This window comes from Hymenobacter jejuensis, from assembly GCF_006337165.1.
Classification (GTDB): Bacteria; Bacteroidota; Bacteroidia; order Cytophagales; family Hymenobacteraceae; genus Hymenobacter; species Hymenobacter jejuensis.
Window position 1 is genome coordinate 2822859 of the sequence record NZ_CP040896.1, and the last position, 56126, is coordinate 2878984.

Genomic DNA, 56126 nt, shown 5'->3' on the forward strand with positions numbered 1-56126 from the left:
GACACGTGGCGTGGCAAACCCGTGGAGTATTATGTGTCACCCAAGTTTCAAAGTACCGCCAAAGAGGTTTTTGGTCGTACGCCGGAAATGATGGAATTTTTCTCCAAGAAACTGGGGGTTGATTTCCTATGGGAGAAATATGCTCAAGTGGCTGTCTACGATTTCGTGTCAGGTGCCATGGAGAACACAACGGCGGTTACGATCAGGCAGGAGGAAACTCAGCTGGATCGGCGCCAGCTCTTGGACCGGAACGCCGATGATGTGATTGCGCACGAGCTGTTTCACCATTGGTTCGGCGATTATGTAACCAGCGAATCGTGGTCGAACCTGCCTCTTAACGAAGCTTTCGCCGACTATTCCGAATACTTATGGGCGGAGCACAAGTACGGCCCAGATGCTGCGGCTTTCATTCAGCAGCAAAAGCTAGGGCAATATCTCGATGAGGCACAAAGCAAGCGGGAGCCGCTTGTCCGCTACCAGTACACCGACCGTGAGGACATGTTCGACGCGCATTCCTACCAGAAAGGTGGCCGCGTCCTGCACATGTTGCGCAAATACGTCGGCGACGAGGCATTCTTCACGGCCCTGAATCGTTACCTAACCCAAAACAAATTTTCGGCTGGAGAAATTGCCGAACTCCGCATGGCCTTTGAAGATGTCACGGGGGAGGATCTGATGTGGTTCTTCGATCAGTGGTTTCTGAAACGAGGGCATCCTGAGTTGCGCATCACGCATTCGTATACCAACGGCCAAGTAGCCTTGCGAGTGAAGCAAGTACAAGATTCTATCTTTTCGCCGATCTACCGTTTGCCAATTACGGTTACCACCTGGGTTAACAATCAGCCCACCGAGCACCGAATACTGGTCACGAAAGCAGACCAGACTTTTTCTATTGTTGCAACTCAACGGCCCAACTTGGTGAAGTTTGATGCAGAGGCGCAATTGTTAGCCGATGTTGAAGAAGAACGTACTCAAGAGGAACTACTTTATCAATATTACCATGCCCGTAACTGCCTGCAGAAGTATGAGGCTATTAATCTGTTACACAACAAGATAGCGGATTTGGCTGTCAGCAGTATGATGCGTAATGCGCTGGCGGACGAGTTCTGGGGAGTACGCCAAGCTGCCCTTCAGTCTCTGCGCAGGTACAAAGGCCCGGAAGGTAATGCCGTTCGGAAAGACATCCAGCGCTTGGCTGTTGAAGACAAAAAGAGCCAAGTCCGGGCCACTGCTTTAACTACTCTCTCTTCGTTTCAAAACGAAGACTTTGGCAGTGCATACACAGCAGCCTTAAGCGACAGCTCTTATTTAGTTCTCGGCTCAGCTATCGATGCACTTGCAAAAGCGCCAACGGTCGCTTCAAGAGAGCGGATAAGTGCGTTACAAACGACTAATAATCCCACCCTTTTAGTAGCACTATCAAACTACTACAGCCTGAATGGTACTGCGGATCAATATGATTGGTTTATCCGGCGTGTGAATGACGTAAGTGAGGATGATCTATACACGTACCTGCAAAACTTTGGCACCTTGATGCTACGAATGCCTCCTATCGAGCGCGAGAAAGGAATTCAGCGGCTCGAAATCCTAGCCCGTACCCATCCGCGTTACGAGGCACGGCTTGGTGCTTACAAAGGTCTTAGCTTGCTAACCGCAAGCACTCCAACTCTAAAAGCCACTTTGCAAGACATCAAAGCGAAGGAAAAAGACCAACGGTTGACTTCAATCTATAGCCTTCTACAATAAGTAGGCTCTTAAATGTCTTTTTTATAAATGAATACTTAGTAGGGTTTAATAGCAAAGCTGCTGATTAAGAGGCTTTAACCTGTTGTGAGGCTGTGAAGAGCCAAAAAATGTTAGAACCTTTTTGATTGTGAGCTTGACTTGCATTAGAAACCCCTTAATTTTGCAACTCCTTTCGCCACCCACCCACTTATTTGGGGACAGTGATTAAAGGAAATTCTTTTGGCAAACGGCCAAAAAACAAAGCGGGGGGGTTCCAGAGCGGCCAAATGGGACAGACTGTAACTCTGTTAGCGTAAGCTTTCGAAGGTTCGAATCCTTCTCCCCCCACAAGCATTCCTAATTTAGCAACCCATTGATTATCAATGGGTTGCTAAATTAGGAATAAATGCGGGAGTAGCTCAGTTGGTAGAGCGACAGCCTTCCAAGCTGTAGGTCGCGAGTTCGAACCTCGTCTCCCGCTCAATGTGAGATATTTTGCACAATGGCCACGAACTAAACTTGTTTTAGTTGGTGTTCAGTGCTCACTTGACTTGAGACCCAAAATCAGCCGTTGTAGCTCAGGGGTAGAGCACTTCCTTGGTAAGGAAGAGGTCATGGGTTCAAATCCCATCAATGGCTCTGAATTACGAGTACCGACGGGGCAGCGCGACTGCACCGTTTGGATCTGTCAGTCAGGTAAAGCGACGTGCAGTTTCCCCACTTAGCGGAGCTGCGTTTCGCTTTCTTGCAGTATAGCCGAGTCGCGTTTTTCCCCTCTTCACCACAAAATTCCTCTTAATCTCTTTACAATGGCTAAAGAAAATTTTGATCGTTCCAAACCGCACGTGAACATCGGTACGATCGGGCACGTCGACCACGGCAAAACCACCCTGACCGCTGCTATCACCACGGTACTGGCGAACAAAGGTTTGGCCGCTAAGCGTGACTTCTCTTCGATCGATAATGCTCCCGAAGAAAAAGAGCGTGGTATCACCATCAATACCGCTCACGTAGAGTATGCTACGGAAAAGCGTCACTATGCTCACGTTGACTGCCCCGGTCACGCTGACTACGTGAAAAACATGGTAACAGGTGCTGCCCAGATGGACGGTGCTATCCTTGTTGTAGCTGCCACTGACGGCCCAATGCCACAAACGCGTGAGCATATCCTGCTAGCTCGTCAGGTAGGTGTTCCTCAGCTAGTTGTGTTCATGAACAAAGTGGACATGGTAGACGACCCTGAGTTGCTCGAACTCGTTGAGATGGAAATCCGCGAGCTGCTCTCTTTTTATGACTTTGACGGTGACAACATTCCCGTTATCCAAGGCTCTGCTTTGGGTGGCCTAAATGGTGACGCTAAATGGGTTCCAAAGATTGAGGAGTTGATGGATGCTGTTGATAGCTACATTCCAATTCCTGCTCGTCTGACTGACCTTCCTTTCCTGATGCCTGTTGAGGACGTGTTCTCAATCACCGGTCGTGGTACAGTTGCCACTGGTCGTATTGAGCGCGGTGTAATCAACTCGGGCGAAGCTGTTGATATCCTAGGCATGGGCGCCAAGCAAGGCCTCAAGTCGGTTGTTACCGGTGTGGAAATGTTCCGTAAGATTCTTGACCGTGGTGAAGCTGGCGACAACGTAGGTCTGCTACTCCGTGGTATTGAAAAAGACGATATCCGTCGTGGCATGGTTATCTGTAAGCCAGGTTCGGTAACTCCTCACCAGAAGTTCAAGGCTGAGGTGTATGTGTTGTCGAAAGAGGAAGGCGGCCGCCACACACCGTTCTTCAACAACTATCGTCCTCAGTTTTATCTGCGTACCACTGACGTAACTGGTATCATCACTTTGCCAGAAGGCGTAGAAATGGTAATGCCAGGTGACAACATCACCATCCAGGTTGAACTGATTAACAAGGTAGCAATGGAAAAAGGTCTTCGTTTCGCTATTCGCGAAGGTGGCCGTACAGTAGGTGCTGGTCAGGTGACTGAAATCCTCGACTAGTCTAACTATCAGAACTATCCGCCTCCGAATTTTCGGGGGCGGATTTGTTTTGTTTAGACTTTACCTTACATTTGCACTCCCAATTGAGGCTAAGTCTCGATGAGTGCATTTTTTACGGGCGTAGTTCAAGGGTAGAATAGAGGTCTCCAAAACCTTTGATGGGAGTTCGAATCTCTCCGCCCGTGCAAGAAATGACCTTTAAGGTCGCAGTAGTAATAGCCTAAAAGGCGCCAGACATGAGTAAGCTGACGAATTATTTCCGCGAAACGACCGAGGAGATGCGTTATAAAGTAACGTGGCCTTCCTTCGAAGAACTGCAGAAAAGTGCCGGTTTGGTACTTATTGGCTCTCTTGTGTTCGCTGCAGTAGTTGGTTTGATGGATATCATTTTCAAAACTGGCTTAGAAGCATTTTACAACTCATTCCGTTAACCAGCATCTAAGATGGGAGAGTTGAAGTGGTATGTTGTCCGCTCAGTTAGCGGACAAGAAAAGAAGGCCAAACAGTATCTCGAAACTGAGATTGGACGTCATGGTCTATCGGAATTAGTACCTCAGGTACTGATTCCCGCTGAGAAAGTATACGAGATGCGTAACGGCAAAAAGCGCGTACGCGAACGTAATTTCTTTCCTGGTTACATTTTAATACATGCTGACCTCTCTCACGGTGAAGTAGACCATATTATCACTAGCACTCCAGGTGTAATTGGTTTCTTAAGCGATAAGGAAGGTAAGAGCACTAATACTAAGCCTGTACCTCTTCGTTTATCGGAGGTGAACCGCATTCTCGGTATAGTTGATGAGACCGAGGAAGAGGCTGCATCATTGGAGACTCCTTTTGTAGTAGGGGAGCTAGTGAAAGTGGTTGATGGGGCCTTTAGTGGTTTTTCTGGCAACGTAAGCGAAGTGTTCGAAGAACGCAAGAAACTTAATGTTATCGTTAAGATTTTCGGCCGTAGCACTCCAATGGAGTTAAGCTACACTCAAGTTGAAAAAGAGTCCTAAAATAAATCTTACGTCGCTGACTATTCGCTCCAAGTCAGCGGTGCTTCCACTAAGGAGCAACTTTCAAAACTGAGGGCTACTGGTGTTACGACCTGTTGGCCTGAAGCCTTTCAAACCAATGGCCAAAGAAATTAGAGGTTATCTGAGACTTCAGATAAAGGGAGGCGCTGCGAATCCTTCGCCGCCGGTTGGACCTGCACTTGGTAGCAAAGGCCTAAATATCATGGAGTTCTGCAAGCAGTTTAATGCTCGCACCCAAGATAAGGCCGGCCAAGTATGTCCTGTATTGATCACTATGTATACCGACAAGTCTTTTGACTTTGTGGTAAAAACTCCACCTGCACCGGTTATGCTACTGGAAGCTGCTAAGCTTCAGAGCGGTTCGAAAGAGCCTAACCGTAACAAAGTAGGTTCTGTTACATGGGATCAAGTTCGCCAGATTGCCGAAACCAAAATGCCTGATCTCAATGCTTTCAAAGTTGAATCAGCTATGAAATTGGTAGCTGGTACGGCTCGTAGCATGGGTATCACCATCTCGGGAACTTCTCCCTTTGCTGAATAACTAGAAAGGAGAAGCAAATCATGGCAAAAGTTAGCAAAAAGCGCAAGGAAGCCCTTGCCAAACACGACCTAACACAAATTCGTAGCTTAGTTGAGGCAGCTAAAGTAGTGAAGGATATCACCTACACTAAGTTTGATGCTTCGGTTGATATCGATGTGCGTTTGGGTGTAGATCCTCGTAAAGCTGACCAAATGGTTCGTGGCGTTGCTACGCTTCCTCATGGTACTGGCAAAACCGTTCGTGTATTAGCTCTTGTGACTCCTGACAAGGAAGCGGAGGCTACAGCTGCCGGTGCTGACTACGTAGGACTTGACGACTATATCTCCAAAATCGAGAAGGGTTGGACCGACATTGACGTAATTATCACTATGCCGTCGGTGATGGCAAAAGTTGGTCGTCTAGGTCGCGTACTTGGTCCTCGTGGTTTGATGCCAAACCCAAAATCGGGTACGGTTACAACTGATGTAGCTAAAGCTGTACAAGAAGTAAAAGCTGGTAAGATTGACTTCAAAGTTGATAAGACCGGCATCATTCATTGCAGCGTAGGTAAAGTCTCCTTTGATGATCAAAAGATTGCTGAAAATGCTATAGAAGTCATTCAAACGCTAACTCGTTTGAAGCCTTCTTCGGCAAAAGGCACTTATATCAGAAGCATCACGTTGTCGAGCACGATGAGCCCGGCCGTTCCGGTTGACACGACGGTAACTTCCGCTTAATAACAACTGACGACGCATATGACCCGGGAAGAAAAACAAGCCCTTGTCGACGAGCTGAGCGAGAAGTTTCAATCGCACAATTCGTTCTACATCACTGATGCTTCGGTGATGTCAGTGGCTAAAATCAATGAATTTCGTCGCCTGTGTTTTAATCGCGGCATGGAATTCAAAGTGTACAAGAACACTCTGATTCGCAAAGCACTTGACACTCTTACCAGCGATACCACTGAGATGGACGCTGCATTGAAAGGTCAATCGGGCGTTTTGTTTTCAAAAGAATCAGGTTCGGCACCAGCAAAACTTTTACAGGATTTTTATAAGCAACAAGCTTATGGCAAAGGTGTAGAGCCCAAGCCAGTCCTGAAAGGTGCTTATGTAGATGCTAGCATCTACATTGGTTCCAACCAGCTTACAACTCTTAGCACTATTAAAGGCAAGCAAGAACTCATCGGCGAAATCGTCGGCTTGCTACAATCACCTGCTAAGAATGTTATTTCGGCTCTTTCGAGTGGAGGCAGCAAATTGGCTGGTATTCTCAAAACTCTTTCGGAAAAAGAAGAGGCTGCAGGCTAACCGTTGCTCATCTTTTCCATCCTTAATTCAACTCAACAACCCTCTTTTTTTAACAATCTACAGAAATGGCAGATTTGAAAGCATTCGCTGAGCAGCTCGTTAGCCTGACGGTGAAAGAAGTAAACGAACTGGCCGCTATCCTGAAGGACGAGTACGGCATTGAGCCCGCTGCTGCTGCTCCAGTAATGGTAGCTGGTGGTGGCGCTGGTGCTGCTGCTGAAGCTCCTGAGGAGAAGACCTCATTTGACGTGATCCTGAAAGCTGCTGGCGGCCAGAAATTGGCAGTTGTGAAGCTGGTTAAAGACCTAACCGGTCTGGGCTTGAAAGAAGCAAAAGAGCTGGTTGACGGTGCTCCTAAGCCCCTGAAAGAAGGCGTTGCTAAAGACGAAGCCGACTCGCTGAAGAAGCAACTGGAAGAAGCTGGCGCTGAAGTAGAGGTTAAATAACTCTGCGGCCCCGTTTTTTCTCCCGCAAATAAGGATAGGCCTGGCAACTAAGCCAGGTCTTTTCCTGTTTGTAGGCAATAAACTTTACTGAAGTTCGATTACATGCCGCTTTGCGGCTTTTTGTGCCTAAACGCACCGGGCTTCTGTTGGGTTACCAATTGCATCCTCTCAGTGTCCATTTTCTAACCCCACATACATTGGCTACACCGAAAGCAAATGCAGCACTGCAAAAATTGCAAGCTGCTGACGAGCGGATCAATTTCGCCAAGATTAAAAAGGTTATCGAGTATCCCGACTTCCTAGACGTGCAAGTGCGCTCGTTTATGGATTTCTTCCAGTTGGAGACGGCCGCCGAGAACCGGACCGACGAGGGGCTCTTCAAGGTTTTCGCCGAGAACTTTCCAATTTCGGATTCGCGCGAAAACTTTGTTTTAACATTTATTGATTATCACGTCGATCCACCGAAATACTCGGTGGATGAGTGCATTGATAGAGGTCTGACTTATTCGGTACCTCTGAAAGCTAAGCTGCGTCTGGTGTGTAACGACACCGACAACGAAGATTTTGAAACGATTGAGCAGGAAGTGTTTTTGGGTAACATCCCATACATGACCGAAAAAGGCTCATTCGTTATCAATGGTGCTGAGCGGGTTATTGTATCGCAATTGCACCGTTCGCCAGGCGTGTTCTTTGCTCAAAGCAAGCACACAAACGGCACGAAATTATATTCGGCGCGCATTATTCCGTTCAAGGGTTCGTGGATTGAGTTTGCCACGGACGTGAACAATGTAATGTATGCATACATCGACCGGAAAAAGAAGTTTCCGGTGACCACGCTTCTTCGGGCAATCGGTTACGGCACGGATAAAGACATTCTCGACTTGTTCGGATTGTCTGAGGAAGTAAAGGCTGAGAAAAAAGCTCTGAAGAAGGCAGTAGGCCGCAAGCTGGCTGCCCGGGTTCTGCGCACTTGGACAGAAGATTTCGTGGATGAGGATACCGGTGAGGTGGTATCTATTGATCGTAACGAAGTACTGCTAGAGCGTGACTCGACTATTGAGGAGGAAGATATCGACACTATTCTGAATGCGGGTGCCAAGTCGGTAATCCTTCATCGTGAAAACGTGAATATTGCTGACTTCGCAATCATTTATAACACACTTCAGAAGGACAACTCTAACTCGGAGAAAGAAGCCGTTGAGCAAATCTATCGTCAGCTCCGCAACACGGAAGCCCCTGATGAAGAAACTGCTCGTGACATCATCCAAAAGCTGTTTTTCTCGGATAAGCGCTACGACCTTGGTGACGTAGGCCGCTACCGGATCAATAAGAAGCTGGGCCTTGATAAGAACTGGGATGCGCGCGTTCTAACGAACGAAGACATCGTGCTGATTGTCAAGTACTTAATCGGTTTGATAAATTCCAAGGCGGTAGTCGATGATATTGACCACTTGTCGAATCGCCGGGTACGCACGGTGGGGGAGCAACTTTACGCCCAATTTGGTGTAGGTCTGGCCCGTATGGCGCGTACTATCAAGGAGCGCATGAACGTGCGTGATAACGAGGACTTTAAGCCTGTTGACTTGATCAACGCGCGTACGCTGTCGTCGGTAATCAACTCGTTCTTCGGCACTAATCAGCTTTCCCAGTTCATGGACCAGACTAACCCGCTGGCTGAGGTGACGCATAAGCGTCGCGTATCGGCACTGGGGCCAGGAGGTCTGTCGCGTGAGCGTGCGGGTTTCGAAGTACGTGACGTTCATTACACGCACTATGGTCGTCTTTGCACGATCGAAACACCGGAAGGACCCAATATCGGTCTGATTTCGTCGCTGTGCGTGCATGCTCGTGTCAATTCGATGGGATTCATCGAAACTCCTTACCGTGCTGTAGAGAACGGCAAAGTTGACGTTAGCGAGAACGTAAAATATCTGACTGCTGAAGAGGAAGATACCCACCACATTGCACAGGCCAACGCCCGTATTGATGATGAGGGTAACTTCATTAACGATTTGGTGAAAGGACGTTTTGAAGGTGACTTCCCGGTTGTAGAACCGCAGGAGTATACCTATATGGACGTTGCCCCAAACCAGATTGTATCGGTAGCTGCTTCACTGATTCCATTCTTGGAACATGATGACGCCAACCGTGCGCTGATGGGATCGAACATGCAACGCCAAGCAGTGCCGCTGTTGAAGCCACAAGCTCCAATCGTGGGTACTGGTCTGGAGGGTCGTACTGCAATTGACTCACGTGCACTGGTAGTAGCCGAAGGCTCAGGTACTATCGATTATGTTGATGCTAATAAGATCATCGTTAAGTACGATCTTACGGAAGACGACATCTTAGTGAGCTTCGATGCTGAACGGGTTTCTTACGACCTGATCAAATTCCGTCGGACTAACCAAGATACCTGCATCAACCTGACTCCGATTGTAAAACGCGGTCAGCGCGTGGAGAAGGGCCAACCGCTATGCGAAGGCTACGGCACGAACAACGGTGAGCTGGCTTTGGGTCGTAACATGCAAGTGGCATTTATGCCATGGCAGGGTTACAACTTCGAGGATGCTATCGTGATCTCGGAGCGTGTAGTTCGTGATGACATCTTCACTTCGATTCACATCGAAGAATTTGAGTTGGAAGTTCGCGAAACCAAGCGTGGCGAAGAAGAACTGACGTCGGAGATTCCGAACGTGAGCGAAGAAGCTGTTCGGAATCTCGACGACAACGGTATCATCCGTTTAGGCGCTGAAGTTCGCGAAGGTGATATTCTTATCGGTAAGATTACGCCGAAAGGTGAAACTGATCCGACTCCAGAAGAGAAGCTACTCCGCGCCATCTTTGGTGACAAAGCCGGCGATGTGAAGGATGCCTCGCTTAAAGCGCCGCCCTCACTCAATGGGGTTGTTATCGGTACGAAGCTATTCTCACGTCCGAAGAAGGATAAGAACCTGCGCGCCAAGTCGAAGAAGGAAGTAGAAGAGTTGAAAGACCGCTACGCCCAAGAGCTTCGTGGTGTGAAATCGGTGATGGTTGACAAGCTCGTGCAATTGCTGGAAGGCAAGACGTCGCAAGGCATTAAGCACAAGTTTGGCGATGAAATCCTGAGCAAAGGCGTGAAGTTTGGCAAGAAGAATATCGCTGAAGCGCTCTTCCCCGAAAAAAACCCTTACAAGGACGAGAGCAACTACGCTGTGCCGGAAGAGGTCAACATGTTCAAAGACCTCATGCTGGACAACTGGACTGCTGATGACAAAGTGAATGGCATGGTGACGCAATTGGTGAAAAACTATACCAAGCGTCGCAACACCATCACTGCCCGTTTCAAGCGCGACCGGTTTACACTGGAAGTAGGAGATGAGCTTCCAGCTGGCATCGTACAGTTAGCCAAAGTTTACATTGCCAAGAAGCGTAAGCTGAAGGTAGGTGATAAGATGGCTGGTCGTCACGGTAACAAGGGGGTTGTAGCCCGTATCGTTCGCGATGAGGATATGCCTTTCTTGCCAGATGGTACGCCCATGGACATCGTGCTTAACCCGCTCGGTGTACCTAGCCGTATGAACATCGGCCAGATCTATGAGACTGTGTTGGGCTGGGCTGGCTTGAAGCTGGGCCGTACCTACGCTACCCCAATTTTCGACGGCGCTACCGAAGAGGAAGTATCGCGAGAATTGACGGAAGCTGGTCTGCCAACCTTTGGCCGGGCTTACTTGCACGATGGCCTGACGGGTCAGCGTTTCGACCAGCCGGTAACGGTTGGTGTCATCTACATGCTGAAGCTGGGTCACCTTGTCGATGACAAGATGCACGCTCGTTCGATCGGACCCTACTCGCTCATCACGCAGCAGCCGCTGGGTGGTAAGGCTCAGTTCGGTGGTCAGCGTTTCGGCGAGATGGAAGTGTGGGCACTGGAAGCCTTCGGTGCGTCGAACGTGCTGCAGGAAATCCTGACGGTAAAATCGGACGACGTTATCGGCCGAGCCAAAGCGTACGAAGCCATTGTAAAAGGCGACGTATTGCCGAAGCCAAATATCCCCGAGTCATTCAACGTACTCATTCACGAGTTGCGCGGTCTGGCCCTGGAAATCACGCTTGATTAAGCTGTTTGGTGTAGGTTGCTGATTGTCAATGTGTTGTATATTGATAATCAGCAACTTCATCCAACCGCACTTTTATAGAATGTTACTTGTTGGTTTACTCTGGGCCAAGACCCTTGGTGTTGATAAACTAACAGCTTACAGCCATCAGCTAACAGCTTAAACCCACACAAATGGCGTTTGCAAAAAACAAGAAACTGGTGCAAGACTTCTCGAAAGTCACCATTTCGCTAGCCTCGCCCGAATCCATCTTGGAGCGGTCGAACGGTGAAGTCGTGAAACCCGAGACGATCAACTACCGGACGTACAAACCCGAAATGGGTGGCCTGTTCTGCGAGCGGATTTTCGGTCCTGTAAAGGACTGGGAATGCCACTGCGGTAAGTACAAGCGCATCCGTTATAAAGGGATCATCTGCGACCGTTGCGGCGTGGAGGTGACCGAGAAGAAAGTACGTCGTGAGCGGATGGGCCACATCGAACTGGTGGTGCCTGTTGCTCACATTTGGTATTTCAAGTCGCTGCCCAACAAAATCGGCTATCTGCTGGGCCTGCCCACCAAGAAGCTCGACCAGATCATTTACTACGAGCGCTACGTGGTAGTGCAACCGGGCGTGCTGGCCGAAGAGGGCGTACAGCAACTTGACTTCCTTACGGAAGATGAGTACCTCGACATCATCGACAAACTCCCCCGGGAGAATCAGATGTTGCCGAACGAAGATCCTAATAAGTTCATCGCTCGCATGGGTGCTGATGCTCTGCAACTTCTGTTGGAGCGCATCAACCTCGACGAGCTTTCTTACAGCCTCCGGGACTCGGCTGCGCATGAAACTTCGCAACAGCGTAAAGCTGAGGCACTTAAGCGTTTGCGCGTAGTTGAAGCGTTCCGTGATGCTGCAACTCGCATTGAGAACAAGCCTGAGTGGATGGTAATTCGCATGGTACCGGTAATTCCACCGGAACTGCGTCCGCTTGTGCCGTTGGATGGTGGTCGTTTTGCTACATCCGACTTGAACGACCTGTACCGCCGCGTTATCATCCGTAACAACCGCCTTAAGCGCCTGATCGAAATCAAAGCGCCCGAAGTGATTCTGCGGAACGAGAAACGCATGTTGCAGGAAGCCGTTGACTCGCTCTTTGACAACTCGCGTAAGGTGAACGCCGTGCGCGCCGAAGGTAACCGTGCCCTGAAGTCGCTGTCCGATATGCTGAAAGGCAAGCAGGGCCGCTTCCGTCAAAACCTACTCGGTAAGCGTGTCGACTACTCCGGCCGTTCGGTTATCGTCGTGGGTCCTGAGCTGAAACTGCACGAGTGTGGTCTGCCCAAGAACATGGCGGCCGAGCTGTTCAAACCGTTCATCATCCGTAAGCTCATCGAGCGCGGTATCGTGAAGACGGTAAAATCAGCGAAGAAAATCGTTGACCGTAAGGACGCCGTAGTATGGGACATCTTGGAGAACGTTCTGAAGGGCCACCCCGTCCTGCTGAACCGTGCTCCTACGTTGCACCGTCTGGGTATCCAAGCTTTCCAGCCTCGCCTCATTGAGGGTAAAGCTATTCAGCTGCACCCACTCGTTTGTACGGCCTTTAACGCTGACTTTGACGGTGACCAGATGGCTGTGCACGTTCCGCTTGGGCCGGCCGCTATTTTGGAAGCTTCGATGCTTATGCTCGCGTCGCACAACATCCTGAACCCAGCCAACGGCGCACCCATCGCGGTACCGTCGCAGGACATGGTTTTGGGTTTGTATTATGTAACCAAAGGCAAACGCAGTACACCCGAGGAGAAGATCGACGGTGAAGACATGACTTTCTACTCTTCGGAGGAAGTAGTTATTGCCATCAACGAAGGTCGCCTCTCGAAGCACGCTTACATTAAGGTTCGGACGAAGGTTCGCGACGAGAATGACAACTTGGTGACGAAAATCATCGAGACTGTTGCAGGTCGTGTGCTCTTCAACGAGTTTGTGCCAGAAGAAGTAGGTTTCGTAGATGAGTTGCTGACGAAGAAGAAGCTTCAGCAAATTATTTCGTTGGTGTTCAAGCGGACCGGTATGGCTCGCACAGCACAGTTCCTCGACGACATCAAGACACTGGGTTTCCAGTCGGCTTACAAAGGTGGTCTGTCGATGGGCTTGGGTGATATCCAAATTCCAAAGGAAAAGGATGAGCTCGTGCTGCAAGCGCAAAACGACGTGAAGGCGGTAACTCAGAACTATCAGATGGGTCTGATTACCGACAACGAGCGTTACAACCAAGTAATTGACATCTGGACGCGTATCAACAACCAGATCACTGAAACCCTTATGGGCCGCCTCGAAAAGGAGAACCAGGGCTTCAACTCGATCTACATGATGATGCACTCCGGTGCCCGCGGTTCGCGTGAGCAGATTCGTCAGCTCGGCGGTATGCGTGGTCTGATGGCCAAGCCTCAGAAATCGTTGCAAGGTTCAGTAGGTGAGATCATCGAGAACCCGATTCTGTCTAACTTCAAAGAAGGTCTGGACGTAATCGAGTACTTTATCTCAACTCACGGTGCTCGTAAAGGTCTGGCTGATACCGCGTTGAAAACGGCTGATGCTGGTTACTTAACTCGTCGTTTGGTAGACGTGTCGCAAGACGTGATCGTAAACGAAGTAGACTGCGGAACACTCCGTGGCCTCGAGGTTTCGGCGCTGAAAGACAACGAAGACGTAGTAGAATCACTGGCTGAACGTATTCTTGGTCGCGTAGCTGTTCACGACATCGTGGATCCGCACACCGACGAAATCATTCTGGCAGCAGGTGAGGAAATCACGGAGGAGTACACCCGCATGATCGACAATACAGCCATTGAGACGGTAGAAATCCGTTCGGTGCTGACTTGCGAATCCAAGCGTGGTATCTGCGCCAAATGCTACGGGCGTAACCTTTCAACTGGCCGTATGGTGCAGAAAGGTGAAGCTGTTGGTGTTATCGCGGCTCAGTCCATTGGTGAACCTGGTACCCAGTTGACGTTGCGTACTTTCCACGTAGGTGGTACGGCTTCTAACATTGCGGTTGAGGCCAGCATCCGGGCTAAATTCGCTGGTACTGTTGAGTTCGAAGACATCCGTACGGTTGATTCGACCAACGCTGAAGGCGAAAAGGTGAAGGTTGTAATGGGACGTTCGGGCGAAGTTCGGCTTATAGAACCTACCACGGGTAAAGTCTTCATCTCCAACCACGTACCTTACGGTTCCTTCTTGCTCGTTGACGAAGGTCAGCAAGTTGAGAAGGGCCAAGAACTTTGCAACTGGGATCCGTATAATGCTGTCATCCTCTCAGAGTTTGATGGTACGGTTCAGTATGATGCTATCACTGAGGGTGTTACCTATCGTGAAGAATCGGATGAACAAACGGGTCACCGTGAAAAGGTAATCATCGAGTCTCGCGATAAGGCGCAAAACCCCTCTATCATCGTGAAAGCGACGAAAAAGGGCGATGCCGAGCCGCAGAAAGGTTACAGCATCCCGGTAGGTTCGCACATCAACGTGGAGAACGGCGAGAAAATCAAAGCCGGTCACATCTTGGCTAAGATTCCGCGTGCCGTGGGCAAAACCCGCGACATTACTGGTGGTCTGCCCCGTGTTACCGAACTCTTCGAAGCTCGTAACCCGTCGAACCCCGCTGTTGTGTCAGAGATCGATGGCGTAGTAACCTATGGTACTGTGAAGCGTGGTAACCGTGAAATCTTCGTCGAGTCGAAAGACGGCGTGAAGAAGAAATACATGGTGCCGCTGTCGAAGCACATCCTGGTGCAGGACAACGACTTCATCCGAGCTGGTATGCCGCTTTCAGACGGTGCTATCACGCCATCTGACATCCTGAGCATTCAGGGACCCGGCGCGGTGCAGGAGTACCTTGTAAACGAGATCCAAGAAGTATACCGCTTGCAAGGTGTCAAGATTAACGACAAGCACATCGAGGTGGTAGTTCGTCAGATGATGCAGAAAGTTGTGATTCTGGACGCTGGTGACACAACCTTCCTTGAGCATCAAGTGATCGATAAGATCATCTTCATGGAAGAGAATGACACTATCATCGACATGAAGGTGGTGACCGAAGCCGGTGATTCTCCGAACCTGAAGCCCGGTCAGATTGTGAGTGCCCGTCGTTTGCGCGATGAGAACTCTAGCCTGAAGCGCCGTGACCTCAAGCTCGTGGAAGTACGTGACGCTCAGCCTGCTGTGTCTCGTCCTACCTTGCAAGGTATTACGCAAGCCTCGTTGGGCACCCAATCGTTCATCTCGGCCGCTTCCTTCCAGGAAACTACCAAGGTGTTGTCGGAAGCTGCCATCCGTGGCAAGGCTGACGAACTGTTGGGCCTGAAAGAGAACGTAATCGTGGGGCACCTCATTCCAGCAGGTACTGGTCTGCGCGAGTATACTCGCCAAATCGTAGGGTCGAAGGACGAACTCGAAACTCTGCAAGCCTCGAAAGCCGAAGCTCCTGAGCCGAAGCGTTCGTCGCGGGTAGGCAGACGCGAAACTTCCGTTCAGGAATAAGCACTGCTGATACTATAAGAGAAAAAGCCGATTGGAGGAATCCGATCGGCTTTTTCTTTTGGGTAGCTTTAGTTCTTCGGTTTTCGTACCTACATATCAAAACTTGTTTTTAATCCTATGTCTCAACAACCCGACCCCCCGGTTCCACAGGACCCCAACGCCATCAATATCGAGCTCTCAGAAGAAGTCGCTGAAGGCGAATACGCCAATTTGGCGATGATTGCGCACAGCAGCAGCGAGTTTGTGATTGATTTTATACGTCTGATGCCAGGCCTTCCGAAGGCTAAGGTGAAAGCACGCATTGTGGTAACGCCCGAACATGCCAAGCGGCTATTAGCAGCCCTTTCGGATAACATTGAGCGGTTTGAACAGACTTTTGGACCAATCAAACAGCAGCCCGATATGCCAAGCTACCCCATGAACTTCGGTGGAACTATGGGTGAGGCATAAACTATTGACAATCAGTCAATTATAAACGAAGCTTCTGTTCCACACAGAAGCTTCTTGTTTTAGATTTGGTTATGGGCTTCCAATCACTTGATCGCTTTTCGGGGCATGCTGATTTGTATGTACAATACAGGATTGAGTACCCCTCAGAGCTATACGCCTATATATATTCACGATTACAAAGTAACATTTCAGCTTGGGATTGCGGGACAGGTAATGGCCAAGTTGCTACTGCCTTGGCAAAGCATTTCGCTCATGTAGAAGCAACCGATATAAGTGAGGCGCAACTGCAAAGGGCAATCCAACTTGATAATATCAAGTATAGCATTAGCTCAGCTGAGCAAACCCAGTTTTCGAGCAACTCTTTTGATCTTATCACGGTTGCACAGGCCTTACATTGGTTTGATGCGGCTGCTTTTCATCAGGAAGTATATCGTGTTGCCAAGCCTCAGGCAATTATTGCAGAGTGGGGGTACAGCTTGCTGAAGGTGAATCAAAGCATCGATCCTATTGTTAAGCACTTCTATGCCGAAACAATCGGGGCTTACTGGGATAGTAATCGCAAGCATATTGATGACCGATTCGCTAAAATTCCTTTCCCGTTCGCTGAGGTAGAACACCGCGAATTCCAAATCGAACTAGAATGGGATGCGGAAAGATTCCTGAATTATCTGCGCACGTGGTCCAGTGTTCAGCAGTACCAGCAGCAAAACAATAGCGACGCACTTCTTCTCATATCTGATCAGGTAAGAAGAGCTTGGGGAGAACAAAAGCAAGTCGTTGAGTTTCCTGTATTTATACGAACAGGTAGGGTAATCAAGCACTGACTTGGCAGGGTAACATAAGTTAAGAAGACATATATCCCTACTATTAGCCGCTAAATGCATGATTCTGAGAATTTAACCACTTCTCTTGCCAACTCTGCTCTCCTAAAATTATCTATTTCAACACGTTTGCTATTGTAAACCAGAGTCTATACCTTTGCAAGCCTAATTTTTTGGGAGAAGACCCTCCTCGACAAACCATTCCGTAGATGCCTACCATCAACCAGTTAGTACGCAAAGGAAGAGAGAAGCTTACGACTAAGTCGAAGTCGCCCGCTCTCGACTCTTGCCCGCAGCGCCGTGGCGTTTGCACCCGTGTATATACCACTACGCCTAAAAAGCCGAACTCGGCAATGCGTAAAGTCGCTCGTGTGCGTCTCACCAACGGCAAAGAAGTCAACGCCTATATTCCAGGTGAAGGCCACAACCTGCAGGAGCACTCAATCGTGCTGATTCGCGGTGGCCGGGTTAAAGACTTGCCAGGCGTGCGTTATCACATCATCCGTGGCGCTCTCGACACGGCAGGTGTTAACGGACGTTTGCAGCGTCGCTCGAAATACGGTGCAAAGCGCCCGAAGCCAGGTCAACCAGCTGCTACCGGCAAAGGTGGCAAGCCAGCACCAGGCAAGAAGAAATAATTTTTTAGGGGCTTGGGGTCTTGAGGACTTAGGGAAGTGGGTTTTGTAACAGGAGCCTGCATGACTAAGTCCCCAAGACCCTGAGACCCCAAGTCCCTAACAGCAATATGAGAAAGTCAAAACCAAAGAAGCGCATTCTCCTGCCCGATCCTAAGTACAAGGAGACGCTAGTAACCCGTTTCGTCAACTACATGATGTACGACGGGAAAAAGAATCTTGCTTACACTATTTTCTACGATGCCTGCGAAATCGTAGAGCAGCGTACTAAGGAGAATGGCCTGGAAATGTGGCGCAAGGCCCTGAACAATGTAATGCCTACTGTAGAAGTTAAGAGCCGCCGAGTAGGTGGTGCTACCTTCCAAGTGCCTACTGAAGTTCGTCCTGATCGCCGCATTTCGGTTGGTGCCAAGTGGATGATTCAATACGCTCGTCGTCGTGGTGAAAAGACCATGAAGGACAAGTTGGCAGGTGAGATTATTGCTGCTGCTAAAGGTGAAGGTGCTGCTGTTAAGAAAAAAGACGATACGCACCGGATGGCCGAAGCAAACAAAGCTTTCTCGCACTTCCGCTTCTAATCTAGACATACAGAGATTTTAGGAGTTGAGGACTTAGTGAATCGGAATCCTTTTTTCCGTGTTCTAAGTCCTCAAGTCATAAAGTCCCTAAGTCATAAACAAAGCAATGGCCGTTAACAAAGACCTGCATTTCCTCCGAAACATCGGGATTATGGCGCACATCGACGCCGGCAAAACCACGACTTCGGAGCGCATTCTTTACTATACCGGAAAAACCCACAAGATCGGGGAGGTGCACGAAGGTGCCGCCACGATGGACTGGATGGAACAAGAGCAGGAGCGTGGTATTACTATTACTTCTGCTGCTACCACCACGTTTTGGAATTATCCAACTGATGCCAATGGCGATCCTACGCCGGAGACTAAGCAGTATAAAATTAACCTAATCGATACTCCTGGCCACGTTGACTTCACCGTAGAAGTTGAACGTTCGTTGCGAGTATTAGACGGTGCGGTAGCTCTTTTCTGTGCTGTATCGGGTGTAGAGCCCCAGTCAGAAACGGTTTGGCGCCAAGCCGATAAGTATAAGGTTCCTCGCATTTGCTTCGTCAATAAGATGGACCGCGCAGGAGCTGACTTCTTCAAAGCTGTAGCTGAGATTAAGGATAAGTTGGGTGCTAACCCTGTCCCACTGCAAATTCCGATTGGCGCTGAAGATACCTTCAAAGGTGTTGTCGACTTGCTGACAGGCAAAGCAATTGTATGGGATGATGCTACCCAGGGTAAGTCATATCACGAAATTCCAGTTCCTGAGGATCTGGTGGAGACTGTTGCCGAATGGCGTCAAAAGTTGGTAGAAAGCGTTGCTGAATACGACGATCTTCTACTGGAAAAGTTCTTTGATGATCCAGAAAGCATTACCCGCGAGGAAATGATGGTGGTAATCCGCAAAGCGGTTATCGACATGAAGTTTTCTCCTGTGATGTGTGGCTCGGCTTTCAAAAATAAAGGTGTACAGTCGATGCTAGATGGCGTAATGGCCTATTTGCCATCGCCGCTTGACATGCCTCCTATCATCGGTACTAATCCCGAGAATGGCGAGGAAATGGAGCGCCATCCCGATAATGATGAGCCTTTTACCGCGCTTGCATTTAAAATTGCAACTGACCCATTCGTAGGACGTCTGTGCTTTTTCCGTTGCTACAGCGGCGTGCTAGAGTCTGGCTCTTACGTATTGAACAACCGTACTGGCAAGAAAGAGCGTATCTCGCGGCTTATGCAGATGCACTCCAATAAGCAAAACCCAATTGATAAAATTCAAGCGGGTGATATTGCAGCTGGGGTTGGTTTCAAAGACATCAAAACGGGCGATACTCTTACCGATGAAAAGTCGCCTATCGTACTTGAATCGATGTCGTTCCCGGAACCGGTAATTGGTTACGCTATTGAGCCAAAAACGCAAGCTGACGTAGATAAGATGGGTATGGCAATTGCCAAGCTCATTGAAGAAGACCCTACTTTGAAGGTAAACACTGACCCTGAAACTGGTCAGACTGTTCTGCGTGGTATGGGTGAGCTTCACTTGGAAATCATTATCGATCGTATGCGTCGTGAGTTCAAGGTGGAAATCAACCAAGGTGCACCGCAGGTTGCTTACAAAGAGATACTTACGAAGAAAGTAGAACACCGCGAAACTTACAAGAAGCAAACCGGTGGTCGTGGTAAGTTTGGTGACATTGTCTTTGAACTCGGCCCTAAAGAAACAGAGCCTGAGAAGCCAGGTTTAGAATTTGACAATGCTATCGTAGGTGGTGTTATCCCACGCGAATTTATTGCTCCGATTCAGAAAGGTTTCGAAGAGGCAATGAAAAACGGCCCATTGGCTGGTTTCCCTATTGAAGGCATGAAGGTGCGGCTGTTCCACGGTTCGTATCATGATGTTGACTCAGACGCACTGTCTTTCGAACTTGCTGCCCGTGGTGGTTTCCGTGAAGCAGCTCGTCAAGCTGGTCCTAAACTCCTTGAGCCTATCATGGCAGTTGAGGTTGTTTGCCCTGACGAATACACTGGTCCTGTTACCGGTGACCTTAACCGTCGTCGCGGCTTGATGAAAGGTATGGATACCAAAGCTGGTGCTCAAGTTATCAAAGCTGATGTTCCTCTATCGGAATTGTTTGGTTATGTAACTGATCTACGCACTATCTCTTCCGGTCGTGCTTCGGCTTCTCTTACTTTCTCACATTATGAGCAGGTACCTCAGAACTTGGCCGATGGTATTGTTGCTAAACAAAAAGGGAATGCCGTTCGCTAATCCGCTTTAAGACTAAGAATCATGAACCAGAAAATTCGCATTAAGCTCAAGTCTTACGATCATAATCTTGTGGACAAGTCCTCCGAGAAGATTGTAAAAGCGGTAAAGGCTACGGGTGCCATTGTAAGTGGTCCTATTCCACTGCCGACTAACAAAGAAAAATTCACAGTACTGCGTTCGCCACACGTGAACAAAAAGTCTCGTGAGCAATTTCAGCTTTGCACCTATAAGCGCTTAGTTGATATATATTCTACTTCTTCTAAGACAGTGGATGCCTTGATGAAGCTAGAATTGCCAAGCGGCGTTGATGTAGAAATCAAAGTCTGAGGCTTTCCTATTTGTTAATAACAAAACACCCCACAGGTTTTATAAATCCTGTGGGGTGTTTTGTTATTGCACTAACTACGTTAAAGTAAGTTAGAACCTTTGGTATAATCTGTTTGAAGACACTAATATTTGCTTAGTGCTAAAATTGCCTTCTGCATGAATTCTATTTTAAATAAGAGGTACTTGAAGCCGCATTTCCCTCTTGTAGCAACGAGTTTCTGCTCATTAATTATTGCAGGACTTTTCACAAGTAGTTTCTTTAGGATATTACCTAGTATTGGAATAATAGGGTTATTAGTAACCGCTTTGATATATTTTTTACTCTATAGAGAAACTCGAAATAAGGAATATAAGGTATATATCCCTATTACAGTAATATTCTTTCTTCATCTGTCAGCTGGATTAAATACTGATGAAGCAAATCGACTTGAATACTGGCGCGATGTGCTTTTGCAATCTCCTTTTTTATTGCTTCCAGTATCTTTTGCAATACTGCCTGAATTTCCCGCTAAATATTTGAGGTGGCTTTGGATTTTTTTTTGTGTTTTGGTATTAGCTTCAGCGATAGTCAGTACGAGTAACTATTTACAACATGTAGAGCAAATAAATGAACAGTACCTAAGGTCAAAAATTATGCCTACAGAGCCTGATCACATCCGCTTTAGCTTGATGGTAACTTTGGCTAGTGCTTTCGGAGTATTGTGGATATATAATGATAAACTACCTAAAGCGAAGAAAGTCAGCATAATAGCCGGTACAATATTTTTGATATTTTTTCAACATCTATTAGCTGTTAGGAGCGGATTAATTACAATGTATGCTGTCGCGGCACTAGCATGGTTATGGTTGCTTGTGAAGTCAAATAGTTATAAGCGAATTATTTTGCTGACTTTTGTAATGATAATAATACCCCTTATTAGTTATTTGATTTTTCCGACATTTCGTAACAAATTTACAAATACCCGTGAGGACGTTAGTAAAGTAAATAAGATCGAATCCGCTAACAATTACTCTTTAGTAGGTAGGGTATATTCTTATAAAGTTGCTTACTTAATTATTAAAGAACACCCATGGTTTGGGATCGGCAAGGCTGATATGGATAGTGAGTTGGCAGAGTACTATAAAAAAAACTTTCCAGCAATTAGGCATAAATCATATATTAAGCCGCATAATCAGTTTTTATATAATCTCGTTGCATATGGTATAGTTGGATTAGTTGTATTTTTAGTATTCTTCTTTATGCCATGTGTGCAATTATGGTCTAAGCTCAGCCCAATATTAGTAGTGCATTATACTATTCTAACCCTTTCTTTTTTGGTAGAATATACCCTAGAAACACAGATAGGGCTTACCTTCTCTATCCTATTTATTATGCTTGCTATCGAAGGCAACAGGTCGGAAGAGGAAACCCATACATGGAAACCAGCTTGACTGTGAGGCACAACCGCAATTGAGAAGGGCTTTTTACATAAAGAAGCATACCTATTCTACAAGCAAGCGCTATGGCAAGCGATGTTCATTTGTATAGCTTGAAGTGTTTGAAACAGAGATAGCAGCTATTCAATAGGCGATATGTTTAGAATAGAAAAATATTTCCAGATCACATTAGACTTTTAACCCTCTTTTACCTAGCTTTGCACTCCCATTCTGAAAACGCCACTTGGGCGTTTTCTTTGCGTCTTTAATAAATTTCAATCAGAATGCCTGGCATCATCGGTAAAAAAATCGGTATGACAAGCCTCTTCACTCCGGACGGGAAGAACATTCCTTGCACGCTCATAGAAGCGGGTCCGTGCGTAGTGACGCAGGTTAAAACGCTTGAGAATGACGGCTACACAGCTGTACAACTCGGCTACGGCGAAAAAAAAGCAAAGAACACCACCAAGGCTTTGGCTGGACACTTTGCTAAAGCCGGTACAACTCCCAAGCGAAAACTTGTAGAGTTTCGTTTGGATGCTGAATCTACGTATGCAGCTGGTGCTCAAATCGATGCTAGCTTATTTGAGGAAGGTGAATTTGTTGACGTTGTCGGCACTTCGAAAGGCAAAGGCTTTCAGGGTGTTGTAAAGCGCTACAATTTTGCTGGGGTTGGCGGCCAGACCCACGGTCAGCACAACCGTCTTCGCCACCCAGGTTCTATTGGTGCTTGCTCTTGGCCTTCACGCGTATTCAAAGGAATGCGTATGGCTGGTCGTATGGGTGGTGACCGTGTGAAAGTGCAAAACCTGAAAGTTTTGCGCGTAGTAGCTGATAAGAATCTTATCGTAGTAAGCGGCTCTGTTCCTGGTGCCAAAAATTCTTACGTGGTCCTGGAAAAATAACGCGTGATGGAACTGTCAGTATATAACATCAAGGGTGAAGACACAGGCCGTAAGGTTACTTTGTCAGATGCCGTATTCGGTCTCGAACCTAACGAGCACGTAATGTACCTCGACGTAAAGCAGTATTTGGCTAATCAGCGCCAAGGTACGCACAAGTCGAAGCAGCGTAACGAGGTTAGCGGTACAACCAAAAAGCTTAAAAAGCAAAAAGGAACTGGCGGCGCTCGGGCAGGCAGCATGAAGTCACCAGTCTTCATTGGTGGCGGTCGCGTGTTCGGTCCTGAGCCGCGTGATTACGGTTTTAAGCTGAATAAAAAGACCAAGCGTCTTGCTCGTCTTTCTGCTTTGTCTGTGTTAGCACAGGAAGGAAAACTTGCTTTGGTAGAGAATATTACTTTCTCTGCGCCTAAGACCAAGGAATTTCTTTCGATTCTCTCCGGTTTAAAGCTGAACAACGGTAAAAAGACCTTGCTAGTGACGGCTACAGCTGATAAGAACGTGATCCTATCGGCTCGCAACATTCAGAAAGTGAAAGTTGCTACGCCCATTGCCTTGAATACGCACGATCTGCTCAACACAGACACTTTATTGTTGTCAGAGGATGGGTTGAAGTCGTTAGAACAACTCTATACTACTGCTGAGTAATGAGCACGCTGAAAAAACCAATCGTGACCGAAAAGGCCACGGCTCTGAACGAAAAGGGGCAGTATGCTTTTGAAGTAGAGCGCACTGCCAACAAGGTTCAGATTAAAAAGGAGATTGAGCAAATTTATGGTGTGACTGTAACGGGCATTAGCACGATTCGCACCAATGGTAAACTCAAATCCAAGTTCACGAAAGGTGGCTCCGTAACAGGTCGTCGCCCTCATGGCAAAAAGGCTATCGTAACTGTAAAAGAAGGCGACGTAATCGACTTCTATAACGGTATCTAATTGATACAGAAGCCTTTCTGAAAAGCGAATTTAAGCTATATCAATGGCACTCAAAAAACTAAGACCAACATCACCGGGTCAGCGCTTCCGTATCGCTCCTGCCTTCGACGAAATTACGACGTCGACGCCAGAGAAGTCGCTGTTGGCACCCATGGAAAAATCCGGTGGCCGCAACAACGCGGGGAAAATGTCCAACCGCTACATAGGTGGTGGCCACAAGCAAAAGTATCGTATCATCGATTTTAAACGGGATAAAGCTGGTGTTCCAGCTACTGTTAAGACGATTGAGTACGATCCTAACCGTACTGCTCGCATTGCTCTCTTGAGTTATGCTGATGGTGAGAAGCGATATATCATCGCGCCTGCAGGTTTGGCTGTTGGATCTACTGTAGTATCAGGTGCAGCAGCAGCTCCTGAAGTAGGGAACGCTCTTCCGTTACGTGAAATGCCTCTAGGTACCATAGTGCACAACATCGAGTTGATGCCTGGTGCCGGTGCTGCAATGGCGCGGTCGGCTGGTACTTATGCTCAGCTGGTAGCACGTGAAGATAAATACGCAACGTTAAAGTTACCTTCTGGTGAAATGCGCATGGTACTAGTTACCTGCATGGCTACAGTAGGGACTGTGTCAAACGGTGATCATATGAATGTACGTCTCGGCAAAGCTGGACGTAACCGTTGGTTGGGTCGTCGTCCACGTGTACGTGGTGTTGCAATGAACCCAGTTGACCACCCCATGGGTGGTGGTGAAGGTAAATCGTCTGGTGGTCACCCGCGCAGCCGCAATGGTATCTTCGCTAAAGGTCAGAAGACACGCAACAAAAACAAGTATTCCGAGCAGCTCATCGTTAACCGTAAAGGCAAGAAGTAACCAATGGCACGTTCGCTAAAAAAAGGGCCGTACATTGACTTCCGGCTCGAGAAGAAAGTTCAAGTGATGGAAGACTCTGGCAAGAAGTCGGTGGTGAAGACATGGTCTCGCCGTTCGATGATTTCACCAGACTTCGTAGGTCACACATTCGCTGTACACAACGGCAATAAGTTCATCCCGGTTTATGTAACGGAGAATATGGTTGGTCACAAGCTCGGTGAGTTTGCCCCAACTCGTAACTTCCGTGGTCACGTAGCCAAGAAAGATAAAGGCAAGCGCTAAGATGGAAGCTACTGCTAAACTCCGCAATGTGCCTACCTCGCCTCGTAAGATGCGTATGGTAGCCAACTTGGTTCGCGGCCAGAAAGTAACTCGTGCTTTAGGCTTGCTAAAATTCGAAGCTAACTCAGGTGCCGAACGCATCGAAAAACTTCTTCTTTCAGCTCTTGCCAACTGGCAGCAAAAGAATGAAGAAGAGCGAATCGAAGATGCAAATCTCTATATAAAAGAGATTTTCGTTGATGAAGGCAGACAATTAAAGCGGTTGCGCCCAGCTCCCCAAGGACGCGGCCACCGCATCCGCAAGCGTAGCAATCATGTGACGCTGGTTATTGATTCGAAAGTAGAACCGATGGGCAGCAAAGCTGCTGCTAAACAAGCTGCTGAGAAAAATCCAGTTGAAGCACAAGCAGGCGCTGCACGCACTCGCCGTAGCTCTTCGAAGAAAACCACTGAAAACAAGGCAGAAGCCTCCGTATAAGCACTATGGGACAGAAAGTAAATCCGGTTGGCTTCCGCTTGGGTGTCATTAAAGGATGGGACTCGAACTGGTACGGTGGCAAGGACTTTGCCGACAAGCTGGTAGAAGACGAAAAAATCCGTAAGTATATTATGGCGCGTATCCCGAAAGGTGGTATTAGCCGCATAGTTATTGAGCGTACTCTAAAGCGCATCACTATTACTATCAATACAGCTCGTCCGGGTGTAGTAATAGGCAAAGGTGGTGCTGAGGTCGATAAGATCAAAGACGAACTTAAGCAGATTACAAGCAAAGACGTTCAGATCAATATCTTCGAAATCAAGCGTCCAGAACTTGATGCTAAACTAGTAGGCGAAAGTATCGCTCAGCAACTGCAAGCTCGTATTTCATTCCGTAGGGCGATGAAACAAGCTATTCAAGGCGCTATTCGCGTTGGAGCAGAAGGCATCAAAGTACAAGTATCGGGACGTCTTGGCGGTGCTGAGATTGCTCGTACTGAGCAATACAAGGAGGGCCGTACGCCTCTGCACACACTGCGTGCTGATATAGATTATGCTTTATCAGAGGCACAGACTGTGTATGGTAAAATTGGCATAAAGGTATGGGTGATGCGTGGCGAAATATTCGGCAAGCCTGATCTTTCGCCAAACCAGCAGCCCGCTAACCAAGGTAACGACAACCGTAGTAATGATCGTGGCCCACGTGGTGAGCGCGGTGACCGCGGCGGTGATCGTGGTCCTCGTCGCGATCGTAATGATCGTGGCGGTGAAAATCGTGGTGGCGATAACCGTGGTGGTCAGGCTGGAGGCCAACGTCGCGGTGGTGGCGCTGGTGGACAGAACCGTGGGCCACGTCGCTAATCCTTTTCTTCTCGAATCTTTTTTTCGATAACTCATGTTACAACCGAAAAGAACCAAGTATCGGAAGATGCAAAAGGGTCGCGTAACGGGTCTTGCTCATCGCGGCAGCACCATCGACTTTGGTTCATTCGCCATCAAGTCGCTGGAGCAAGCTTGGATCACAGCTCGCCAGATTGAAGCAGCCCGTATCGCTATGACCCGCGCAATGAAGCGCGAAGGTCAAGTATGGATTCGCATTTTCCCTGATAAACCGATCACAAAGAAGCCAGCCGAAGTTCGTATGGGTAAAGGTAAAGGCTCCCCTGAGTATTGGGTAGCTGTTGTAAAACCTGGGACCATTATGTTCGAATCAGACGGTGTGCCTTTGGAAGTGGCGCAAGAATCTTTGCGTCTTGCTGCGCAAAAGCTGCCAGTGAGAACTCAATTTGTTGTTCGTCGCGACTACGTAGAAAGCAAGTAAGATGAAGAACACTGATATCCGCGCCCTTTCGCTAGAAGAGCTGAAGGAGCAAATCAAAGCCGAACAAACCAATGGTCAAACCCTGCGTTTTGCGCATGCTATTTCTCCCTTGGAAAACCCGGTTCGCCTGAAGCATAGCCGCAAGAACATCGCTCGTCTGAAGACTGAGTTGACCCGTCGCGAAAACGAGCAGGCAACCCAAACTGCTAAATAAACGATGGCAACCAACGCAGAACAGCAGGTAACTAACGCTTCCGAGCGTAACCTGCGCAAAGAAATCATTGGGCGCGTAACCAGTTCCAAAATGGACAAGTCCATTACGGTGATGGTGGAAAGCAAAATGAAACACCCGATCTACGGTAAATTTGTGACCAAGAGCACTAAGTTCATGGCTCATGATGAGAACAACGAATGCGGCGAAGGGGACACAGTACGAATTATGTCGACTCGTCCTTTAAGCAAGAGCAAGCGTTGGAGACTAGTAGAGATTATAGAACGCGCTAAATAAGATGATACAGCAAGAATCCCGTCTTACCGTCGCTGATAATAGCGGCGCTAAAGAAGTACTTTGCATTCGTGTCCTAGGGGGTACAGGTAAAAAGTACGCCAGCGTAGGCGATAAGATCGTCGTAGCTATCAAGTCGGCTCTGCCTTCAGGTAACGCTAAAAAAGGCGCTGTATCAAAAGCAGTAGTAGTTCGTACGAAGAAAGAAATCCGTCGTAAAGATGGCTCTTATATTCGCTTCGATGATAACGCTGCTGTATTGCTCAATAACAATGATGAGCCACGTGGCACTCGGATCTTTGGGCCAGTTGCCCGTGAATTGCGTGAAAAGCAATTCATGAAGATTGTTTCGCTGGCTCCTGAAGTTCTCTAAGTGATGGCAACAAAAACTAAAGAACAAAAGCCCGCAAAACTGCATGTTAAGACTGGCGATACCGTAAAGGTTATTGCTGGTGATGAGCGTGGCAAAACCGGCGTGATCAAGTCGGTGAACCGCTCAACACAGCGCGTGATCATAGAAGGTTTGAATCTGGTTACTAAGCACAATAAACCTAGTGCTAAAAACCCACAAGGTGGTATTACCAAGATTGAAGCTCCTATTCATGTGAGTAATGTGCAGCCAATTGATCCGAAAAACGCCTAAACTGGCTCTACGACAATGGCTCGACTGAAAGAGAAATATAATAAGGAAGTGGTACCAGCTCTGCAGGAGAAATTCCAATTTAAGAGCATCATGCAGGTTCCACGTATCACAAAAATCTGTATTAACCGAGGAATTGGTGCTGCAGTAGCTGATAAAAAGCTTGTTGATAACGGAGTTGATGAACTGTCGACTATAACGGGTCAAAAAGCTGTTGCTACTATTGCTAAACGCTCGGTATCTAACTTCAAACTTCGTGAAGGGATGCCAATCGGTGCAAAGGTTACTTTGCGCGGTGAGCGTATGTACGAATTCATGGATCGTTTGCTTACCGTGGCTTTGCCACGTGTGCGCGACTTCAAAGGTATTAACGATAAAGGCTTTGATGGTCGTGGTAACTATACATTAGGTATTAAGGAGCAAATTATCTTTCCAGAAATTTCGATAGATAAAATCAAGTCGATTTCTGGTATGGATATTACCTTCGTGACTACCGCCGAAAATGATGAGCAAAGCTATGAGCTTCTCAAAGCATTCGGTATGCCGTTCACCAACGCCAAGAAACAGAATAATGGCTAAGGAATCCGTTAAAGCGCGAGAGAGAAAGCGTATTGCCACAGTTGCTCGTTATGCTGAGAAGCGTAAAGCTTTAAAAGCTGCTGGCGATTATGAAGGACTTGATAAATTGCCTCGTAACGCCTCACCTGTACGTATCCACAACCGTGACAAGATCAATGGTCGCCCTCGTGGTTACATGCGAAAGTTTGGCATCAGCCGTGTTACGTTCCGTGAAATGGCGTTAGCAGGTAAGATACCAGGTGTGACTAAGTCAAGCTGGTAGATGATTATTAAGTTACTTGTGTATCTTATACACAAGTAACAAGACTTGGCAGGTTGCCGAGAGAAACCATTAGCCGAGCCCTAAAAGTCGAGCTAAGTAGTCTTAACCGAAAATTTCGTCGCCTCTTTCTGTGGTGACGAAATTTTCTTATCTTTGCGGCTCCCTAAAAAGGTCGCTCTTTCTTGATCAAATGAATACAGACCCAATTGCCGATTACCTTACCCGGGTACGTAATGCCATAAAGGCTAATCATCGGGTAGTAGAGATCCCGGCGAGTAACATCAAAAAGGAGATTACGAAAGTTCTCTATAACAAAGGATACATCCAGAGTTACCGTTTTGATGATTCTTCAGTTCAGGGTACAATCAAAATTGCCTTGAAGTATAACCCTGCTACAAAGCAACCTGCTATTACAAAGTTGGAGAGGATTAGTACTCCTGGTTTACGTAAATATGCTCACGTTGAGAATATGCCTCGTGTCCTAAGTGGACTAGGTATTGCAATCTTGTCAACTTCTAAGGGAGTAATGACAGAGAAAGAGGCGAAAGCTGAAAATGTGGGTGGCGAGGTATTGTGCTACGTTTACTAATCGAGGAGGAACTAAACTATGTCACGTATTGGTAAACTGCCGATTAGCTTGCCGACCAATGTTCAGGTCGAGATCAGCAAGGAAAATGAAATCATAGTAAAGGGCCCTAAAGGTACCTTATCTACTCCAGTGGACCGTGATATCATTGTGTCTGCAAATGATGGTCAATTGGTGGTAGAACGCCCAACTGAACAAAAGCGTCATAAAGCCATGCACGGTTTGTACCGTTCATTGATCAATAATATGGTCAATGGTGTAAGCAACGGCTTTACTGAGCAATTGGAACTTGTTGGCGTAGGCTACAAAGCCTCTATGGCTGGCACTACACTTGAGTTGTCACTTGGATATTCTCATAATATTTTCTTGGCCCTTCCTAAGGAGGTAACTGCTACTGCCGTTACTGAGAAAGGTAAGAATCCGATAGTCACTTTGACGAGTATTGACAAGCAATTGTTAGGTCAAGTAGCTGCCAAGATTCGCTCACTACGTAAAGTTGAGCCTTATAAAGGCAAAGGTGTACGCTTTGTGGGTGAGCAAATTCGTCGCAAAGCTGGTAAAACGGCTTCGAAATAATTTTGCATCATGGCTTTCGATAAAGCAACAAGAAGAAAACGGATCCAGCGCATTATCCGCACAAAGGTGGCTGGCACGTCCGAGCGCCCACGTCTATCAGTATTTCGTAGTAATACGGGCATTTATGCTCAAATTATAGATGATACTGTTGGGCATACATTGGTAGCTGCTTCCTCAAAGCACGTTTCGGTGGATGGGGGCAACGGAGTAGCCCTCGCTGCCGCTGTAGGCAAAGAACTTGCCTCCCGTGCTCAGGAAAAAGGCATTACGAAAGTGGTATTTGACCGTTCCGGTTATCTCTACCATGGTCGTGTTAAATCATTGGCAGAAGGAGCCCGCGAAGGCGGACTCAATTTCTAAAAGTATGTCGCAAGATAACCGAGGTAATAACCGGGATAAACAAGTAGTGCGCGCCACAGACACAGACCTAAAAGAAAAGGTTGTGGCGATCAACCGTGTAGCCAAAGTGGTAAAAGGTGGTCGTCGCTTTAGCTTTTCTGCAATCGTTGTGGTTGGCGATGGTAATGGCACTGTGGGATTCGGTCTTGGCAAAGCCAACGAAGTTACTGATGCTATTGCTAAAGGAATAGATGATGCAAAAAAGAACCTTGTAAAGGTTCCTTTATATAAGCATACTGTTCCACATGCTATGGAGGGTAAGTATTCAGGCGGTTTTGTTTTAGTACAACCTGCAGCGGCTGGTACTGGCGTAATTGCCGGTGGAGCTATGCGGGCTGTTTTTGAAAGTGCTGGTATTAAAGATGTCCTTGCGAAATCGAAGGGATCTTCAAACCCTCACAATGTTGTCAAGGCAACTTTCGATGCTTTAAGCAAAATGCGAGATCCGATGACTATTGCTCAGCAACGTGGGATTAGTCTTCAGCGTGTTTTCAACGGCTAAGTAGAGATGACGCAGATCAAGATTAAACTTATAAAAAGCGTTATTGACCGCCCTGAGCGTCAAAAGCGTACCGTCAAGGCTCTAGGCCTAGGCAAAATTGGTAGCGAAACGGAAGTTGAGAATACTCCGCAAGTTGCTGGAATGGTGGCTAAAGTACAGCACCTATTAGAAGTAACTGAACTCTAGGACGCATCAACATGAATCTCAGTAATCTCCAACCTGCCGAAGGCTCAGTTCGCAATAACAAGCGTTTGGGCCGTGGTACGGGTTCAGGCCGCGGTGGTACATCGACGCGCGGTCACAAAGGACAGAAATCTCGCTCGGGTTATTCAAAGAAATCAGGATTCGAAGGCGGCCAAATGCCATTGCAGCGCCGTGTACCTAAATTCGGTTTCAAAAATATCAACCGTATTGAGTACAAGGGCATAAACATTGATGTACTAGCTGATTTAAACGAAAAAGATAGCTCTTCCACAATTATGGATGCTGCCTATTTTGTGAAAGCTGGCTTAGTATCAAAAAATACCAAAATTAAAATCTTAGGTCGTGGTGAAATCACTACTGCTTTAGAAGTACATGCCCATGCTTTCTCAAAGTCTGCTGTTGAAGCTATTGAGAAAGTAGGAGGTAAAGCTGTGACGCTGTAAGCCTAAAAGGCAATGAACAAGTTCATCACAACGATTAAGAACATTTTTGCGATTGAGGATCTGCGTGCGCGGATTCTCAATACGCTTTTTTTCATTGCCATATATCGGCTGGGTTCTTACGTTGTATTACCCGGCGTAGACCCTACCCGGCTGAAACAGGGCGCTCAGGGACTATTCGGCATACTTGATACTTTGCTAGGAGGAGCCTTTAGTCATGCTTCAATCTTTGCATTGGGCATTATGCCTTATATCTCGGCTTCTATCGTTTTACAGCTATTAACGATAGCAGTTCCTTATTTCCAAAAGCTCCAGAAAGAGGGGGAATCAGGACGTAAGAAGATCAACCAATATACACGTATTCTGACCATCCCAATTGTAATGGCTCAGTCGATCGGTTTTATAGCTACGATCAATGCTGAAGCTATTATTAATCCTGGGCCTTTCTTCACATTCTCAACGATGATTATCATCACCGCTGGGACTCTGTTTTGTATGTGGCTTGGCGAAAAAATCACTGACAAGGGCATAGGTAACGGTATATCCATGATCATTATGATCGGGATAGTGTCGCGGCTTCCTGGTGCCATTATTGGAGAAGCTGCTGCTAAAGGTATGCGTGGTTCTTTGATCTTCTTGATTGAATTAGTAGTGCTGTTTTTAGTAGTTATGGCTGTTATAGTCTTGACTCAAGCGGTTCGCCGAATTCCTGTGCAGTATGCGAAACAGATTGGTAGTGCTACACAGTTAAATGCACAACGGCAATTTATACCGATGAAGGTTAATGCTGCGGGGGTAATGCCCATTATTTTCGCTCAATCGTTGATGTTTGTTCCTGCTATTGTAGCTTCCATATGGCAGAATGATAGTGATACTGCTAGCTATATTGGCGTTAAGTTTTCAGATTACACTTCATGGCAGTATAACCTTGTATTTGGTCTGCTTATTATAGTCTTTACTTATTTCTACACAGCAATTAGTGTCAACCCTAACCAAATTGCAGACGATCTAAAGCGTAGCGGTGGTTTTGTACCTGGTGTTAAGCCAGGCCGTGATACTTCTGAATACATTGACGAAATATTAACTCGTATCACCTTACCAGGTGCTGTTGCCCTTGCTTTGATTGCTATTTTCCCTGCTTTAGCTTTATTAACAGGTGTAACAAGACCATTCTCAGCTTTTTACGGTGGTACATCTTTAATCATCATGGTAGGCGTAGTTTTGGATACATTAAATCAGGTTGAAAGCTACCTGCTAATGCGTCACTACGATGGAATGATGAAGTCTGGTAAACTCAAGGGCCGTACGCAAAATATTGCGATGGCTTCTTAAATATGATAGTCTATAAGACCGAAGAAGAAATAGAGCTTATTCGAGTAAGTGCAAAAATTCTGGCTCAAGCCCACGGAGAAGTGGCGGGCATGATAAAAGAAGGAGTTACTACTCGACAGCTTGACCAGCGTGCTGAAGAATTCATTCGGGACCACGGCGCTCAACCTTCTTTTAAAGGTTACAATGACTTTCCTTTTAGCCTTTGCATATCTCCTAATTCTGTAGTAGTACACGGTTTTCCTAGTGATTATACTTTGAAAAGCGGTGATATAATTTCAGTTGATGCAGGGGTTTTTTACAACGGCTATCATTCCGATAGCGCTTACACTTACCCAGTAGGGGAGGTGGCACCTGAAGTATTAAAGTTACTGGAGGAAACCAAAAAATCACTTTACGTTGGTATCGAGCAAGCGGTAGCAGGTAATAGGATGGGCGATGTAAGTTTCGCAATTCAGAATCATGTTGAAAAACAAGGTTATGGAGTAGTACGCGAGTTAGTCGGCCATGGAATTGGTGAGAAGCTTCATGAACGTCCTGAGGTTCCGAACTATGGTAAACGTGGTTCAGGACTTAAGTTGCAAACAGGACTTGTGATTGCAATTGAGCCAATGGTGAATCTAGGGACTAAAAATGTTGTTCAAGAGAAAGACGGTTGGACCATTCGTACTAAGGACAACAAGCCTTCAGCTCACTTTGAACATACAGTAGTAGTACGTAAAGACAAAGCTGAAATTCTGACGTCTTTCGAATACATAGAAAAAGCCTTACAGTAGCCATATGGCAAAACAATCCTCCATTGAGCAGGACGGTACGATTCTAGAAGCCCTTTCTAATGCGATGTTTCGTGTTGAACTGGAAAATGGACACCAAGTCGTTGCTCACATTTCAGGCAAGATGCGAATGCATTATATCAAAATCCTGCCGGGGGACAAGGTGAAGCTAGAAATGTCGCCCTATGACTTGTCAAAAGGCCGAATTGTTTATCGTTACAAATAACCCGACGACATGAAAGTCAAAGCGTCCGTAAAGAAGCGCAGCGTTGACTGTAAAGTAATTCGCCGCAAAGGCAAGCTTTACGTCATCAACAAAAAGAACCCACGTTATAAGCAACGTCAGGGTTAGTAGCACCAGACTTTTTAAAAAGCACATGGCTCGTATTGCAGGGGTAGACATCCCAGATAACAAGCGCGGTGAAATCGCGTTAACCTACATTTTCGGCATCGGTCGTTCTGCAGCTCAGAAAATTCTGAATCAAGCTGGCGTTGATCTGAACAAGAAAGTGAAAGACTGGACGGAAGCTGAGGCTGGTGAAATCCGTAGCATAATTGCTGCAGAACACAAGACTGAAGGCGTTTTGCGTTCGGAAGTACAATTGAACATCAAACGTTTGATGGACATTGGTTGCTACCGTGGTTTGCGCCACCGCAAAGGCCTCCCCGTTCGTGGCCAGCGTACTAAGAATAATTCTCGTACGCGCAAAGGCAAACGGAAAACCGTTGCCAATAAGAAGAAGGCTACTAAATAAACTGTAGCGGGAATCGGCTCTTGTTAATAACATGGAGCCAACAACTTCCGTGGTTTCGCGATAACTAAATGGCACAAAAGAGAAAAGACAAAGCCAAAAAGCGCGTTGTTGTAGTTGAGCAAGTAGGTCAAGTACACATCAAGGCTTCATTCAACAATATTATTATCTCTATTACCAACAACAATGGCCAAGTAATTTCTTGGGCCTCTGCTGGTAAGATGGGATTCAGGGGTTCTAAAAAGAATACCCCATATGCAGCTCAGATGGCTGCTACAGATTGCGCGAAAGTGGCCCATGACCTGGGCATGCGGAAGGCTGAAGTTTTTGTAAAAGGTCCAGGTGCTGGCCGTGAGTCAGCAATCCGTACACTTCAAAACGTGGGCATTGAGGTAACTACCATCCGCGACGTAACGCCGTTGCCGCACAACGGCTGCCGCCCACCTAAGCGTCGTCGCGTCTGATATAATGAACTGGTGAACTACCTGCTGAGCAGGTGGGTTTGCCCAAGGTGTCGGGTTTCTGATGTGGCTTACATTAAATTGTATGTTACATCCAAGAGGCCCGACACGTCTAGTTCAACCCCTTCAAAACTCAATATCCCTGAAATGGCACGTTATACCGGTCCAAAAACCAAAATCGCTCGTCGCTTCGCAGAGCCGATTTTCGGTCCAAGCAAAGCGCTTAACAAAAAGAATTATCCTCCGGGTCAACATGGCCGTGGCCGCCGCAAAAAGCAGTCGGAGTATGCTATCCAGTTGATGGAGAAGCAAAAAGTGAAGTACATGTATGGTGTGCTTGAAAAACAGTTTGAAAACCTGTTCCATAAAGCAGCAACTTTACCTGGCATTACAGGTGACAACTTGCTGGCTTTGCTAGAGTCACGTCTTGATAATACGGTTTATCGTCTTGGCGTAGCTCCTACTCGCCGTGCAGCCCGTCAACTTGTATTGCACAAGCATATCACTGTTAACGGTGAGGTAGTTAACATTGCCTCTTATAAGTTGCGCGCTGGCGATATAGTCGGCGTACGTGAGAAGTCGAAGTCGCTTGAAGCTATCACTACGAGCTTAAGCGCTCGCAATGCGCGTGCTTTCTCTTGGTTAGAGTGGGATGGCAAGGAAATGATAGGCAAGTTCTTGAACGCTCCCTCACGCGAACTGATCCCTGAGAAAATCACGGAACAGCTCATCGTAGAGCTTTACTCGAAGTAATAACGAGCCCAATAGATATTGGGCCTTTTCTTCGTTTTTTCCTTGTTGAATATTTAACGCCCCACTTATGTCAATCTTAGCTTTTCAGATGCCGGAGAAAGTTGTGATGGAGAAATCCGACGACTTCTACGGAACATTTGAATTTAAACCGCTGGAGAAAGGCTACGGCGTCACGATCGGCAATGCATTACGCCGAATCCTGCTGTCGTCGCTGGAGGGCTACGCCATTACGTCTGTCCGCACACCTAGCGTATTGCACGAATTTTCGACCATCGAAGGGGTGATCGAGGATATGTCCGAAATCATTCTGAACCTGAAGATGGTTCGCTTCAAGAAAGTAAGCGATGCTATCGAAGATAAGATCACGGTTCGCGTTAAAGGTCAGGAAACATTCACAGCCGGTGATATCGATAAGTTTACCAACGGGTTTCAGGTTTTGAACCCAGAATTGGTAATCTGCAATGTAGATCCTAGCATCGAACTGGAATTTGAGTTTACTCTTCAGAAGGGTCGTGGTTACGTACCTGCGGAAGAAAATAAGCCTGCTGATCAGGTTTTCGGCCAGATTGCAATTGACGCCATCTTCACGCCTATAAAGAATGTGAAGTACAGCATTGAAAATACTCGGGTAGAACAGAAAACTGACTACGAAAAGCTGCTGATTGAAATTCAGACGGATGGTTCAATTCATCCTGAAGAAGCACTAAAAGGCGCTGCTAACATCCTGATCCAACACTTCATGTTGTTTTCGGACAACACGATGACCTTTGAAACAGCCAAGGCTGAAGAGGAGGAGACCGTAGATGAGGAGACGCTACATATGCGCAAAGTCCTAAAGACGCCTCTTGCGGATATGGATTTGTCAGTACGTGCTTACAACTGCCTCAAAGCTGCGGATATCAAGACCCTTGGGGACTTGGTACAGTTGGATATGAGCGACATGATGAAGTTCCGTAACTTTGGTAAGAAGTCTTTGACTGAACTAGAAAATCTAGTGGAAGAAAAGGGCTTAACCTTCGGAATGGATTTGGGCAAATACAAGCTCGAAGAAGATTAGTATTGTGTGCTGATTATCAGTTGATTGCTACAGTTAAACTGTGGTAACCAACTGATAATCAGCACTTTGTTTTTAAGCATTTCTTAATCGTTATGCCCAAGATGTTGCGGTTCTAATGTGATGACAACCTTTTTGTCATCCGCCGTGGTCGCAACATGCAAGCATACATTTTACATTTAGTACAACACCATGAGACACGGTAAAACAATTAATCACTTAGGCCGCACCGCTGCACACCGCAACGCCATGCTGTCGAACATGGCTTCTTCGTTGATTCTGCACAAGCGTATTTCAACGACAGTAGCAAAAGCTAAAGCTCTGCGCAAGTTTGTAGAGCCCCTGCTTACCAAATCGAAAAACGACACCACCCATTCGCGTCGTTTAGTATTCTCGACTCTTCAGAACAAAGAATCGATAAAAGAGCTGTTTGGTAACGTAGCAGCTAAAATTGCTAATCGCCCGGGTGGCTATACTCGTATTTTGAAGCTAAGCGAGAATCGTCTTGGCGACAACGCCGAGATGTGCATCATTGAGTTGGTTGATTACAACGAAACGATGTTGGAAGCAAAAACTGCGAGCGAAGCTAAGGCTACAACTCGCCGTTCACGCGGTCGTAAGAAGGCCTCGGCTACCACCGAAGCTGCTCCAGCTGGTGAAGCAGTAGCTCCTGCTGCTGTGGTTGAAACTTCTGCTCCAGAAGATACAGCTACCACCACTTTGCATAATGAGGAAACTCGTGATGAAGCGAAGGCTGCCGACGAAGAAGCTGCTTCTTAGTCTACATAATCACATTCAAACAAAAAGGACGTGCCTCACAGCACGTCCTTTTTGTTTCTACCATTTCTTGAACTGCGATTTTGCGTTATACAAAGGGCGGCAAATCGGAAATGAGTACCTTACTGCCCTCGAAACGGCAGTTTCTACGTAGCAAGAAACCAATGCTGTCTGAACTATAACCTTCATCTTTCACCTCATTCTTTCTCAACATGAGCATTATCTCAGCCATTCATGCCCGTCAAATTTTTGATTCACGCGGTAACCCTACTGTGGAAGTGGATGTAACCACTGAAAATGGCGTAGTAGGGCGTGCAGCAGTGCCATCAGGCGCTTCTACTGGCAAACACGAAGCCGTTGAGTTGCGGGATGACGACAAGTCGAAATTCATGGGTAAGGGCGTTCTCAACGCCGTAGAGAATGTGAACAGTAAAATCGCCGAGGAACTCGTTGGGTTTTCGGTATTTGAGCAAGGACTGCTCGATAAGATAATGCTGGAGTTGGATGGTACTCCCAATAAGGCTAACCTCGGGGCCAATGCTATTCTGGGAGCTTCGTTGGCGATAGCTCGTGCGGCAGCTCAGGAAGCGGGTATGCCTTTGTATCGTTACGTGGGCGGTGTAGGTGCTACTACTATGCCAGTACCGATGATGAACATTCTCAACGGTGGTTCTCATGCCGATAACTCCATTGATTTCCAGGAATTCATGATTATGCCCGTAGGGGCACCTTCTTTTTCAGAAGCTTTGCGTTGGGGTACGGAAATTTTTCACCACCTTAAAAACGTTCTCAAGAAGCAAGGACTTAGCACCAACGTAGGTGACGAAGGTGGCTTTGCCCCCAACATCAAGTCGAACGAGGAAGCTATTAAGGTGGTATTGCAGGCTATCGAAACGGCTGGGTACAAGCCGGGCGATGATGTGATGATCGCTATGGATGCTGCCACATCAGAGTTCTATGAAAACGGCCATTACCACTTCAAAAAGAGCACTGGTGACAAGCTGACTTCTTCGGAAATGGCTTCTTTCTGGCAGGACTGGGCCAATAAATACCCCATCATCAGCATTGAGGATGGCATGGACGAAGACGACTGGAGCGGTTGGAAACAACTCACCGATAGCATTGGCTCGAAGGTACAGCTGGTAGGCGATGACCTGTTTGTGACGAACGTAACCCGCTTGCAGCGTGGCATCGACGAGAAGATTGCCAATGCCATCCTAATCAAAGTAAACCAGATCGGTACGCTGACCGAAACCATCGACGCCGTTAACCTAGGCCGTCGCAATGGGTACAAGAGCATCATGTCGCACCGCTCGGGCGAAACGGAGGACAATACCATTGCTGACTTGGCAGTGGCTTTGAATACGGGCCAGATTAAGACGGGCTCCGCATCGCGCTCCGACCGTATGGCTAAGTACAACCAGCTTCTTCGCATCGAAGAAGAGCTGGGCGAGGTAGCTTACTTTCCTGGCAAGAAAATGTAGGCAATAGTTGCCTGCACTATGAAAAAGGGCCGACTCTGCTACGCAGGGCCGGCCCTTTTGCTATCTTTGGCATTATGCGAGCAGTTGATGTCTTTGATCGTATTCCCCGCTTTCTGCGCAGTTTCTACTTCCTGACCGGAGCTGGTTTCCTGTTGTGGATGTTTGTGTTCGATGCCAACGACTTCGTGAAGCAGTACGACATGTACGACAAGTGGCACGAGCTGCAAGGACAGAAAGAATATTACCTGCAAGAAATTGAGAAGGTAAAAAAGGACCGCGCCGAACTGCTGAGCAGTCCGGAACTCCTCGAAAAATTTGCCCGCGAGAAATATATCATGAAACGGCCTGGCGAAGATGTATTCGTCTTAGTGCCGAAAGAAGCCGAATAACGGCTTACTCACCATAATTACGAAAGCCACGGACAGCCGTCCGTGGCTTTGTTTTTGATACAGACTGCCAATGACTACGACGTCACACACGCCCCGCGGAGTATTACGCAAACGCCACAAAGGTCTAATGCTCACGGCCTTGCTCTGTATTTTGCTAGTATTGCCTGTTGCGGCTTCGCAGCCCTCGCAAGTGCAGGTGGCTCGGCAGTTTCTGATGGCCATTTTGCGCGGGGATTATCCCAAGGCGTATGCCTTGCTCGCACCAGAAGTGGTTGCAGCGGTATCTCCAGCGCAGTTTCGGTCGGCGGCTTTACCTTTGCACGAACAGGGACGTCGCTACGGACAACCCATTGATCTCTATAAGCTGGGCGTACGGATCGAAGACAGCGGCAACGCACGCTTTTTCTACTCCTTCCTGTTCAAAAACGATACGCTGAATTCCGTGCCCAAAGTACAGCTCGACGTAACGTTCCGCGATTCGACCGCTACGCGCGTGCTTAGCTTCGGCATGATTCCCGCATTACAGACAACAAGCAAGTAGGCTGCAAGCGCAAGCCCCGTGTATAAGTATCTGATTGTCAATCACTTATACACGGGGCTTGCGCTTGCTATCAAATCAAAAGCACCTACTCGATTTTCTTGCCGGCCATAGCTTGCTTGATGGAAATATTCATCACGCGCTCGGCAAAGGGGCGAGTGAGTTCCTCAAGCTCATCGACAGCTTTCAAGATGGTATCCTTGTCGTTGGTCGCGAGGGCATCCTTTAAGTTTTGCGAGTAAGCCGCAGTCTGGGTGATTTCGTCTTCGGTGAGGTACTGAGAATTCTTATCGACAAAGCGCTCCACCTGATACACCATCTGCTCGGCTACGGTGCGGGCCTCCACTACCATGCGGGCTGCTACGTCTTCCTTGGCGTGTATCAGCGAATCCATGAGCATCTGCTCTACTTGCTCGTCGGTGAGGCCGTATTGGGGCTTGATTTCAACGGCCTGCCGCGTATTAGAGCGCAATTCGATCGCTTCAACTTTCAGAATGCCGTCGGCATTGAGAATGAAGTTCACGTCTACTTTGGGCAAGCCCGCCGGCATGGCCGGAATGCCGCGCAGATCAAACTCGGCCAGCTTGCGGTTCTCTTTTACCAAATCCCGTTCGCCCTGATAAACCGAGATTTTCAGATTGACTTGTCCGTCGACGCTCGTCGTGTATTGGCGCCCGGCTTTGGTAGGAATCTTGGAATTACGCGGGATGATAGGGTCCATTAGGCCCCCCATGGTTTCGATGCCGAGCGTGAGCGGCGTTACGTCCAAAAGGAGGACGTCGCGGCGATTGCCCGCCAAAATGTCGGCCTGAATAGCCGCTCCCAGGGCCACTACTTCGTCGGGGTTGAGGGAGTTGTTAGCGGGTTGTTGAAAGAATGCCGAAACGCTGTCGTACACAAGCGGCACGCGAGTAGAACCGCCTACTAACAGCACAGCATCCAGGTCTTGGGCGGTGAGCTTAGCATCGGCCAGCGCTTGGCGGCACGAAGCAATGGTGCGATCGACCAAGGGCTGAATCAGGGCGTTAAACTTCTCCTTTGTGAGCGGAAGCTCATTGCCGTTGAATACCGCCAGAAAATCGTCGTGCTCGCTTAAGTGCCGCTTGGCTTGCTCAGCCAGCAAGCGAAGCTGTTGCTGACCAGCCTGATTATCGTGGAGAGCAGTGGCTAATCCATAATCGCTTGTCCAGTAGTCAATTATGGCTCGGTCGAGGTCGTCGCCACCCAGAAACGTGTCGCCGTTTGTACTGAGGACTTCAAAAATCCCCTGCTGAATGCGCAGAATACTGATGTCGAAAGTGCCGCCGCCGAGGTCGTATACCGCCACGGTTTTCTCTTCATCCGGACTAAGGCCGATGCCATAGGCCAGCGCGGCGGCAGTGGGTTCGTTAACGATGCGGAGCACTTCAAGGCCCGCCAGCCGGCCGGCGTCGCGGGTAGCTTGGCGCTGCGAATCGTTGAAATACGCCGGCACCGTAATTACGGCGCGGTTGACGGGTGTTTTGAGCGCATGCTCGGCCCGGGTCCGCAGTTCCTTCAGGATTTCTGCTGAAAGCTCAATAGGGGAGTAGAAGCGGTCGCCAACCCGGATTTTGACCAAGCCTTCCGTGTTGTCGTCGATGATCTTATAGCCAAACTGCTCGGCGTGCGTGCCCAAGTCCTTGTAGGATTTGCCCAGCAGGCGCTTCACCGAGTAAATGGTGTTGTGCGGATCGGTCAGGAGGTATTCTTTGGCGTCGTTGCCTACAAGGGGCTCGCTGCCGTCGGGCGAGAAGTACACCACGGAAGGCACGATCGTGCCCCGGCCCTGATCGTTGATCGCGACTGGGTACCGGCCATCCGGATGGATGTAAGCGACCAGGCTGTTGGTGGTGCCCAAGTCGATGCCCACAATGATTTCTTCCTGCTGAATGCTCCCGGTAGAGAGGTTGATTGCGACTTTAGCCATAACAGAGTACTAGCCGCGCCGCAGGGGCGCCGCATGGATGAGACAGTAATAGAACAGCTGATACTGCCAAACCGCTCCGAGAGCGCAAAAGTAACGAAGAAAAGCCGGGGCCTGAAAAAGCCGGACCGGATACCGGCGCTTTGCATCGAAACCAGGTTAAAATATTGTATATTATATTCTGAATATACACGATAGGCTGTTGAGTTCAGCTGTGTACGCGTGGGACTCAAAGCCAAGGTTGCGCCTCCTGTACAAGCCGACCGGGTTGCCGGTTCAGCTTCTGAATTTGCCTGCTTCGCTCTGCCATTAGGTCTGCTTTTGTCGCCGCATACCTGCCGCTATGTACCGCTGGCCGATCTGTATCGTTCGGCAGCTGGGTGAATGTGCTGATCGCGTTTGTATTCGTTATTTCTTCAGCCCTTTTATTGTCATGGTAAAGCTCTTTACCCTGCCAGTGTTTCGTGTGTCGCTTGGCGCAGCTATAGCAATCGCGGGTGCACTGGCTTGGGGCGGACAACACCCCCGCGTGGAGGCTTCAAGCCACCGCGAAGCTCCGTTGATTGCCGACGATCCGTTAGCCGACAACACCGACCTGTACGCTTTCCGCGACCCTAACAACGCGGAAATGATCAACATCATCGCCAACTACATTCCGCTGGAGCTGCCACAGGGTGGTCCTAACTTCAACAACTTCGGCGAGAACGTGCGCTACGAGATTCACATCAAAAATGGCAAGAGCAGCGATGTAAACAAGGACGATATCACCTACCGCTTCACCTTCACTCGCACCAACGAAGACCCCAGTACGTTCTTCAACATCCGGCTGGGCAAGCAAAACCTCAAAGCAACCTACAAGCTGGAGCAAAGCCTGAACGGTGGGGCCTCATTTACTACGCTGATACCTGCGGGCCCAGTGCCGCCCACCAACATAGGTCCACGCTCCATATCTGGCGCGGCGGGCTTAGGTGCTGCTGATTATAATGCATTGATAACCAATGCTATACAAACGGTGGGCACGATGAAGGTGTTTTGCGGCCCAGTCGACGACCCGTTCTTCACCGACCTAGGCAGCATCTTCGATATAGGCGGTGTGCGGGTGGCTGGAAGCGCACGCGATGGGTTGGCCAGAAAGAACACCCACACCATCGCGATGCAGATTCCAATTTCGACTTTGCAGAAGGCAGGCAAAACCGGAGCAGCGGCAGCCAATATTCTGGATAGCGACTATATTATCGGGGTGTGGGCTTCGGCCAGCCGTCCGGCGTTACGCACCCTCAACGCTGATGGTACCCAAACCCACACCGGCGACTGGGTGCAGGTGTCACGCCTGGGCATGCCCCTGCTAAATGAGGTGATCAATCCTGTTGGCTCCAAGGATGCTTGGAACGCCAAAACCCCCTACAACGAGAACCCCGTTACGGAAGACTACCTGTCCAATCCGGAGTTGGGTCTGTATACAGCCGAAGGCGCTGGGTATTACGGCACCGCTGTGCCGGGCCTTGCTCCCTTGCGCATTCAGCGGGCCACCTTGGTTACGACTACCAACCCAACTGGCTACGACTTTGCCAACACCAAGAATGGGGTATCGGCCCTCTTGGGCAGCACGGCCACGGCAAGCACTGCCTTCGCCCGCGTAGCGGACGGTGGCTTCGGGGAATACCTGCTGCGGACGGGCAAGCCTCGCTCAGTCGACCTACTGCCTATCTTTCACACCGGCGTCCCGAACCTGCCGCCCTATCAGCTGTCTACGGGCAAAGCGGTCGGCAATCCCCTTTCACCTGGCAAACCATTCATTAATAACTTCTTACCCTTAATTGATGGCAACCCTTTGGCGGGCGGCAGTGTAGGTGGCGACATGCTACGGCTAAATATGGCCGTGCCCACTACGTCCCGCAACTCGGCCGCTTTCAGCTCAGAAGGGTTGTTGGCTGCTGCGGTGCTGGGCCTGACGGTGTCGCCATACAAGGATAGCCCCAACCTAGAATTCATTCCGAACATGGACGGCTTTCCAAACGGGCGCCGGCTGGAAGACGACGTTACGCGCATCGAGTTGCAGGCCGTGGGCGGTATCGTGCTGGCAGTCATTGGGTTCCCATTTGAAGACAATGCGCGCTTGGGCAGCGAAATCGCCTTTACGACGAATGTCGAGAAGAACGACACCCTTTTCAAAACAGCTTTTCCGTACGAGCAATCGCCGTGGTCTGGCACCAAAGTGCAGGCTACAGTCACATCGCAGCGCACTGCGTCGGGCCTGAATTTGCAGCCCGCGCCGGTCAGAGTGGCTCAGAACTATCCGAACCCTTTTACCGATCAGACTACATTTCACTACGAAGTTGGCGTGAAAGGGCCATTGACGCTGACGATCAGCGATATGACGGGTAGGTTGATTGCCACCGTAATGAAAGACAAAATGCATAAGCCGGGTGCGTATGACTTCACTTGGCGGGCCGATAAGCTGGGAGCCGGCGTGTATGTTGCCACGGTTTCGACCGGCAAAACTGTGCTGCAATCCGTCAAGCTGGTGCACCAGCGCTAACGGTTGTTATTGCTTGTCGCGAACAAGGGGCTGAACCTGAAACTTAGGTTCGGCTCCGCTTTGGCTTGCTTCTAGTCGTGTGTATTTTTCGCAAATATCTGTCTGTCAGCCTATTGGTGCTGTTCGGAGCGGCGGTGGCGGCGCTGTTTGTGTTCCGCAGGCCCCAACCCATACCGATGCTAAAGGAGCGCCACGGCGACTTGGCCGCGGGCGGCGAATGGCTCAATACCAAAAACGCCATCGGAGGACTGATGGCCAGGCTGCGCGCCAACCCCGACGACATCAAGGCTAAAGTGCTGCTGGCCGAGGCATACATGCAGGAAGCTCGCATCACGGGCGACCACCTGTATTACGACATGGCCGCGATGCAGCTGCTTAACGAAACACTGGCTAAAGAGCCTCAAAACTTCGAAGCTCTGTGCTGCAAAGCCTCTTTGTGCCTAACACAGCACCACTTCTCGCAGGGCCTAGAGGTAGCCCAACGTGCCGCCGAGATTAATCGCGACAACGCCTTTGTCTATGGGCTGCTGTGCGATGCCAACGTGGAGCTGGGGCGTTACCCGGAGGCCGTCCGGATGGCCGACAAGATGAATCAGGTGCGGCCCGATTTGCGGGCGTATTCGCGCGTATCATATCTGCGCGAGATCTACGGCGATCTGCCTGGCGCTATCGAAGCAATGGATATGGCCGTAAAGGCCGGTTATCAGGGCCTTGAACAAACCGAATGGGCCCGCGTTGCGCTAGGCCATCTGTACGAAACTATGGGCCAGTTGCCCCAAGCCGAGGACTGCTACCAGCATGCGCTGATGACACGGCCGTACTATGCCTATGCGCTGGCCGGCCTGGGCCGCATCGAAAAGGCCCGCCAAAACTATCCGGCTGCCATCGACTATTTCCGCAAGGCCCGCGCTACAGTGCAGGACTTCGCTTTCGCCGACGAGCTGGCCGATCTCTACCTGCTTAACCACGAGCCGGATAAGGCCCATGCAATGGCTCAGGAATCCATCAGGATGTTGGCTGCGGCTGCCAAAGATGCTGACAACAACGAGCTAATGGGCCACTACGCCGACCGCGAACTGGCGTATGCCTACCTCAAAACTCATGAGTTGGATCAGGCCCTAGAACATGCCAAAATCGAGTACGACCGCCGCCCCGATAACATCGACGTCGAGGAAACCCTGGCTTGGGTACACTATAAGCGCGGAGAATACGGGCAAGCCAACGCTCTGATTCGTAGGGCATTGCGAACCAACTCGCAAAACCCGGTGCTGCTCTGTCGTGCCGGGCTGATTGCAAGCAAAAGTGGCCAGCCGGACGAAGGCCAACGCCTGATTCGTAAGGCGCTGGCTATCAACCCCTTCCTAAATATAGACTTGGCCGACGAAGGCAAGAAGCTGTTAGCCACTAACTGATTTTCGGCGCGGATCATCATGTTTACTCGCAACTCATTCGCTATGAGCCGTTTAACTTTCCCGTTGGCTGTAGCGATGCTGCTGCCCCACGTGGCAGCGGCACATATACTGGACGTAGACCTGAGCAAGCTTTCGCGCGCCGACATCATCTGGACGTACACCAAGCTCGGCTACATGCACATCCTGCCCTTGGGCCTCGATCATATATTGTTTATACTCAGTATCTTCTTTCTGGAGCCCCGCCTCAAGCCAGTGCTCTGGCAGGCTACGGCTTTCACCGTGGCCCATTCCATCACGTTGGGGCTAGCCCTGTACGGGCTGATCACCCCGCCCACGGCCATCGTGGAGCCGGTTATTGCCTTATCTATCCTGTTTGTAGCCCTCGAAAACATCTTCACCGACCGACTGAATCCGTGGCGAGTTGCGGTAGTTTTTGGCTTTGGTCTGATTCACGGCATGGGTTTCGCCAGCGCGCTGACCTCACTGGGGCTGCCGCGGGCGCTGTTTTTTCAGTCGTTGGTTTCCTTCAATATAGGCGTCGAGCTGGGGCAGGTCACTGTAATTGTGCTGGCTTGGCTGTTGGTTGGTTACTGGGCGGGCGCGAAGCCTTGGTACAAAGCGCGCGTGGTAGTGCCCGCCTCCGTTGCCATCGGGCTGATTGCCGCATATTGGACTGTTGAGCGGGTGTTTTCTTAGCCGAAAAAGCCTGGGGCCGACGACTTCGGAGCCCCGATTATGAACAACTGAATTATTCTTCCTGATTCAATGACTATAAATATTCAATGACTATAAATATTTATTAATCAGTATTTTGTAAGAGCCAAGTTGCTCGCGCAGCGAAGCTTTTTGCGGAGAAGGCGAGAGAAAAAATAAAAAAATTATTGGATCAAAATAAAGTGAAAGGCCGCGGTCAGCCTCTCAGACAGGGAATTAATTATACATTGTAAATGTTGAATGCTTTCCCAGCCGTCAGGATTGCATCATCTGACATTTGAGTTACGTATAGTCGTTCAGCGGTTTAGGTCTGCGCGGCCAACCGTATTTTCTTACGCCTTGAAACATTCGTGATAGATGGAAAAGCCAAATGTAGTTCACCGTCAGCGCCTCAAGCGCCGTGCCCGTCGAGCCATGCGGCGTCTTCTGCCTTTTGTAGCCTCCTTGTTTATGGCAACGCCCCTGGCGACGCCCGTGGGCAAGACGATGGCTAATCCGACAGGAGTGGAGATGAAGATGCCGACGGCGAAGCAAATGCAGGAGTCGTTTTTCGACCAGCGCATGCACGATCTTTACCGCAACCTCAATGTAGAAGCCCAAGGCTTACGGTACGAGGTGTTTGCAAAAGCCGTGACTGGCTACCTCAACCTGAAGCAGGATAACAAGCTGGGTGACAAGCAGTTGCTGACAGTCGTTGACTTTGAGCTGCCTTCCACCGAAAAGCGTCTGTGGGTGCTGGACCTTGCCCAAAAGCAAGTGCTCTTCCATACGCTGGTTGCCCACGGGCACAACTCGGGCGAAAATGTAGCGACCAACTTCTCAAACGAGAACGAGTCGAACATGAGCAGCCTGGGCTTTTACGTGACGCGCGACGAGTATCGTGGCAAGCACGGCCGTTCGCTTAAGCTGGACGGTGTTGACGAAGGATTCAATACCAACGCGCTAGAGCGGTCGGTGGTCATGCACGGCGCCGATTACGTGAGCGAAGATTTTATTCGTCAGTACGGACGCTTGGGTCGTAGCCTCGGCTGCCCAGCGCTGCCCATGGACCAGTATGAGCAGATTATTGATACCGTAAACGGCGGTACCTGTTTGTATCTCAACGGTTCGAACCCAGAGTATTCTTCGAAATACCTGAACGAAGACGTGGCCATGACGGCTGTGTTGGGTAGTAACCAACTGATCTAGATATACATAACACCCAGTAAAAAGCCCGGCCGCAACATAGCGGCCGGGCTTTTTACTTTATCCGGCAGGCAGGTTTGATGCCGACTAGAGCGACAAACCAAATTTCTTTCCTACAGTTTCCAGATCCTTCACTACCGGCTCCAGCAACGGAATGCCATCGAGCAAGCGGTGTTGCGACGTCTCGCGTTCCGGATCACCGGGAATCAGCACCCGATGGCCCTCGATGGCGTTGGCGTTGCGGAACGTGGTGATCCAGTTGTCCATGTGGGCTTTGAACTCGGCGGCGGGGCGGAAAGCATCAACCCGCATCGCGCCGAAGAAGTGACCAATGCCCTGCCCCACCGGATCGGCGGGCGGCTGCAAGAAGGCTACGAATGGCGGCACCCACGGCCCATAGTTTGCTCCCGACAGCACGGCCGAGAAAATATCGACGATGCTGCCCAAGCAATAGCCTTTGTGAGAGCCGGTTTCGCCGCCCAGCGGCAGCAGCGCCCCGCCGTCTTTCAACTCATTGGGGTTGGTCGAAACGTTGCCGTCGCGGTCCTGAATCCAGCCGATGGGAGCGGGTAGTTGCTTGCGCTGCAACATTTCCAGCTTGCCATTGGCTGCCGTAGTGGTGGCAAAGTCGGCCACAAAATCGGGTTGATCGCCGGCCGGCACCGCTACCGCAATGGGGTTGGTACCCAGCAAGCGATCGAGCGAGTAAGTGGGCGCCACCAGCGGGCTGGCGTTGGTCATGGCCATTCCGATCATGTCGTGGGCCAGCGCTTTCATGGCGTGGTAGCCTGCAATACCGAAGTGGTTAGAGTTCTTCACCGAAACCCACCCGGTACCCGCCACCCGGGCTTTCTCGATGGCTACGTTCATGGCTTTGGGTGCCACAACCAAGCCCAGCCCGCCATCGCCGTCCACGACGGCCGTACTCGGCGTTTCGTACACCACGCCTACGCGCGGGGTGGGGTTGATGCGCCCCGCTTCCCACAGCCGCACGTAGCCGATGAGCCGGGCCACGCCATGCGAATCGATGCCCCGCAGATCGGCCGCAAGCAGGGTTTCTGTTGCGAGGGTGGCGTCGGCATCGGGGCAGCCGATGCTTTTAAACACAGACTCCGTGAAGGCGAATAAGGTATTGTAGGGAAAAAGCACGCAGCAAAATGTTAAATGTTTATTACATTAAATACTTTATGGTCAAGTGTTTATGTAATTGGCTGATCTTCAATAACTGTTGTTCTTATTCAGGATTTCAGCCAGTAGTCCTTCCTTCAAGGCAAAAGCCGACGCGCGGATGCTCGTAAAGCCATAAGCCTTCAGCACGTAGTCGATCAGAACGCAGGCCACCACAATCATGTCGGCCCGCAGTGGCGTCATGCCGGGCATGCTTAGGCGTTGTTCGTGGGTGCTGTGCAGCAGTTGCTCGTAGCTCAGGTAAAAGCTCTCGACTGTGATGGTGGTTTCGGGCGGAATATTGGGGCCGCGCTCGGCGCCGGCGCGAGCCGCCTGCAAGTCGCCAAGCGTATCGAAGGTGCCCGACGCCCCGACTAGTCCAACCGGCTTGTACTGCTTCACCGCCGCCGCAAGCGGCTCCAGCACCGTGGCCAGGTATTCTTGTTCGGCCTGTACATCGGCGGGCAGGAGCGGATCTTGGTGGAAAAACATATCCAGCAAGCGCTGCGCCCCGATCTCAAAGCTTCGCTTCCAGAAGATGGTAACCTCGTCGGCAATGATAAACTCCACGCTGCCGCCCCCAATGTCCATGAGCAGATGGGGCTGCGGGCCCAGCGGCACCGCCGTCCGGATGCCTTGGCAGATCAATTCGGCTTCGCGCTCGCCCGGAATGACATCGACCTTGATGCCCGTTTGCTCAAAAATATCCTTCACCAGCTCCGGCCCGTTGCTGGCGCTGCGTACGGCGCTGGTGGCCGTGGCGCGCACTTCCGTTGCCTGATGCAGCTCGATTTCCTCCTGAAAAGCCGCCAGCGTGTGCAGCGCCCGCGTGTAGGCTTCCGGCGCGATCTCGCCCCGGCTGATGCCGCCTTCGCCCAGCTTTACCCCAATTTTGGTACGCAGCAGCACCGCCGGCTCGGTGTGCCGGGCTTCCGGCAGCTCCACAATCAGCAGGTGGAACGTATTGGTACCCATGTCGATGAGGGCGAGGCGTTTATGTTTCGTCGTCATAGCTGGGAGGCGGGGCTTGTGGCAGTAGATAAGAACCTACAATATGGAAAGGATATGAAGCTTAACAAGTGTTGGCTGCGGGCAACGTAACGGGCTTATAATCAATACATTGATTATAAGCCCGTTACGTCCGGTCAAAAGTTGCTGAGCGGCGCTACCCGCCCGTGCTGAACCGGCAGAAGGTGCCCAGCGGCAACTTGCGCTGCCCTTGGTCGTGCAGGTATATTTCGCCGATTTCGCGCTGGCCTTGGCTTTGAGGGAAGATTTCGGAAACGAGGTTTTCCAGGATCAGCGCCGAGAAACCAAGCGAATACAGGTTGATCAGAAAGAAATGATCCTCGGGGTCAAGCAGCTCTTTGCAGAGTTTGAGCATTTCGTTTAGCTCATCTTCCAACTGCCATTTCTCGCCGTTGGGGCCGCGGCCGTAAGCGGGCGGATCGAGGATGAGGCCTTGGTATTTGCTGCCGCGCTTTACTTCGCGCCGCACGTATTTCATGGCGTCTTCCACGAGCCAACGCACGCCGTCGAGGTTGCTGGCTTCCATGTTGTCGCGGGCCCAGAAGTTGACTTGCTTCACCGAGTCGAGGTGCGTTACGTCGGCGCCGGCGGCTCGGGCCGCCAGCGTGGCGGCGCCCGTATAGGCAAACATGTTTAGCACGCGCGGGGCGGTGGCTTGGCGTCGTTTGGTTTGCTCATAAATAAACTGCCAGTTGGGGTCTTGTTCCGGAAACAGCCCGACGTGCTTAAACGACGACAGCCCCAGCCGGAAGCGCAGGCGCAGGCCGGCTTGGTCGTAGTTGATGATCCATTGCTCGGGCATGCCGGGCTTCAGCTTCCATTGGCCGCGCTCTTGGCTGCCTTTTTCGCGCGTGAAGGTGGCGTGGGCGCGCTGCCATTCGCTGGCGGGCAGGTGCGGGTCCCAAATGGCTTGAGGCTCGGGCCGCGCCAGGATGTAGCGACCAAAACGTTCGAGCTTTTCAAAATTGCCGGCATCCAACAACTCGTAATCGGGCCAGTTTCCGGTGGTCAGGAAGGAATACATAACTTTCAGAAAAACCGCCGCCGGGCGGGCCGCCAAAGGTAGGACATTGAAGCTGAACGCGGTGCGCCTGCTTAGGGCAAGGTAGTAAGCGTCATATAACCAATTGTTTATGCACGAGATAGAGATTACCCGCATGCTCGATCAGCTCCGGCGCGCCTTCGATGGCGAAGCGTGGTCGGGGCCTTCACTGATGGATACGCTCGCCCATATTAATGCTGAGCAGGCTGCCGCCCGGCCCATTCCTCAGGCGCACAGCATTTGGGAAATTGTGCTGCACGTTACGGCTTGGGTCCGGACGGTGGAGCGCCGCATTGCTCAAAATGAGAAGATCGATTTGCCCGCTTCCGAAAACTGGCCGCCGGTACCAAACCCGGCCGACGATGCTGCTTGGCAACTGACGCTCGAACACCTGCAAGAAGCCCACCGCGAGCTAACCGGCACGGTAGCCGGCCTCTACGACAACGACCTGAACCGTCAGTTCGCTTCCGACTGGGATCGGCCGCAGGGTCCATCGTATTACGTTCTAATTCATGGGGTTGTGCAGCACAACCTTTACCACGTCGGACAAATTTCGCTGCTCAAAAAAGCGTTTACCTAATTGGCTGGCCGCCGCAAAAGCGGCGGCGCGGTGTACCTTTGTGCTTTCGTTACTTCCATGAGGCTTCCTTTTCACAAATACCAAGGCACCGGCAACGATTTCGTCATGATCGACGATCGCGCGCACCAGTTCGATGCTACAAATCACGCGTTGGTGCGCTTTCTCTGCGACCGCCGCCGCGGCATCGGCGCCGACGGCCTGATTCTGCTGCACAAGCACGCCGATTTCGACTTCGAGATGGTGTATTTCAACGCCGATGGCTATTTAGGCTCAATGTGCGGCAACGGCGGGCGGTGCACCGTAGCGTTTGCGCATCAGCTGGGGGCAATTCAGGCGGAGACCAAGTTTCTGGCCGCCGATGGTCCCCACGAAGCCCATATCGAAGCCGACGGCACCGTGCACCTGCGGATGCAGGACGTGGCGGGCCAGCAAGAGATCGAAAAGGACGACATCTTCCTCGACACGGGCTCGCCGCACTTGGTGCGCTTTCTGCCGTCGAGCCGATTGGCCGAGCTCAACGTGTTTGCCGAAGGCCGTGCCGTGCGCTACAGCGAGCGCTTTCGCGAAAAAGGCACCAACGTCAATTTCGTCGAGATGCCGCTCGTGGCCGGACAGCCTTGGCAGGTACGCACCTACGAGCGCGGAGTAGAAGACGAAACACTGTCGTGCGGCACCGGCGTCACGGCCGTGGCACTGGCGGCCTCGCGCCGTGGCGCGGCCAGCCCCGTGCAGTTGCGCACGCCCGGCGGTGACTTGCAGGTGTCTTTTCAGGTACGCCCCGATGGCTCTTTCACCCAAGTGTATCTGAGCGGCCCGGCTACCAAAGTCTTCGAAGGAAATATTGAGTTGTAAGCTGTTTATCCTATTTCATAAATATTTGATAATCAATTGTTTATGAAATAGAATCGTTGTTAATTACTTTAAAATTTGCTTCAATCCGACACCATTCTGCTCAGAGCGCTCGAAGACACCGATCTGGAGTTTTTGTATGCGCTGGAGAATGACCCCGCCATCTGGGGGGTGTCGGATACGATGGCGCCCATTTCGCGCTACACGCTTCGGCAATATCTGGATCATGCCGGGGCCGATTTGCAGGAAGTGCGGCAACTGCGCCTAGTTATTTGCGCCAGCTACGACGGGCACCCGGTCGGCACCATCGACTTATTTAACTACGAGCCGCTGCACCAGCGAGCAGGCGTGGGCATCACCGTGCTGGCGAGCGAGCAACGACGCGGCTACGCCCACGCTGCGCTGGCACTTCTGCTACAGTACGGCCGCGACCACCTGCGTTTGCACCAGCTCTACTGCACAGTAGCAAGCCGTAACGAAGCCAGCGCCCGGCTTTTTCGGGGGGCGGGGTTTCGGCGGGTCGGTACGCGCCGCCAATGGCTGCGCACGGCCTCCGGCTGGGACGATGCCATTGAATTCCAGTGCTTGCTGTGAGTTGAGCGCCTAATAGCAAGTTTTTGGAAAAGAGGCATTTATCTCTTATTTTAGCTTGGTTTCGACCTGCTGAGTATGCGCTGCATGTCGTGATCTGAGGCGCTCAGTATCCTTTTCAGGGCAACCTGCGTATACAATAAGCGCTGCGGAACCGGAAGCCTGCCTAAACGGGTGTTTTCCGGTTCAGACCTTACTTTCTACCTTCTTTGATATGCCGCTCTCCAACTCGGCGGAGGCACCACCGCGTACCTCCTCCAGCACTACAGCCAAAGACCTACTCTCTACTACGACCGATTCTACTACCGCAGCACCTATTCATAACCTGCCCGATTTGGTGTGTTTCGCACACTTGCATTGGGACTTCGTGTGGCAGCGTCCACAGCACTTATTATCCCGCTTTGCACAGCAAGGCCGCGTATTTTACGTTGAAGAGCCCTTTATCCACCACGACCAGACGGCACCTGATTTCGCCCACATCGAAGTCAAAGACCGTCAGCACGATCTGAAAGTAGTGGTGGCCCATTTGCCGGCAGGCTTGTCGGAAGACGACGCCAACCAGTTGCAGGCCAAATTGCTGTCGCGGTATTTTGCCGAGAATAAAATTGACCAGTTCGTAGCATGGTACTATACGCCCATGGCATTGCCCAAATCGCGGCATTTGCAGGCGGCGGTGACCATCTATGATTGCATGGATGAGTTGGCAAACTTCAAGTTTGCCCCGCCCAAGCTACGCGAACTGGAGCAAGAGTTGTTTGAACGTGCCGATCTCGTGTTTACGGGAGGCCAGAGCTTGTACGAAGCCAAAAGCAAGCAGCACAACGATGCGCACGCTTTTCCGAGCAGCATCGACAAAGATCATTTTGGCTTAGCGCGCACCGAAATCGCCGAGCCCGCTGATCAGGCTTCCATCCCAAGCCCGCGCGTGGGATTCTTTGGAGTAGTCGACGAACGCCTTGATATTGAGTTACTTGGCCAGCTAGCCGAGGCGCACCCCGAGTGGCAGTTTGTGGTAATTGGCCCTGTCGTTAAGATTGATCCGGCTACTTTGCCCAGTTTCACCAACATCCATTATCTGGGTGGCAAGGATTATAAGGAACTGCCTTCGTACTTACGGGGTTGGGATGTAGCAACGTTGCTATTCGCTGATAACGAGAGCACTAAGTTTATCTCGCCCACCAAGACGCCGGAGTATCTGGCAGCCGGCAAGCCCGTAGTGAGCACACCCATTCGGGACGTAGTGCGGCCCTACGGCGACCTGAATTTGGTGCAGATAGCGGCAACCGCCGAGGAGTTTGGCAAGGCCATCGAAAAGGCCCTGGAGCAGCGCCACGATGCCGACTGGCGTAGTCGCACCGACGTCTACTTGGATACCATTTCATGGGATCTGACGTGGCAGGGAATGGTGGACTTGATGCAGAAGAAGTTGAATTCCAACCCCAGCGGCCTGAACGGAGCCGGTGCGGACCAGGCTTAACATATCCGTTCGGATCGCTCTTTTCTCACTACCAAGACAGGCTTAGCTATGTTTGATTATCTCATCGTCGGAGCCGGGTTTGCCGGCAGCGTACTGGCCGAGCGTTTGGCCACCCGCTCTAATAAGAAAGTCCTCATTGTGGACAAGCGTAACCACATCGCTGGCAACGCCTACGACCATTACAACGAGGAAGGCGTGCTCGTACATAAGTACGGTCCGCATATTTTCCACACCAACTCCAAAGACGTATTCGAATACCTCTCCAATTTTACCGACTGGCGCCCTTACGAGCACCGCGTACTGGCATCCGTCGACGGCCAATATTTGCCCATTCCTATTAACCTGGATACCATCAACAAACTCTACGGTCTGAGCCTAAACAGCTTTGAGGTAGAGCAGTTTCTGGAGTCGTTGGCCGAAGAAATTCCGGTTATCAAAACGTCGGAGGATGTGGTAGTAAGCAAAGTAGGCCGCGAACTGTACGAGAAATTCTTCCGCAACTACACGCGCAAGCAGTGGGGCCTTGACCCGTCGGAGCTGGATAAGTCGGTGACCTCGCGCGTGCCTACCCGCACCAACCGCGACGGTCGCTACTTCACCGATACCTACCAAGCCATGCCGCTGCACGGCTACACGCGTATGTTTGAGCGCATGCTGGACCATCCCAACATCAGCATCATGCTCAATACCGATTACCACGACATCATGGATTTCATTCCGTTCAAGGAAATGATCTTCACGGGTCCGGTTGACGAGTATTTCGATTTCAAATTTGGCAAGCTGCCGTACCGCTCGCTCGAGTTTAAGCACGAAACGCTTAATACAGAGCAGTTTCTGCCGGCCCCGGTAGTCAACTACCCCAACGAGCATTTGTACACTCGCATCACGGAGTTTAAAGCCCTGACTGGCCAGCAACATCCCAAAACCAGCATCGTGTACGAATATCCCAAAGCCGAAGGCGATCCGTACTACCCAGTGCCGCAGCCCGAAAACGCGGAGCTCTACAATAAGTACAAAAAGCTGGCGGATTCCACCCCCAACGTTCATTTTGTAGGCCGTTTGGCTACCTACAAGTATTACAACATGGACCAAGTGGTGGCGCAAGCCCTGACTTTGTACAAAAAACTGACCGACAAAGTGGAGAAGGCCGCCGAAAAACCGTCGATTACGGGTTCTACTTCCATCATGGAGAAACTCGTGCCGCGCGATCCGGCCAAAGAATAGTTGTCAAGCATAACTATCAGTATTACTGATGGTTATGTTAGGTGCTTGTTTTAGGCTTGTGCTCTGCTTGCTAAATGGTAACGCCTTCGGGCCAACATCCGACAAAAGGCGTTACGGCTTGGAACGACAGAAAAAAAATTAGCCGTGAGAGCTTGTTCATTCTGGCTCCAACTTCTCCGCTGACCTGTCAATAGGTCTTATTTGCGAAACCCTGCACACTCTTTGAGGTAGCAGGGTTTCGTCGTTTCGGGGGCCGGGGCGTCGATATGGCCGGGAGTTTCCCGAAAAACGCCGTAAATTTGAGGTGCGCCCCGGCGTTTCAATTAAGAAAGACCAGCATGTTTGATTTTCTAGGGAAGACCGTCGCCAAGATCTTCGGCTCCAAATCGGAGCGGGACTTGAAGGAGATTATCCCGTACGTGGCGCTCATAAACGCCGAATATGCCAAACTGGCACA

At 49.8% G+C, this 56126-nt stretch carries 63 protein-coding genes and 4 tRNA genes (2 of these 67 cut by a window edge); 63 read left to right on the forward strand and 4 right to left on the reverse strand.

The genetic code is table 11. The annotated features are described in order from the left end of the window. The 53 genes from FHG12_RS11620 to FHG12_RS11880 form a co-directional block, all read left to right on the forward strand. Window positions 1-1746 carry the 3' portion of a M1 family metallopeptidase gene (locus tag FHG12_RS11620; protein WP_139515887.1) on the forward strand. Its footprint begins 837 nt before the window's first position, so only the last 1746 of its 2583 coding nucleotides appear in the window; its start codon lies beyond the left edge, outside the window; it ends in the stop codon at window positions 1744-1746. 244 nt (window positions 1747-1990) lie between these two features. Beyond that, a tRNA-Tyr gene (locus FHG12_RS11625) sits at window positions 1991-2073 on the forward strand. Between the two features lie 60 nt (window positions 2074-2133). Beyond that, window positions 2134-2206 (forward strand) — tRNA-Gly (locus tag FHG12_RS11630). A gap of 86 nt (window positions 2207-2292) precedes the next feature. Then, window positions 2293-2364 (forward strand) — tRNA-Thr (locus FHG12_RS11635). A gap of 170 nt (window positions 2365-2534) precedes the next feature. After that, entirely contained in the window at window positions 2535-3725 is a 1191-nt protein-coding gene (tuf, locus tag FHG12_RS11640) for an elongation factor Tu (RefSeq protein WP_139515888.1), read from the forward strand. Window positions 3726-3839: 114 nt separating this feature from the next. After that, window positions 3840-3910: transfer RNA gene (locus FHG12_RS11645), tRNA-Trp, on the forward strand. Window positions 3911-3961: 51 nt separating this feature from the next. Continuing rightward, on the forward strand, window positions 3962-4156 hold the full coding sequence (gene secE / locus FHG12_RS11650; RefSeq protein WP_139515889.1) for a preprotein translocase subunit SecE: 195 nt from the start codon (window positions 3962-3964) through the stop codon (window positions 4154-4156). A gap of 12 nt (window positions 4157-4168) precedes the next feature. Beyond that, the gene (gene nusG / locus FHG12_RS11655; protein ID WP_139515890.1) at window positions 4169-4729 is read left to right on the forward strand and encodes a transcription termination/antitermination protein NusG; all 561 of its coding nucleotides are present in this window, start codon (window positions 4169-4171) and stop codon (window positions 4727-4729) included. A gap of 118 nt (window positions 4730-4847) precedes the next feature. Beyond that, entirely contained in the window at window positions 4848-5291 is a 444-nt protein-coding gene (gene rplK, locus FHG12_RS11660) for a 50S ribosomal protein L11 (RefSeq protein WP_139515891.1), read from the forward strand. A gap of 20 nt (window positions 5292-5311) precedes the next feature. Beyond that, entirely contained in the window at window positions 5312-6007 is a 696-nt protein-coding gene (gene rplA / locus FHG12_RS11665) for a 50S ribosomal protein L1 (RefSeq protein WP_139515892.1), read from the forward strand. Between the two features lie 18 nt (window positions 6008-6025). Further along, window positions 6026-6580, forward strand: coding sequence for a 50S ribosomal protein L10 (rplJ, locus tag FHG12_RS11670; protein ID WP_139515893.1), 555 nt, complete (start codon window positions 6026-6028; stop codon window positions 6578-6580). Between the two features lie 65 nt (window positions 6581-6645). Next, the gene (rplL, locus tag FHG12_RS11675) at window positions 6646-7026 is read left to right on the forward strand and encodes a 50S ribosomal protein L7/L12 (protein WP_139515894.1); all 381 of its coding nucleotides are present in this window, start codon (window positions 6646-6648) and stop codon (window positions 7024-7026) included. Window positions 7027-7250: 224 nt separating this feature from the next. Further along, window positions 7251-11126, forward strand: coding sequence for a DNA-directed RNA polymerase subunit beta (rpoB, locus tag FHG12_RS11680; protein WP_174805808.1), 3876 nt, complete (start codon window positions 7251-7253; stop codon window positions 11124-11126). 170 nt (window positions 11127-11296) lie between these two features. Further along, the gene (rpoC, locus tag FHG12_RS11685) at window positions 11297-15646 is read left to right on the forward strand and encodes a DNA-directed RNA polymerase subunit beta' (RefSeq protein ID WP_139515895.1); all 4350 of its coding nucleotides are present in this window, start codon (window positions 11297-11299) and stop codon (window positions 15644-15646) included. Between the two features lie 117 nt (window positions 15647-15763). Next, a complete protein-coding gene (locus FHG12_RS11690; RefSeq protein WP_139515896.1) occupies window positions 15764-16096 on the forward strand; it encodes a DUF3467 domain-containing protein in 333 nt (110 codons plus the stop codon). A 71-nt stretch (window positions 16097-16167) separates the two neighbouring features. Further along, on the forward strand, window positions 16168-16920 hold the full coding sequence (locus tag FHG12_RS11695) for a class I SAM-dependent methyltransferase (protein WP_139515897.1): 753 nt from the start codon (window positions 16168-16170) through the stop codon (window positions 16918-16920). A 206-nt stretch (window positions 16921-17126) separates the two neighbouring features. Beyond that, the gene (gene rpsL / locus FHG12_RS11700) at window positions 17127-17555 is read left to right on the forward strand and encodes a 30S ribosomal protein S12 (protein ID WP_139515898.1); all 429 of its coding nucleotides are present in this window, start codon (window positions 17127-17129) and stop codon (window positions 17553-17555) included. 107 nt (window positions 17556-17662) lie between these two features. Beyond that, a complete protein-coding gene (rpsG, locus tag FHG12_RS11705) occupies window positions 17663-18130 on the forward strand; it encodes a 30S ribosomal protein S7 (protein WP_139515899.1) in 468 nt (155 codons plus the stop codon). A 151-nt stretch (window positions 18131-18281) separates the two neighbouring features. Next, window positions 18282-20381 carry an elongation factor G gene (gene fusA / locus FHG12_RS11710; protein ID WP_317129666.1) on the forward strand — a complete coding sequence of 700 codons (2100 nt, stop codon included), beginning with the start codon at window positions 18282-18284 and terminating at the stop codon, window positions 20379-20381. A gap of 21 nt (window positions 20382-20402) precedes the next feature. Next, window positions 20403-20708, forward strand: a complete 306-nt coding sequence (gene rpsJ / locus FHG12_RS11715) for a 30S ribosomal protein S10 (RefSeq protein ID WP_044515480.1) — start codon at window positions 20403-20405, stop codon at window positions 20706-20708. A 156-nt stretch (window positions 20709-20864) separates the two neighbouring features. Continuing rightward, window positions 20865-22139 (forward strand): O-antigen ligase family protein, encoded by a 1275-nt coding sequence (locus FHG12_RS11720; protein WP_139515901.1) that lies wholly within the window; start codon window positions 20865-20867, stop codon window positions 22137-22139. A 269-nt stretch (window positions 22140-22408) separates the two neighbouring features. Next, the gene (rplC, locus tag FHG12_RS11725; protein ID WP_139515902.1) at window positions 22409-23029 is read left to right on the forward strand and encodes a 50S ribosomal protein L3; all 621 of its coding nucleotides are present in this window, start codon (window positions 22409-22411) and stop codon (window positions 23027-23029) included. A gap of 6 nt (window positions 23030-23035) precedes the next feature. Next, window positions 23036-23674: a 50S ribosomal protein L4 gene (gene rplD, locus FHG12_RS11730; RefSeq protein WP_139515903.1), complete on the forward strand. Its 639-nt coding sequence runs from the start codon at window positions 23036-23038 to the stop codon at window positions 23672-23674. Next, complete coding sequence (gene rplW / locus FHG12_RS11735; RefSeq protein ID WP_139515904.1) at window positions 23674-23961, forward strand: 50S ribosomal protein L23; 288 nt, start codon at window positions 23674-23676, stop codon at window positions 23959-23961. Before rplD ends, rplW begins: the two co-directional genes overlap by 1 nt. Window positions 23962-24004: 43 nt before the next feature. After that, entirely contained in the window at window positions 24005-24832 is an 828-nt protein-coding gene (gene rplB / locus FHG12_RS11740) for a 50S ribosomal protein L2 (protein WP_139515905.1), read from the forward strand. Window positions 24833-24835: 3 nt separating this feature from the next. After that, on the forward strand, window positions 24836-25114 hold the full coding sequence (gene rpsS / locus FHG12_RS11745) for a 30S ribosomal protein S19 (RefSeq protein WP_139515906.1): 279 nt from the start codon (window positions 24836-24838) through the stop codon (window positions 25112-25114). A gap of 1 nt (window position 25115) precedes the next feature. Then, window positions 25116-25592 carry a 50S ribosomal protein L22 gene (rplV, locus tag FHG12_RS11750; protein ID WP_139515907.1) on the forward strand — a complete coding sequence of 159 codons (477 nt, stop codon included), beginning with the start codon at window positions 25116-25118 and terminating at the stop codon, window positions 25590-25592. Between the two features lie 5 nt (window positions 25593-25597). Continuing rightward, complete coding sequence (gene rpsC / locus FHG12_RS11755; RefSeq protein WP_139515908.1) at window positions 25598-26452, forward strand: 30S ribosomal protein S3; 855 nt, start codon at window positions 25598-25600, stop codon at window positions 26450-26452. Between the two features lie 34 nt (window positions 26453-26486). Further along, the gene (gene rplP, locus FHG12_RS11760; RefSeq protein WP_139515909.1) at window positions 26487-26912 is read left to right on the forward strand and encodes a 50S ribosomal protein L16; all 426 of its coding nucleotides are present in this window, start codon (window positions 26487-26489) and stop codon (window positions 26910-26912) included. 1 nt (window position 26913) lies between these two features. Further along, window positions 26914-27126 carry a 50S ribosomal protein L29 gene (gene rpmC / locus FHG12_RS11765; protein WP_139515910.1) on the forward strand — a complete coding sequence of 71 codons (213 nt, stop codon included), beginning with the start codon at window positions 26914-26916 and terminating at the stop codon, window positions 27124-27126. A gap of 3 nt (window positions 27127-27129) precedes the next feature. After that, window positions 27130-27420, forward strand: coding sequence for a 30S ribosomal protein S17 (gene rpsQ, locus FHG12_RS11770; protein ID WP_139515911.1), 291 nt, complete (start codon window positions 27130-27132; stop codon window positions 27418-27420). Window position 27421: 1 nt separating this feature from the next. Continuing rightward, entirely contained in the window at window positions 27422-27790 is a 369-nt protein-coding gene (gene rplN / locus FHG12_RS11775) for a 50S ribosomal protein L14 (RefSeq protein ID WP_139515912.1), read from the forward strand. A 3-nt stretch (window positions 27791-27793) separates the two neighbouring features. After that, window positions 27794-28060 carry a 50S ribosomal protein L24 gene (rplX, locus tag FHG12_RS11780; RefSeq protein WP_139515913.1) on the forward strand — a complete coding sequence of 89 codons (267 nt, stop codon included), beginning with the start codon at window positions 27794-27796 and terminating at the stop codon, window positions 28058-28060. A gap of 15 nt (window positions 28061-28075) precedes the next feature. Next, entirely contained in the window at window positions 28076-28636 is a 561-nt protein-coding gene (rplE, locus tag FHG12_RS11785; RefSeq protein WP_139515914.1) for a 50S ribosomal protein L5, read from the forward strand. Next, entirely contained in the window at window positions 28629-28898 is a 270-nt protein-coding gene (gene rpsN, locus FHG12_RS11790) for a 30S ribosomal protein S14 (protein WP_139515915.1), read from the forward strand. The genes rplE and rpsN overlap by 8 nt, the downstream gene beginning before the upstream one ends. A gap of 190 nt (window positions 28899-29088) precedes the next feature. Continuing rightward, the gene (rpsH, locus tag FHG12_RS11795; RefSeq protein ID WP_139515916.1) at window positions 29089-29487 is read left to right on the forward strand and encodes a 30S ribosomal protein S8; all 399 of its coding nucleotides are present in this window, start codon (window positions 29089-29091) and stop codon (window positions 29485-29487) included. Window positions 29488-29505: 18 nt separating this feature from the next. After that, window positions 29506-30060 (forward strand): 50S ribosomal protein L6, encoded by a 555-nt coding sequence (gene rplF / locus FHG12_RS11800; protein ID WP_139515917.1) that lies wholly within the window; start codon window positions 29506-29508, stop codon window positions 30058-30060. 9 nt (window positions 30061-30069) lie between these two features. Continuing rightward, a complete protein-coding gene (gene rplR / locus FHG12_RS11805; RefSeq protein WP_139515918.1) occupies window positions 30070-30420 on the forward strand; it encodes a 50S ribosomal protein L18 in 351 nt (116 codons plus the stop codon). 4 nt (window positions 30421-30424) lie between these two features. Next, entirely contained in the window at window positions 30425-30961 is a 537-nt protein-coding gene (gene rpsE / locus FHG12_RS11810; RefSeq protein ID WP_139515919.1) for a 30S ribosomal protein S5, read from the forward strand. 6 nt (window positions 30962-30967) lie between these two features. After that, window positions 30968-31147: a 50S ribosomal protein L30 gene (rpmD, locus tag FHG12_RS11815; RefSeq protein ID WP_139515920.1), complete on the forward strand. Its 180-nt coding sequence runs from the start codon at window positions 30968-30970 to the stop codon at window positions 31145-31147. 11 nt (window positions 31148-31158) lie between these two features. Beyond that, window positions 31159-31608, forward strand: a complete 450-nt coding sequence (gene rplO / locus FHG12_RS11820) for a 50S ribosomal protein L15 (protein ID WP_139515921.1) — start codon at window positions 31159-31161, stop codon at window positions 31606-31608. 12 nt (window positions 31609-31620) lie between these two features. Continuing rightward, window positions 31621-32937, forward strand: coding sequence for a preprotein translocase subunit SecY (secY, locus tag FHG12_RS11825; RefSeq protein ID WP_139515922.1), 1317 nt, complete (start codon window positions 31621-31623; stop codon window positions 32935-32937). 2 nt (window positions 32938-32939) lie between these two features. Beyond that, complete coding sequence (gene map / locus FHG12_RS11830) at window positions 32940-33710, forward strand: type I methionyl aminopeptidase (RefSeq protein ID WP_139515923.1); 771 nt, start codon at window positions 32940-32942, stop codon at window positions 33708-33710. 4 nt (window positions 33711-33714) lie between these two features. Next, window positions 33715-33933 (forward strand): translation initiation factor IF-1, encoded by a 219-nt coding sequence (gene infA / locus FHG12_RS11835; RefSeq protein WP_139515924.1) that lies wholly within the window; start codon window positions 33715-33717, stop codon window positions 33931-33933. 9 nt (window positions 33934-33942) lie between these two features. Next, window positions 33943-34059 (forward strand): 50S ribosomal protein L36, encoded by a 117-nt coding sequence (gene rpmJ, locus FHG12_RS11840; RefSeq protein WP_071890035.1) that lies wholly within the window; start codon window positions 33943-33945, stop codon window positions 34057-34059. A gap of 25 nt (window positions 34060-34084) precedes the next feature. After that, a complete protein-coding gene (gene rpsM / locus FHG12_RS11845) occupies window positions 34085-34462 on the forward strand; it encodes a 30S ribosomal protein S13 (RefSeq protein WP_139515925.1) in 378 nt (125 codons plus the stop codon). 68 nt (window positions 34463-34530) lie between these two features. After that, entirely contained in the window at window positions 34531-34923 is a 393-nt protein-coding gene (gene rpsK / locus FHG12_RS11850; protein WP_139515926.1) for a 30S ribosomal protein S11, read from the forward strand. Between the two features lie 144 nt (window positions 34924-35067). Beyond that, window positions 35068-35673 (forward strand): 30S ribosomal protein S4, encoded by a 606-nt coding sequence (rpsD, locus tag FHG12_RS11855; RefSeq protein ID WP_139515927.1) that lies wholly within the window; start codon window positions 35068-35070, stop codon window positions 35671-35673. Between the two features lie 67 nt (window positions 35674-35740). After that, window positions 35741-36730, forward strand: coding sequence for a DNA-directed RNA polymerase subunit alpha (locus tag FHG12_RS11860; RefSeq protein WP_139515928.1), 990 nt, complete (start codon window positions 35741-35743; stop codon window positions 36728-36730). 189 nt (window positions 36731-36919) lie between these two features. Beyond that, the gene (gene rplQ / locus FHG12_RS11865; protein ID WP_139515929.1) at window positions 36920-37507 is read left to right on the forward strand and encodes a 50S ribosomal protein L17; all 588 of its coding nucleotides are present in this window, start codon (window positions 36920-36922) and stop codon (window positions 37505-37507) included. Window positions 37508-37716: 209 nt separating this feature from the next. After that, complete coding sequence (gene eno, locus FHG12_RS11870) at window positions 37717-38988, forward strand: phosphopyruvate hydratase (protein WP_139515930.1); 1272 nt, start codon at window positions 37717-37719, stop codon at window positions 38986-38988. A 74-nt stretch (window positions 38989-39062) separates the two neighbouring features. Continuing rightward, window positions 39063-39377, forward strand: a complete 315-nt coding sequence (locus FHG12_RS11875) for an FtsB family cell division protein (RefSeq protein WP_139515931.1) — start codon at window positions 39063-39065, stop codon at window positions 39375-39377. 70 nt (window positions 39378-39447) lie between these two features. Next, on the forward strand, window positions 39448-39918 hold the full coding sequence (locus FHG12_RS11880) for a hypothetical protein (RefSeq protein ID WP_139515932.1): 471 nt from the start codon (window positions 39448-39450) through the stop codon (window positions 39916-39918). Between the two features lie 85 nt (window positions 39919-40003). Here FHG12_RS11880 and hscA read toward each other — a convergent pair whose 3' ends face one another. Then, window positions 40004-41863, reverse strand: a complete 1860-nt coding sequence (hscA, locus tag FHG12_RS11885) for a Fe-S protein assembly chaperone HscA (RefSeq protein WP_139515933.1) — start codon at window positions 41861-41863, stop codon at window positions 40004-40006. Window positions 41864-42293: 430 nt separating this feature from the next. Between hscA and FHG12_RS11890 the strand changes: the two genes are divergently transcribed. The 4 genes from FHG12_RS11890 (at window position 42294) to FHG12_RS11905 (ending at window position 47713) form a co-directional block, all read left to right on the forward strand. Next, the gene (locus tag FHG12_RS11890; RefSeq protein ID WP_139515934.1) at window positions 42294-44399 is read left to right on the forward strand and encodes a DUF4331 domain-containing protein; all 2106 of its coding nucleotides are present in this window, start codon (window positions 42294-42296) and stop codon (window positions 44397-44399) included. 77 nt (window positions 44400-44476) lie between these two features. Continuing rightward, window positions 44477-45811: a tetratricopeptide repeat protein gene (locus tag FHG12_RS11895; protein ID WP_139515935.1), complete on the forward strand. Its 1335-nt coding sequence runs from the start codon at window positions 44477-44479 to the stop codon at window positions 45809-45811. Window positions 45812-45853: 42 nt separating this feature from the next. Beyond that, on the forward strand, window positions 45854-46507 hold the full coding sequence (locus FHG12_RS11900) for a HupE/UreJ family protein (RefSeq protein ID WP_139515936.1): 654 nt from the start codon (window positions 45854-45856) through the stop codon (window positions 46505-46507). Between the two features lie 468 nt (window positions 46508-46975). Beyond that, a complete protein-coding gene (locus FHG12_RS11905) occupies window positions 46976-47713 on the forward strand; it encodes a murein L,D-transpeptidase catalytic domain family protein (RefSeq protein WP_230471101.1) in 738 nt (245 codons plus the stop codon). Window positions 47714-47797: 84 nt separating this feature from the next. Here the strand turns inward: FHG12_RS11905 and FHG12_RS11910 are convergent, their stop codons facing one another. The 3 genes from FHG12_RS11910 to FHG12_RS11920 all read right to left on the reverse strand — a co-directional run bounded on the left by FHG12_RS11910 (window position 47798) and on the right by FHG12_RS11920 (window position 50930). After that, window positions 47798-48859 carry an Ldh family oxidoreductase gene (locus tag FHG12_RS11910; protein WP_139515938.1) on the reverse strand — a complete coding sequence of 354 codons (1062 nt, stop codon included), beginning with the start codon at window positions 48857-48859 and terminating at the stop codon, window positions 47798-47800. A gap of 69 nt (window positions 48860-48928) precedes the next feature. After that, complete coding sequence (locus tag FHG12_RS11915; RefSeq protein WP_139515939.1) at window positions 48929-49888, reverse strand: Ppx/GppA phosphatase family protein; 960 nt, start codon at window positions 49886-49888, stop codon at window positions 48929-48931. A gap of 154 nt (window positions 49889-50042) precedes the next feature. Beyond that, window positions 50043-50930, reverse strand: a complete 888-nt coding sequence (locus tag FHG12_RS11920; protein ID WP_139515940.1) for a class I SAM-dependent methyltransferase — start codon at window positions 50928-50930, stop codon at window positions 50043-50045. Window positions 50931-51039: 109 nt separating this feature from the next. Here FHG12_RS11920 and FHG12_RS11925 point away from each other — a divergent pair, with 109 nt between their 5' ends. The 6 genes from FHG12_RS11925 to secA all read left to right on the forward strand — a co-directional run. Further along, window positions 51040-51528, forward strand: coding sequence for a DinB family protein (locus tag FHG12_RS11925; protein WP_139515941.1), 489 nt, complete (start codon window positions 51040-51042; stop codon window positions 51526-51528). A gap of 57 nt (window positions 51529-51585) precedes the next feature. Beyond that, window positions 51586-52380 (forward strand): diaminopimelate epimerase, encoded by a 795-nt coding sequence (gene dapF / locus FHG12_RS11930; RefSeq protein WP_139515942.1) that lies wholly within the window; start codon window positions 51586-51588, stop codon window positions 52378-52380. 75 nt (window positions 52381-52455) lie between these two features. Further along, a complete protein-coding gene (locus FHG12_RS11935; protein ID WP_139515943.1) occupies window positions 52456-52971 on the forward strand; it encodes a GNAT family N-acetyltransferase in 516 nt (171 codons plus the stop codon). Window positions 52972-53182: 211 nt separating this feature from the next. Next, window positions 53183-54445, forward strand: coding sequence for a glycosyltransferase family 1 protein (locus tag FHG12_RS11940; RefSeq protein WP_139515944.1), 1263 nt, complete (start codon window positions 53183-53185; stop codon window positions 54443-54445). Window positions 54446-54493: 48 nt separating this feature from the next. Further along, entirely contained in the window at window positions 54494-55669 is a 1176-nt protein-coding gene (gene glf, locus FHG12_RS11945; protein WP_139515945.1) for a UDP-galactopyranose mutase, read from the forward strand. A 338-nt stretch (window positions 55670-56007) separates the two neighbouring features. Further along, on the forward strand, window positions 56008-56126 hold the 5' portion of the coding sequence (gene secA / locus FHG12_RS11950; RefSeq protein WP_139515946.1) for a preprotein translocase subunit SecA. The gene runs 3280 nt beyond the window's last position; 119 of the gene's 3399 nt are visible here — the first part of the coding sequence; its start codon is at window positions 56008-56010; its stop codon lies off the right edge, out of view.

Coding starts and splice junctions, on each gene's coding strand:
- rpsK (WP_139515926.1), top strand. CDS start 34,531: ATGGCACAAAAGAGAAAAGACAAAGCCAAAAAGCGCGTTGTTGTAGTT.
- rpsQ (WP_139515911.1), top strand. CDS start 27,130: ATGGCAACCAACGCAGAACAGCAGGTAACTAACGCTTCCGAGCGTAAC.
- rpoC (WP_139515895.1), top strand. CDS start 11,297: ATGGCGTTTGCAAAAAACAAGAAACTGGTGCAAGACTTCTCGAAAGTC.
- rpsG (WP_139515899.1), top strand. CDS start 17,663: ATGAGAAAGTCAAAACCAAAGAAGCGCATTCTCCTGCCCGATCCTAAG.
- FHG12_RS11920 (WP_139515940.1), bottom strand. CDS start 50,930: ATGTATTCCTTCCTGACCACCGGAAACTGGCCCGATTACGAGTTGTTG.
- rplP (WP_139515909.1), top strand. CDS start 26,487: ATGTTACAACCGAAAAGAACCAAGTATCGGAAGATGCAAAAGGGTCGC.
- rplL (WP_139515894.1), top strand. CDS start 6,646: ATGGCAGATTTGAAAGCATTCGCTGAGCAGCTCGTTAGCCTGACGGTG.
- FHG12_RS11860 (WP_139515928.1), top strand. CDS start 35,741: ATGTCAATCTTAGCTTTTCAGATGCCGGAGAAAGTTGTGATGGAGAAA.
- rpsS (WP_139515906.1), top strand. CDS start 24,836: ATGGCACGTTCGCTAAAAAAAGGGCCGTACATTGACTTCCGGCTCGAG.
- FHG12_RS11925 (WP_139515941.1), top strand. CDS start 51,040: ATGCACGAGATAGAGATTACCCGCATGCTCGATCAGCTCCGGCGCGCC.
- rpsM (WP_139515925.1), top strand. CDS start 34,085: ATGGCTCGTATTGCAGGGGTAGACATCCCAGATAACAAGCGCGGTGAA.
- rplX (WP_139515913.1), top strand. CDS start 27,794: ATGGCAACAAAAACTAAAGAACAAAAGCCCGCAAAACTGCATGTTAAG.
- rpsL (WP_139515898.1), top strand. CDS start 17,127: ATGCCTACCATCAACCAGTTAGTACGCAAAGGAAGAGAGAAGCTTACG.
- rplK (WP_139515891.1), top strand. CDS start 4,848: ATGGCCAAAGAAATTAGAGGTTATCTGAGACTTCAGATAAAGGGAGGC.
- nusG (WP_139515890.1), top strand. CDS start 4,169: ATGGGAGAGTTGAAGTGGTATGTTGTCCGCTCAGTTAGCGGACAAGAA.
- rplR (WP_139515918.1), top strand. CDS start 30,070: ATGGCTTTCGATAAAGCAACAAGAAGAAAACGGATCCAGCGCATTATC.
- rplE (WP_139515914.1), top strand. CDS start 28,076: ATGGCTCGACTGAAAGAGAAATATAATAAGGAAGTGGTACCAGCTCTG.
- map (WP_139515923.1), top strand. CDS start 32,940: ATGATAGTCTATAAGACCGAAGAAGAAATAGAGCTTATTCGAGTAAGT.
- FHG12_RS11695 (WP_139515897.1), top strand. CDS start 16,168: ATGGGCTTCCAATCACTTGATCGCTTTTCGGGGCATGCTGATTTGTAT.
- FHG12_RS11720 (WP_139515901.1), top strand. CDS start 20,865: ATGAATTCTATTTTAAATAAGAGGTACTTGAAGCCGCATTTCCCTCTT.
- glf (WP_139515945.1), top strand. CDS start 54,494: ATGTTTGATTATCTCATCGTCGGAGCCGGGTTTGCCGGCAGCGTACTG.
- rplO (WP_139515921.1), top strand. CDS start 31,159: ATGAATCTCAGTAATCTCCAACCTGCCGAAGGCTCAGTTCGCAATAAC.
- FHG12_RS11900 (WP_139515936.1), top strand. CDS start 45,854: ATGAGCCGTTTAACTTTCCCGTTGGCTGTAGCGATGCTGCTGCCCCAC.
- rpsH (WP_139515916.1), top strand. CDS start 29,089: ATGAATACAGACCCAATTGCCGATTACCTTACCCGGGTACGTAATGCC.
- rplJ (WP_139515893.1), top strand. CDS start 6,026: ATGACCCGGGAAGAAAAACAAGCCCTTGTCGACGAGCTGAGCGAGAAG.
- rplW (WP_139515904.1), top strand. CDS start 23,674: ATGAGCACGCTGAAAAAACCAATCGTGACCGAAAAGGCCACGGCTCTG.
- secE (WP_139515889.1), top strand. CDS start 3,962: ATGAGTAAGCTGACGAATTATTTCCGCGAAACGACCGAGGAGATGCGT.
- FHG12_RS11905 (WP_230471101.1), top strand. CDS start 46,976: ATGGCAACGCCCCTGGCGACGCCCGTGGGCAAGACGATGGCTAATCCG.
- FHG12_RS11690 (WP_139515896.1), top strand. CDS start 15,764: ATGTCTCAACAACCCGACCCCCCGGTTCCACAGGACCCCAACGCCATC.
- rplF (WP_139515917.1), top strand. CDS start 29,506: ATGTCACGTATTGGTAAACTGCCGATTAGCTTGCCGACCAATGTTCAG.
- FHG12_RS11915 (WP_139515939.1), bottom strand. CDS start 49,888: ATGACGACGAAACATAAACGCCTCGCCCTCATCGACATGGGTACCAAT.
- FHG12_RS11890 (WP_139515934.1), top strand. CDS start 42,294: ATGGTAAAGCTCTTTACCCTGCCAGTGTTTCGTGTGTCGCTTGGCGCA.
- rpsE (WP_139515919.1), top strand. CDS start 30,425: ATGTCGCAAGATAACCGAGGTAATAACCGGGATAAACAAGTAGTGCGC.
- rpsN (WP_139515915.1), top strand. CDS start 28,629: ATGGCTAAGGAATCCGTTAAAGCGCGAGAGAGAAAGCGTATTGCCACA.
- rpmD (WP_139515920.1), top strand. CDS start 30,968: ATGACGCAGATCAAGATTAAACTTATAAAAAGCGTTATTGACCGCCCT.
- eno (WP_139515930.1), top strand. CDS start 37,717: ATGAGCATTATCTCAGCCATTCATGCCCGTCAAATTTTTGATTCACGC.
- hscA (WP_139515933.1), bottom strand. CDS start 41,863: ATGGCTAAAGTCGCAATCAACCTCTCTACCGGGAGCATTCAGCAGGAA.
- rplC (WP_139515902.1), top strand. CDS start 22,409: ATGCCTGGCATCATCGGTAAAAAAATCGGTATGACAAGCCTCTTCACT.
- rpmJ (WP_071890035.1), top strand. CDS start 33,943: ATGAAAGTCAAAGCGTCCGTAAAGAAGCGCAGCGTTGACTGTAAAGTA.
- rpsJ (WP_044515480.1), top strand. CDS start 20,403: ATGAACCAGAAAATTCGCATTAAGCTCAAGTCTTACGATCATAATCTT.
- rpmC (WP_139515910.1), top strand. CDS start 26,914: ATGAAGAACACTGATATCCGCGCCCTTTCGCTAGAAGAGCTGAAGGAG.
- secY (WP_139515922.1), top strand. CDS start 31,621: ATGAACAAGTTCATCACAACGATTAAGAACATTTTTGCGATTGAGGAT.
- infA (WP_139515924.1), top strand. CDS start 33,715: ATGGCAAAACAATCCTCCATTGAGCAGGACGGTACGATTCTAGAAGCC.
- FHG12_RS11880 (WP_139515932.1), top strand. CDS start 39,448: ATGACTACGACGTCACACACGCCCCGCGGAGTATTACGCAAACGCCAC.
- dapF (WP_139515942.1), top strand. CDS start 51,586: ATGAGGCTTCCTTTTCACAAATACCAAGGCACCGGCAACGATTTCGTC.
- rplQ (WP_139515929.1), top strand. CDS start 36,920: ATGAGACACGGTAAAACAATTAATCACTTAGGCCGCACCGCTGCACAC.
- rpsD (WP_139515927.1), top strand. CDS start 35,068: ATGGCACGTTATACCGGTCCAAAAACCAAAATCGCTCGTCGCTTCGCA.
- rplB (WP_139515905.1), top strand. CDS start 24,005: ATGGCACTCAAAAAACTAAGACCAACATCACCGGGTCAGCGCTTCCGT.
- rplA (WP_139515892.1), top strand. CDS start 5,312: ATGGCAAAAGTTAGCAAAAAGCGCAAGGAAGCCCTTGCCAAACACGAC.
- rplN (WP_139515912.1), top strand. CDS start 27,422: ATGATACAGCAAGAATCCCGTCTTACCGTCGCTGATAATAGCGGCGCT.
- tuf (WP_139515888.1), top strand. CDS start 2,535: ATGGCTAAAGAAAATTTTGATCGTTCCAAACCGCACGTGAACATCGGT.
- FHG12_RS11940 (WP_139515944.1), top strand. CDS start 53,183: ATGCCGCTCTCCAACTCGGCGGAGGCACCACCGCGTACCTCCTCCAGC.
- rplV (WP_139515907.1), top strand. CDS start 25,116: ATGGAAGCTACTGCTAAACTCCGCAATGTGCCTACCTCGCCTCGTAAG.
- fusA (WP_317129666.1), top strand. CDS start 18,282: ATGGCGCACATCGACGCCGGCAAAACCACGACTTCGGAGCGCATTCTT.
- FHG12_RS11875 (WP_139515931.1), top strand. CDS start 39,063: ATGCGAGCAGTTGATGTCTTTGATCGTATTCCCCGCTTTCTGCGCAGT.
- rpsC (WP_139515908.1), top strand. CDS start 25,598: ATGGGACAGAAAGTAAATCCGGTTGGCTTCCGCTTGGGTGTCATTAAA.
- rplD (WP_139515903.1), top strand. CDS start 23,036: ATGGAACTGTCAGTATATAACATCAAGGGTGAAGACACAGGCCGTAAG.